General features: G+C 42.4%; 51 protein-coding genes, 8 tRNA genes and 5 pseudogenes (1 of these 64 running past the window's edge). 43 read left to right on the forward strand and 21 right to left on the reverse strand.

What is annotated here, in order from left to right:
- The first annotated feature begins 86 nt into the window (after positions 1-86).
- The 11 genes from ABT996_RS07295 (at position 87) to ABT996_RS07345 (ending at position 2,357) form a co-directional block, all read left to right on the forward strand.
- Positions 87-159 (forward strand) — tRNA-Val (locus ABT996_RS07295).
- Between the two features lie 4 nt (positions 160-163).
- Positions 164-236, forward strand: a tRNA-Lys gene (locus ABT996_RS07300).
- Positions 237-249: 13 nt separating this feature from the next.
- Positions 250-334: transfer RNA gene (locus tag ABT996_RS07305), tRNA-Leu, on the forward strand.
- 10 nt (positions 335-344) lie between these two features.
- Positions 345-420, forward strand: a tRNA-Thr gene (locus ABT996_RS07310).
- Positions 421-425: 5 nt separating this feature from the next.
- A tRNA-Gly gene (locus tag ABT996_RS07315) sits at positions 426-497 on the forward strand.
- 17 nt (positions 498-514) lie between these two features.
- Positions 515-600: transfer RNA gene (locus tag ABT996_RS07320), tRNA-Leu, on the forward strand.
- A gap of 21 nt (positions 601-621) precedes the next feature.
- A tRNA-Arg gene (locus tag ABT996_RS07325) sits at positions 622-695 on the forward strand.
- Between the two features lie 8 nt (positions 696-703).
- Positions 704-777: transfer RNA gene (locus tag ABT996_RS07330), tRNA-Pro, on the forward strand.
- 243 nt (positions 778-1,020) lie between these two features.
- Positions 1,021-1,287 (forward strand): hypothetical protein, encoded by a 267-nt coding sequence (locus ABT996_RS07335; protein WP_035448725.1) that lies wholly within the window; start codon positions 1,021-1,023, stop codon positions 1,285-1,287.
- Positions 1,288-1,305: 18 nt separating this feature from the next.
- Positions 1,306-1,521: a hypothetical protein gene (locus tag ABT996_RS07340; protein ID WP_035448727.1), complete on the forward strand. Its 216-nt coding sequence runs from the start codon at positions 1,306-1,308 to the stop codon at positions 1,519-1,521.
- Between the two features lie 89 nt (positions 1,522-1,610).
- Complete coding sequence (locus ABT996_RS07345) at positions 1,611-2,357, forward strand: gamma-glutamyl-gamma-aminobutyrate hydrolase family protein (RefSeq protein ID WP_035448729.1); 747 nt, start codon at positions 1,611-1,613, stop codon at positions 2,355-2,357.
- 50 nt (positions 2,358-2,407) lie between these two features.
- Here the strand turns inward: ABT996_RS07345 and adhP are convergent.
- Positions 2,408-3,425 (reverse strand): annotated as a pseudogene (gene adhP / locus ABT996_RS07350) (alcohol dehydrogenase AdhP).
- 177 nt (positions 3,426-3,602) lie between these two features.
- Positions 3,603-4,970, reverse strand: a pseudogene (locus tag ABT996_RS07355) (glutamate--cysteine ligase).
- A 235-nt stretch (positions 4,971-5,205) separates the two neighbouring features.
- Here ABT996_RS07355 and ABT996_RS07360 point away from each other — a divergent pair.
- The 3 genes from ABT996_RS07360 to trxB all read left to right on the forward strand — a co-directional run bounded on the left by ABT996_RS07360 (position 5,206) and on the right by trxB (position 7,192).
- Positions 5,206-5,841: an ArsR/SmtB family transcription factor gene (locus ABT996_RS07360; RefSeq protein ID WP_010689853.1), complete on the forward strand. Its 636-nt coding sequence runs from the start codon at positions 5,206-5,208 to the stop codon at positions 5,839-5,841.
- Positions 5,842-5,932: 91 nt separating this feature from the next.
- Positions 5,933-6,247, forward strand: coding sequence for a thioredoxin (trxA, locus tag ABT996_RS07365; protein ID WP_010689852.1), 315 nt, complete (start codon positions 5,933-5,935; stop codon positions 6,245-6,247).
- An 18-nt stretch (positions 6,248-6,265) separates the two neighbouring features.
- A complete protein-coding gene (gene trxB, locus ABT996_RS07370; RefSeq protein WP_035448732.1) occupies positions 6,266-7,192 on the forward strand; it encodes a thioredoxin-disulfide reductase in 927 nt (308 codons plus the stop codon).
- 47 nt (positions 7,193-7,239) lie between these two features.
- On the opposite strand, the gene ABT996_RS07375 is transcribed toward trxB, so the two are convergent.
- Positions 7,240-7,419 carry a hypothetical protein gene (locus ABT996_RS07375; protein WP_010689849.1) on the reverse strand — a complete coding sequence of 60 codons (180 nt, stop codon included), beginning with the start codon at positions 7,417-7,419 and terminating at the stop codon, positions 7,240-7,242.
- 277 nt (positions 7,420-7,696) lie between these two features.
- Here ABT996_RS07375 and ABT996_RS07380 point away from each other — a divergent pair, with 277 nt between their 5' ends.
- Positions 7,697-9,022 (forward strand): ClC family H(+)/Cl(-) exchange transporter, encoded by a 1,326-nt coding sequence (locus ABT996_RS07380; RefSeq protein WP_035448734.1) that lies wholly within the window; start codon positions 7,697-7,699, stop codon positions 9,020-9,022.
- A 121-nt stretch (positions 9,023-9,143) separates the two neighbouring features.
- Here the strand turns inward: ABT996_RS07380 and ABT996_RS07385 are convergent, their stop codons facing one another.
- Together ABT996_RS07385 and ABT996_RS07390 are read right to left on the reverse strand one after the other, a co-directional pair.
- Complete coding sequence (locus ABT996_RS07385; RefSeq protein WP_035448735.1) at positions 9,144-11,060, reverse strand: sugar MFS transporter; 1,917 nt, start codon at positions 11,058-11,060, stop codon at positions 9,144-9,146.
- A gap of 165 nt (positions 11,061-11,225) precedes the next feature.
- On the reverse strand, positions 11,226-12,230 hold the full coding sequence (locus ABT996_RS07390) for a LacI family DNA-binding transcriptional regulator (protein WP_035448737.1): 1,005 nt from the start codon (positions 12,228-12,230) through the stop codon (positions 11,226-11,228).
- 244 nt (positions 12,231-12,474) lie between these two features.
- On the opposite strand from ABT996_RS07390, the gene ABT996_RS07395 reads away from it, so the two are divergent.
- The 4 genes from ABT996_RS07395 (at position 12,475) to ABT996_RS07410 (ending at position 18,516) form a co-directional block, all read left to right on the forward strand.
- The gene (locus ABT996_RS07395; protein WP_010689845.1) at positions 12,475-12,876 is read left to right on the forward strand and encodes a hypothetical protein; all 402 of its coding nucleotides are present in this window, start codon (positions 12,475-12,477) and stop codon (positions 12,874-12,876) included.
- 359 nt (positions 12,877-13,235) lie between these two features.
- A complete protein-coding gene (locus ABT996_RS07400) occupies positions 13,236-15,008 on the forward strand; it encodes a YSIRK-type signal peptide-containing protein (RefSeq protein ID WP_035448738.1) in 1,773 nt (590 codons plus the stop codon).
- 87 nt (positions 15,009-15,095) lie between these two features.
- Positions 15,096-17,471 (forward strand): mucin-binding protein, encoded by a 2,376-nt coding sequence (locus ABT996_RS07405; RefSeq protein ID WP_035448740.1) that lies wholly within the window; start codon positions 15,096-15,098, stop codon positions 17,469-17,471.
- A 244-nt stretch (positions 17,472-17,715) separates the two neighbouring features.
- A complete protein-coding gene (locus ABT996_RS07410; protein ID WP_225361429.1) occupies positions 17,716-18,516 on the forward strand; it encodes a mucin-binding protein in 801 nt (266 codons plus the stop codon).
- 42 nt (positions 18,517-18,558) lie between these two features.
- On the opposite strand, the gene ABT996_RS07415 is transcribed toward ABT996_RS07410, so the two are convergent.
- From ABT996_RS07415 to ABT996_RS07425, 3 genes are all read right to left on the reverse strand, one after another.
- Entirely contained in the window at positions 18,559-18,837 is a 279-nt protein-coding gene (locus ABT996_RS07415) for a helix-turn-helix domain-containing protein (protein ID WP_035448743.1), read from the reverse strand.
- Positions 18,838-19,047: 210 nt separating this feature from the next.
- On the reverse strand, positions 19,048-19,563 hold the full coding sequence (locus ABT996_RS07420) for a GNAT family N-acetyltransferase (RefSeq protein ID WP_035448745.1): 516 nt from the start codon (positions 19,561-19,563) through the stop codon (positions 19,048-19,050).
- An 11-nt stretch (positions 19,564-19,574) separates the two neighbouring features.
- Positions 19,575-20,027 carry a MarR family winged helix-turn-helix transcriptional regulator gene (locus ABT996_RS07425; protein ID WP_035448746.1) on the reverse strand — a complete coding sequence of 151 codons (453 nt, stop codon included), beginning with the start codon at positions 20,025-20,027 and terminating at the stop codon, positions 19,575-19,577.
- 157 nt (positions 20,028-20,184) lie between these two features.
- On the opposite strand from ABT996_RS07425, the gene ABT996_RS07430 reads away from it, so the two are divergent.
- The 6 genes from ABT996_RS07430 (at position 20,185) to adhE (ending at position 28,439) form a co-directional block, all read left to right on the forward strand.
- A complete protein-coding gene (locus ABT996_RS07430; RefSeq protein ID WP_225361428.1) occupies positions 20,185-20,997 on the forward strand; it encodes a Cof-type HAD-IIB family hydrolase in 813 nt (270 codons plus the stop codon).
- A 22-nt stretch (positions 20,998-21,019) separates the two neighbouring features.
- Entirely contained in the window at positions 21,020-21,442 is a 423-nt protein-coding gene (locus ABT996_RS07435; RefSeq protein WP_035448748.1) for a hypothetical protein, read from the forward strand.
- 73 nt (positions 21,443-21,515) lie between these two features.
- Positions 21,516-23,747, forward strand: coding sequence for a heavy metal translocating P-type ATPase (locus ABT996_RS07440; protein WP_052006378.1), 2,232 nt, complete (start codon positions 21,516-21,518; stop codon positions 23,745-23,747).
- Between the two features lie 15 nt (positions 23,748-23,762).
- On the forward strand, positions 23,763-23,957 hold the full coding sequence (locus ABT996_RS07445) for a heavy-metal-associated domain-containing protein (protein ID WP_004050031.1): 195 nt from the start codon (positions 23,763-23,765) through the stop codon (positions 23,955-23,957).
- Between the two features lie 126 nt (positions 23,958-24,083).
- Complete coding sequence (locus tag ABT996_RS07450) at positions 24,084-25,367, forward strand: hypothetical protein (RefSeq protein WP_035448751.1); 1,284 nt, start codon at positions 24,084-24,086, stop codon at positions 25,365-25,367.
- 381 nt (positions 25,368-25,748) lie between these two features.
- The gene (gene adhE / locus ABT996_RS07455) at positions 25,749-28,439 is read left to right on the forward strand and encodes a bifunctional acetaldehyde-CoA/alcohol dehydrogenase (protein ID WP_035448753.1); all 2,691 of its coding nucleotides are present in this window, start codon (positions 25,749-25,751) and stop codon (positions 28,437-28,439) included.
- Between the two features lie 133 nt (positions 28,440-28,572).
- Here the strand turns inward: adhE and lacD are convergent, their stop codons facing one another.
- The 3 genes and pseudogenes from lacD to ABT996_RS07470 all read right to left on the reverse strand — a co-directional run bounded on the left by lacD (position 28,573) and on the right by ABT996_RS07470 (position 31,095).
- Positions 28,573-29,556, reverse strand: a complete 984-nt coding sequence (lacD, locus tag ABT996_RS07460) for a tagatose-bisphosphate aldolase (RefSeq protein ID WP_035448755.1) — start codon at positions 29,554-29,556, stop codon at positions 28,573-28,575.
- 122 nt (positions 29,557-29,678) lie between these two features.
- Positions 29,679-30,370, reverse strand: a pseudogene (locus tag ABT996_RS07465) (GntR family transcriptional regulator).
- A gap of 5 nt (positions 30,371-30,375) precedes the next feature.
- Entirely contained in the window at positions 30,376-31,095 is a 720-nt protein-coding gene (locus tag ABT996_RS07470) for a GntR family transcriptional regulator (RefSeq protein ID WP_010689815.1), read from the reverse strand.
- 302 nt (positions 31,096-31,397) lie between these two features.
- Between ABT996_RS07470 and ABT996_RS07475 the strand changes: the two are divergent.
- From ABT996_RS07475 to nagA, 7 genes and pseudogenes are all read left to right on the forward strand, one after another.
- Positions 31,398-33,193: pseudogene (locus ABT996_RS07475) on the forward strand (glycoside hydrolase family 35 protein).
- Positions 33,190-33,672, forward strand: a pseudogene (locus tag ABT996_RS07480) (PTS sugar transporter subunit IIB). The pseudogenes ABT996_RS07475 and ABT996_RS07480 overlap by 4 nt, the downstream one beginning before the upstream one ends.
- Positions 33,673-33,678: 6 nt before the next feature.
- Positions 33,679-34,572, forward strand: a complete 894-nt coding sequence (locus ABT996_RS07485; protein ID WP_035448759.1) for a PTS mannose/fructose/sorbose/N-acetylgalactosamine transporter subunit IIC — start codon at positions 33,679-33,681, stop codon at positions 34,570-34,572.
- Positions 34,559-35,383 carry a PTS system mannose/fructose/sorbose family transporter subunit IID gene (locus ABT996_RS07490; protein ID WP_035448760.1) on the forward strand — a complete coding sequence of 275 codons (825 nt, stop codon included), beginning with the start codon at positions 34,559-34,561 and terminating at the stop codon, positions 35,381-35,383. Before ABT996_RS07485 ends, ABT996_RS07490 begins: the two co-directional genes overlap by 14 nt.
- Before the next feature lie 68 nt (positions 35,384-35,451).
- Positions 35,452-35,850, forward strand: a complete 399-nt coding sequence (locus tag ABT996_RS07495; RefSeq protein ID WP_010689810.1) for a PTS sugar transporter subunit IIA — start codon at positions 35,452-35,454, stop codon at positions 35,848-35,850.
- A 12-nt stretch (positions 35,851-35,862) separates the two neighbouring features.
- The gene (locus ABT996_RS07500) at positions 35,863-37,029 is read left to right on the forward strand and encodes an AgaS family sugar isomerase (protein WP_010689808.1); all 1,167 of its coding nucleotides are present in this window, start codon (positions 35,863-35,865) and stop codon (positions 37,027-37,029) included.
- A 15-nt stretch (positions 37,030-37,044) separates the two neighbouring features.
- Positions 37,045-38,193, forward strand: coding sequence for an N-acetylglucosamine-6-phosphate deacetylase (gene nagA / locus ABT996_RS07505; RefSeq protein ID WP_035448762.1), 1,149 nt, complete (start codon positions 37,045-37,047; stop codon positions 38,191-38,193).
- Positions 38,194-38,279: 86 nt separating this feature from the next.
- On the opposite strand, the gene ABT996_RS07510 is transcribed toward nagA, so the two are convergent.
- Positions 38,280-39,383 (reverse strand): vitamin B12 independent methionine synthase, encoded by a 1,104-nt coding sequence (locus ABT996_RS07510; protein ID WP_035448763.1) that lies wholly within the window; start codon positions 39,381-39,383, stop codon positions 38,280-38,282.
- Between the two features lie 208 nt (positions 39,384-39,591).
- Here ABT996_RS07510 and ABT996_RS07515 point away from each other — a divergent pair, with 208 nt between their 5' ends.
- The 7 genes from ABT996_RS07515 to ABT996_RS07545 all read left to right on the forward strand — a co-directional run bounded on the left by ABT996_RS07515 (position 39,592) and on the right by ABT996_RS07545 (position 44,964).
- Complete coding sequence (locus tag ABT996_RS07515) at positions 39,592-40,857, forward strand: serine hydrolase (protein WP_035448764.1); 1,266 nt, start codon at positions 39,592-39,594, stop codon at positions 40,855-40,857.
- 25 nt (positions 40,858-40,882) lie between these two features.
- The gene (locus ABT996_RS07520; RefSeq protein WP_035448765.1) at positions 40,883-41,404 is read left to right on the forward strand and encodes a hypothetical protein; all 522 of its coding nucleotides are present in this window, start codon (positions 40,883-40,885) and stop codon (positions 41,402-41,404) included.
- Positions 41,405-41,619: 215 nt separating this feature from the next.
- Entirely contained in the window at positions 41,620-42,258 is a 639-nt protein-coding gene (locus tag ABT996_RS07525) for a YfbR-like 5'-deoxynucleotidase (RefSeq protein WP_010689803.1), read from the forward strand.
- Between the two features lie 99 nt (positions 42,259-42,357).
- On the forward strand, positions 42,358-42,786 hold the full coding sequence (gene ndk / locus ABT996_RS07530; RefSeq protein ID WP_033193035.1) for a nucleoside-diphosphate kinase: 429 nt from the start codon (positions 42,358-42,360) through the stop codon (positions 42,784-42,786).
- 74 nt (positions 42,787-42,860) lie between these two features.
- Complete coding sequence (locus ABT996_RS07535) at positions 42,861-43,727, forward strand: ArgE/DapE family deacylase (RefSeq protein ID WP_225361427.1); 867 nt, start codon at positions 42,861-42,863, stop codon at positions 43,725-43,727.
- A gap of 5 nt (positions 43,728-43,732) precedes the next feature.
- A complete protein-coding gene (locus ABT996_RS07540; RefSeq protein ID WP_225361426.1) occupies positions 43,733-44,005 on the forward strand; it encodes a M20/M25/M40 family metallo-hydrolase in 273 nt (90 codons plus the stop codon).
- 707 nt (positions 44,006-44,712) lie between these two features.
- A complete protein-coding gene (locus ABT996_RS07545; protein WP_225361425.1) occupies positions 44,713-44,964 on the forward strand; it encodes a hypothetical protein in 252 nt (83 codons plus the stop codon).
- A gap of 82 nt (positions 44,965-45,046) precedes the next feature.
- Here ABT996_RS07545 and ABT996_RS07550 read toward each other — a convergent pair whose 3' ends face one another.
- Positions 45,047-49,660 carry a S8 family serine peptidase gene (locus ABT996_RS07550; protein ID WP_035448767.1) on the reverse strand — a complete coding sequence of 1,538 codons (4,614 nt, stop codon included), beginning with the start codon at positions 49,658-49,660 and terminating at the stop codon, positions 45,047-45,049.
- A gap of 213 nt (positions 49,661-49,873) precedes the next feature.
- On the opposite strand from ABT996_RS07550, the gene ABT996_RS07555 reads away from it, so the two are divergent.
- Together ABT996_RS07555 and ABT996_RS07560 are read left to right on the forward strand one after the other, a co-directional pair.
- Positions 49,874-50,614, forward strand: a complete 741-nt coding sequence (locus ABT996_RS07555; protein ID WP_035448769.1) for a threonine/serine exporter family protein — start codon at positions 49,874-49,876, stop codon at positions 50,612-50,614.
- A gap of 14 nt (positions 50,615-50,628) precedes the next feature.
- Positions 50,629-51,081: a threonine/serine exporter family protein gene (locus ABT996_RS07560; protein WP_010689792.1), complete on the forward strand. Its 453-nt coding sequence runs from the start codon at positions 50,629-50,631 to the stop codon at positions 51,079-51,081.
- Between the two features lie 16 nt (positions 51,082-51,097).
- On the opposite strand, the gene ABT996_RS07565 is transcribed toward ABT996_RS07560, so the two are convergent.
- Positions 51,098-52,045 carry a helix-turn-helix transcriptional regulator gene (locus ABT996_RS07565; RefSeq protein WP_035448771.1) on the reverse strand — a complete coding sequence of 316 codons (948 nt, stop codon included), beginning with the start codon at positions 52,043-52,045 and terminating at the stop codon, positions 51,098-51,100.
- Between the two features lie 116 nt (positions 52,046-52,161).
- Here ABT996_RS07565 and ABT996_RS07570 point away from each other — a divergent pair, with 116 nt between their 5' ends.
- Together ABT996_RS07570 and ABT996_RS07575 are read left to right on the forward strand one after the other, a co-directional pair.
- The gene (locus ABT996_RS07570; protein WP_035448772.1) at positions 52,162-52,437 is read left to right on the forward strand and encodes a Mor transcription activator family protein; all 276 of its coding nucleotides are present in this window, start codon (positions 52,162-52,164) and stop codon (positions 52,435-52,437) included.
- Positions 52,438-52,492: 55 nt separating this feature from the next.
- Entirely contained in the window at positions 52,493-53,284 is a 792-nt protein-coding gene (locus tag ABT996_RS07575) for a tyrosine-protein phosphatase (protein WP_035448773.1), read from the forward strand.
- Between the two features lie 67 nt (positions 53,285-53,351).
- On the opposite strand, the gene ABT996_RS07580 is transcribed toward ABT996_RS07575, so the two are convergent.
- From ABT996_RS07580 to ABT996_RS07610, 7 genes are all read right to left on the reverse strand, one after another.
- Positions 53,352-54,197: a DUF72 domain-containing protein gene (locus ABT996_RS07580; protein WP_035448774.1), complete on the reverse strand. Its 846-nt coding sequence runs from the start codon at positions 54,195-54,197 to the stop codon at positions 53,352-53,354.
- 39 nt (positions 54,198-54,236) lie between these two features.
- Complete coding sequence (locus tag ABT996_RS07585) at positions 54,237-54,647, reverse strand: peptide deformylase (RefSeq protein WP_035448775.1); 411 nt, start codon at positions 54,645-54,647, stop codon at positions 54,237-54,239.
- Positions 54,648-54,699: 52 nt separating this feature from the next.
- On the reverse strand, positions 54,700-55,863 hold the full coding sequence (locus ABT996_RS07590) for an MFS transporter (protein ID WP_035448776.1): 1,164 nt from the start codon (positions 55,861-55,863) through the stop codon (positions 54,700-54,702).
- Between the two features lie 2 nt (positions 55,864-55,865).
- The gene (locus ABT996_RS07595) at positions 55,866-56,426 is read right to left on the reverse strand and encodes a DUF536 domain-containing protein (RefSeq protein ID WP_035448777.1); all 561 of its coding nucleotides are present in this window, start codon (positions 56,424-56,426) and stop codon (positions 55,866-55,868) included.
- Between the two features lie 126 nt (positions 56,427-56,552).
- Positions 56,553-57,188: a cyclic di-AMP binding protein CbpA gene (cbpA, locus tag ABT996_RS07600; protein ID WP_004050070.1), complete on the reverse strand. Its 636-nt coding sequence runs from the start codon at positions 57,186-57,188 to the stop codon at positions 56,553-56,555.
- Positions 57,189-57,344: 156 nt separating this feature from the next.
- Entirely contained in the window at positions 57,345-57,560 is a 216-nt protein-coding gene (locus ABT996_RS07605; RefSeq protein WP_010689773.1) for a hypothetical protein, read from the reverse strand.
- 101 nt (positions 57,561-57,661) lie between these two features.
- Positions 57,662-57,671, reverse strand: partial view of an L-lactate dehydrogenase gene (locus tag ABT996_RS07610; RefSeq protein WP_010689772.1) — the 3' end only. It continues 953 nt past the right edge of the window; the window shows 10 of its 963 coding nt (coding positions 954-963); its start codon lies off the right edge, out of view — the gene reads right to left on this strand; its stop codon occupies positions 57,662-57,664.

The raw sequence follows: 57,671 nt of genomic DNA on the forward strand, positions 1-57,671 counted from the left end.
CGAACACAGAAGTTAAGCTTTGTAACGCCGATAGTAGTTAGGGGATCGCCCCTTGCGAGGGTAGGAAGTTGCCACGCTATCATTATGGAGGATTAGCTCAGTTGGGAGAGCGTCTGCCTTACAAGCAGAGGGTCACAGGTTCGAGCCCTGTATCCTCCATCATGAGTCGTTAGCTCAGTCGGTAGAGCATCTGACTTTTAATCAGAGGGTCGACAGTTCGAGCCTGTCACGACTCATTTCGTCGATTTTGCGGGTGTGGCGGAATTGGCAGACGCGCTAGATTTAGGTTCTAGTGTCTTATGACGTGGGGGTTCAAGTCCCTTCACCCGCACCATTTTTTTTACGCCGACTTAGCTCAGCTGGCAGAGCATCTGATTTGTAATCAGAGGGTCGGAGGTTCGAATCCTCTAGTCGGCACCATTAATGCGGAAGTAGTTCAGTGGTAGAACACCACCTTGCCATGGTGGGGGTCGCGGGTTCGAATCCCGTCTTCCGCTTGTGATCAGTGTATCACGCCGGGGTGGCGGAACTGGCAGACGCACAGGACTTAAAATCCTGCGGTGAGTGATCACCGTACCGGTTCGATTCCGGTCCTCGGCATTAATTGAATATTCATATTATGCACCCATAGCGCAACTGGATAGAGTGTCTGACTACGAATCAGAAGGTTGCAGGTTCGACTCCTGCTGGGTGCATTTTTTATCGGGAAATAGCTCAGCTTGGTAGAGCACCTGGTTTGGGACCAGGGGGTCGCAGGTTCGAATCCTGTTTTCCCGATCACGTAAAGGTCATACTTTTAGGGTATGGCTTTTTTTGTATATTCAGATTAAGTAGAGCAAAACAAAAAATTACTATTTTAAATCATTATAATGATATAATAAGTTTGTAGTTAAAATGATCAGAGAAAGGTAAATGTATAGCTGGTCATTGTAGTAGTTAATAAGGTTTATAGTTAAAAAAGGGAAACGATATTCTTTCTGTGCATGGATTTGCGCCCTATACATTTATCTAGCGGTAACAATGAAAAAACGACCTGATCAGCCCATTAGACGACCGATCAAGCAACGTTTAAATGAGAGCGGTTACTTAAATATTTTGGGCATTATTATAGCAATTATCTTACTTGCATTACTCTTCTTTTTTGAAGGTAATTTTTTACATGATGATCTTGAGCTTAGACAAACTAATGAAACTACGGAGACAAGTCTTAAAGTGCGATCAAGCGAAGAACTTGAACCACAATTTGATGTGCAAGAAAATCTAGATCAAGAGGCGATCAACAACTGATAAGAAAGGATGAGTAGGATGTTTAACTTTAATGAATTGGCACAAGTAGAAGATATTTTACAACGTAGTTCTAGTTTAACGCCTTATGAAGTCCAATTGGCAATGTGTGACTTACGTGACCAAGGTAGTTGTTATGTTAGAGATCAAGGACAGATCGAGTATGCCTTAGCTTATTTACCATTTGTTAAAGTTGAAAATGGGCCAAACGGTAACCTAAGACTTGATCATTGGTAGAGTGATTTAAATTTTTTAAGACTTTTAACTTTACTTAAAATCATAAATGTGATATTTTTCTCATAACGTAATTTTAAGGGGGAAATTTCATGCGACCAAGAATTGCCATACCAGCAGACACTTTGATCGAAGCAACTAATGTGATCAATGAGCGCAATGCGCCATTTGCACCACGACCAGCGATCGAAGCGATCGTTAAATCAGGGGGAGCCCCAGTTATTTTGCCAAGTGTTGATCCTAAGTTTGTGGATGATTATATCGACCTGTTTGATGGGATCGTTTTTGCGGGGGAATTTGATGTTGATCCAACCTTTTTTGGGGAAGAACCTCATTTGAAGTTGGGGATGACTTACCGCAAACGTGATATTTTTGAAATTGCATTACTAAAACGATCAGTTGAAAAAGGTAAAGCTATTTTAGGGATCTGTCGTGGTATGCAACTGATAAATGTTGGTCTAGGTGGTACGCTTTATCAAGATCTTTCGGAAAATAAAGATATCTATGTTAAGCATTCGCAAGATGCACCCGGGAATTTTCCGTCTCATCATGCAAATGTGCTCACGGATAGTCGCCTCTATGGACTCGTTGGAAAACGCCCGTATATCAATTCCCGGCATCATCAAGCTTTAAAGGATATCGCACCATCTTTACGCGTTGTGGCTAAAGCCGATGATGGAGTAGCCGAGGCGATCGAATCGCTTGAAAACGATCAAATTTTGGGCTTACAGTGGCATCCTGAAAATACCTACAAGCATTATCAGGACTCACAAAATATTTTTGCTGATCTGATCAAACGTGCAGCTAAAGTTGCTGAAAAAAATAATAAGAATAACTAAAAATAGCTCGCTGGTCATCCAGTGAGCTATTTTTGTGGAGCTATATTATTTTATTCAGTGAAATCAAGCACCATACGACCGTTGATCTTGCCAGCTTCCATTTCTTCAAAAATTTCTGGTGCATCTTGGACCGGACGTTTTTGAACAACTGGTACAACTAGGCCTTGAGTAGCAAAGTCAAAGGCTTCAGCTAGATCTTTTCTTGTTCCAACTAATGAACCGACAACTTTGATACCATCTAAAACGGTTTTAACGATACTTAGTTCCATATATTCAGATGGTAAGCCGACCGCAACAACTGTCCCGCCAGCGCGTAAACTTTCAACAGCTTGATTGAAAGCAATTTTAGAAACGGCGGTTACGACAGCTCCATGGCAGCCACCAGTTAATTCTTGGATCTTTTCGGCACCATTAGGAGTATCTTTAGCATTGATAATGATATCAGCACCGGATTCTTTGGCTAAAGCTAACTTGTCATCGTTGATATCAATGGCAACGACTTTAGCGTTAAAGACCTTTTTAGCGTATTGAACAGCTAAGTTACCTAAACCACCAGCGCCGTAGATCGTGATCCATTTACCAGGGGCTGCATCGGCTTCTTTGAGTGCTTTATAAGTTGTTACCCCAGCACAAGTAACAGAACTGGCTTGTGCTGGATCGAGTCCCTCGGGTACTTTGACGGCATAATCTGCTACAACGACAGCGTATTCACTCATGCCCCCCATCAACTGAGTAACCCGCATTTTGTACGTTACGGCAAAGTGTTTCACGACCTATGGTACAGTATTCACAGTAACCACAGCCTTTGAAGAACCAGGCAATACTTACGCGATCACCGACCTTGAGCGAAGTTACATCATCCGCAACTTCAGTGACGATCCCGATCCCCTCATGGCCTAAGATCCGCCCAGGAACTTTGCCAAAATCCCCATTGGCTACGTGTAAGTCAGTATGACAAACACCACAATACTCCATTTTTACTAAAGCTTCACCTTGTTTGAGTGTTGGAATAGCGCGTTCTGAAATTTCGATCCCACCTCCAGAGTCCTTAACTGAAACGGCCTTCATATTTTTGTGTCACTATATTAAATGCGGAATAACATAACGGTTTATGTTATTAGGAAGAAATATAGTTTCTCCTTTCTTGGATTTTGTTAGCGGTTACAAAAAATGTTTGAATAATTGATCCCCCCGCATTTGTCCTTCCAAGGAAATCATATATTATTCTTACAAATAAAGCAAAGATTAACTCCGACGTAGATCAGGATCCCAGTTACCAGGGAAGAGCGCTTCTTTTAATTCAGCCGCTGTATATTGTCGATCTTCAAAGCCCTCGAACTTAATGATCGACTCTTGGGCTGCTCGTTGATAGCGACGCACCCGCCGTAAAGCATATTATTCTAAGGAATCGTCTTTGACATAATTTAAGAGGCGCGCACTTGGCGTCGTCAAAGGGTTCTCGACCCGATCTTCTAAATCATCTAAGATCTCTTGATATTCAGGACCAAGTTGGATCCGATTAGCATAACGCTCTAAACTTTTGATCAATGCTCGGGCTTTGTTTTGATATTTACAAATACTACGTGGATCTTCACTGGTAACTTCTTCATTCATGCGATCGGCATTTTCAAGCACACGATTGACTTCATTTGGTTTTAGTGCAGGTGTCATGATCAGATAGCTAGCCAGTAAGCTAATAAAGCGCAAAGTATCAGTTCTAATACCCACTGAACTGCTTGGATCAAGATCTAGCATCCGTAATTCGATATATTCGGCGCCAGTCTTAGGGAGCTCACTTAAAACGGGATTACCTTTAAAGCGGACTGAACCATGGAATTCGTAATCTTTGATCAAGATTTTGTCTTTAACACCTTACTGGATCCGATCGACATAAGCTTGCACACTAGTATAGTCACCAGCAAATTTGGTCCCAAAGCCAAGTGAACTTTGGCGAATGCTACGAACTGGATGCTCGAGCTTAAAGTCATTTTCAAAGTAATTTTTTTCAGCGATTGGACTCGCACCAAAAAGATAGGTGATCAGCCAGCGATAACGCATGAAACCTTGGGCTAAGATCTCATAGAGATAGTTTTTAGCTTCTAACCCATTTTTAAAGCGCTCAGGAAAATTTTATAAAACTAAGTCGATCAGATGTTGATCAATACTTAAATTTATATGTGCCCCACAAGGTGTTCCTTCAGCAAAACGGTGGCGACGGGCCCACTCTTTGAGATAAGCTTCTTTTTCTGGACCCCACTGCGCTAAGCGAATATGGCTGGTGTCTTTTGGTAATTTAGGTGGTATTGAAAGTGGCCACAGCAGTTCACCTGGGGCTAGGGATGTTCGTAAAATATTGTTGATCCCATACAGGTAGTGCATTGCATCGAGCGCATACGCTGCTGGTGGAGTTACGATCTCAGACATTGTTTCTAAGAAATCCGTAGTGATCCAAGGATTAGTCGCTTCATCGCCGATTGCTGCTGGATAGGGCTCTTGACTGAGGTCGCCCGCATCATCGATCCGATGCATCTCGATCTCAAGTCCCATTGTGAAATCCGACGTCTTTGCAACTGCTTCATTATCAAAAATTAACTGACCGATCTTACTAAACATAAGCTATTCCCCCAAACGTTATCATTCATATTAGATATTAATTTTAGGAATATTATACTACATTTAAAAAATAATGAAATATAAATCTGGATTATTTTGCAATTTCTTATGCTCGTTCTAAATGGGTGTATTTTACTAAATCAACCTTAAATAGAAAATTTATGGGAGAGAATTGACAAAAAGGAAGCTATTTGTTAATCTATTCAACGAAAAGATTGAATAGGAGTTTGAGCTAATGAAAACGAGCGAAGCACAGGAATATAAGACAAAACTCTATACTGAACTAGCTAAGATCGGTAAGTGTCTCTCGAGCGAGCGACGTTTAGAACTCTTAGAATTACTGACGCAATGCGAAAAGACCGTCGAAAAACTGGCTACAGAGACGCAGATGACGATTGCAAATACATCGCGTCATTTGCAAGTTTTATTTAAAGCCGGGCTAGTCAAGCGCCGAAAACAAGGAAATTTTGTAGTCTACTCGCTGGCCTCATCTCAGGTAGCAGAGTTAGCAAGTAGCTTAAAACAAGTTGGTGTGGTGCGTTTGGAAAAGACGCAAGCTGATCTGGCTAAAAAGACAGGTAGCTTGACGATCACGTTAAAACAGGCTAAACAACAAGACCATGCCCTATTTTTAGATGTCCGTCCTACCGATGAGTATCAAGCCGGTCACATCGAAGGCGCATTGAATATTCCATTTGAACAGTTAGAGGAACATTTGAGCTTCTTACCACAAGACCGTGAGATCATCGTGTATTGTCGCGGAAAGCTTTGTACGTATGCTGACCTAGCAACAGGGCTTTTGCATGCTAAGGGCTATGAAGCATATAGCTTGAATCATAGTTATTATGATTGGGTCACTGAAAAAAAGTAAGTCAAAATGGTTGCGTTAAATAAAAAAACGTGATATAGTTTAGTTATTCAATCGGTTAGTTGAATAGATTTATGATCGTGAGGTAATAAAAATGGTCAAAGTATTTACAGATGAAAATTTTGAAACAGAAACAAATAATGGTGTTGTCTTGATCGACTTTTGGGCAACTTGGTGTGGTCCATGTCGGATGCAAGCTCCGATCATCGAACAATTAGCTGATGAAATGGGCGACAAGGTAACGATCGGCAAGTTAGATGTTGATGCTAACCCTAAGACAGCTCAAGCATTTGGTATCATGTCGATCCCAACTTTATTGATCAAAAAAGATGGTCAAGTTGTGGACCAATTAGTTGGTGTCCATATGAAAGACCAATTGAAACAAGCTTTAGAAAAACATTTAGCTTAATTAATGGAGGATACGCAGATGGCAGATAAGTATGATGTGATCGTGATCGGTGCAGGACCAGGCGGCATGACCGCAGCGCTTTATGCGTCACGCGCAAATTTAAAAGTAGCGATGCTTGATCGTGGTGTTTATGGTGGTAACATGAACAACACAGCTGAGATCGAAAATTACCCGGGCTTTAAAATGATCATGGGTCCCGATCTTTCTGAAGAAATGTATCAAAGTGCAACTAATTTTGGTGCGGAATTTGTCTACGGTAATGTTGAAAAGATCGAAGTGCTCGATGAAAAGACGAAGCTCGTTAAGACCGATAGTGGCGAATTAGAAGCTCCAGTGGTGATCATTGCTACTGGTTCAGAAAGTCGCAAGTTAGGTGTGCCAGGCGAAGAACAATATGGTGGTCGCGGTGTATCATACTGTGCTGTCTGCGATGGTGCCTTTTATAAGAACCGTGATGTTGTTGTGATCGGTGGCGGTGACTCGGCGGTCGAAGAAGGGATGTATTTAGCCAACCTTACTTCAAGCGTGAATGTTGTCCATCGGCGTGATAGCTTACGAGCTCAAAAGATCTTACAAGAACGTGCTTTCAAAAATGACAAGATCAAGTTTACTTGGGATACTGTAGTTGAGGAGATCCAAGGTGACGAGCAAAAAGTGACTGGGGTCAAAGCTAAAAATGTCAAGACAGGTGAAACGACGATCATTCCAGCAGATGGTGTCTTTATCTATGTCGGTTCGATCCCAATGACAGCTCCATTCCAAGGCCTTGGGATCACGGATGATAAAGGTTGGATCGTGACAAATGATAAGATGGAAACAAGCATTCCTGGGGTCTATGCGATCGGGGATGTTCGGCAAAAGACATTGCGTCAGATCACGACTGCAGTTGGCGATGGTGGTATCGCCGGTCAAGAAGCTTTCAACTATATCGAAAGTCACAAATAGCAATAAAAGGGCTACTGGGTGCTACCAGTAGCCCTTTTATTTTTGAATCAATTATACTCAACTGAAAAATTGCTATCGTGTGGATCGTCAAAAGCATCATCTTCCAGTCCGATCTCAACGAAATGATGTGTTCCTGTATGCGTGTACGAATAGTGGGCACACCAAAGTAATAATAGGAGTGCAAGTAACGCGATCAAATAGCCCAGATATAGGGCACAATGTTTCATAATTAAAAGATCCCCTTTATCTTACCTAATGCTATTTTAAAATAGCACAACGTAGAAAATTATCGCATATTGCCTTGAGAAGGTCTATAAAGATTATAAAATCAAAAAATATTGTTCTAGTTTTTAATCTTGGAAAGGTATTCATTTAGGACGATATAGTAAGGTTAGGGACGGTAGATCAAGCATCCTAGGCTTTTAATACAAGATTAAACATGTGATAAACTGCGCTAAGAATGTTATTATAGGTAAAGTATTTTATCTAAAGGGATGTGATGCTTTGGTAGCTAGAGCAAAGGATGTACTGGCGCGACCATTTTCCATGGACTATTTAAATTTAGTCTTTCAAGGTGTGATCGTGGGGCTGATCACGGGTGGGATCGTCAGTTGTTTTCGGTGGATCATCGACCACACATTGCAATTATTATTTTGGTGGTATCCATATCTCGAAAGCCATCTGGGTTATGTGCTAGTCTACGCGCTATTTTTAGTGGCGATCAGCTGGTTGTTAGGCAAGCTCCTCAAGTATGATCTGACTAACTTGGTTGGATCAGGGGTCCCACAGGTCGAAGCAATCTTGCTGGGACAAAATAGTTATGCACCGTGGCAGATCTTGTGGCGGAAATTTGTGGGTGGCTTGTTAGCAATATGTCCTGGGTTATTTCTTGGACGTGAAGGCCCGTGTATTCAGATGGGAGCCTGTGTAGGACAAGGGTTGGCAGCTGATGTTTTTAAAACTTCTAAAAAAGATCAACAGACTTTGCTATTGGCTGGGGTAGCAGCGGGCTTGGCAGCCGCCTTCAGTGCACCATTAGCTGGGGTATTATTTATGGTCGAAGAGATCACAACGACTTTTAAACCGCGTGTTTGCTTGACGGCTTTAGCAGCTGCTTTGAGCGCAGATCTGATGACCTTAGTTTTATTGGGCCAACAGCCTAGTTTAGCAATGTATATCAAACCCTTTGAAGGAGCACCTAATTATGTCTTTTTGCTCATCTTGGGTATTATTATCGGTATCTTAGCATATGCTTATCAATATGTTTTGTTAGAGCAACTCTATGTTTATAGCAAGCTAAACTTTTTACCGCAACGTTATCACAGCTTGATCCCGTTATTATTGACGATCCCCTTGGGTTTGTGGAATGCTAAACTCTTAGGCGGAAGTCATGATTTTATCAGTTACGTGACGGACATGAGTTTAACGCCGACTGATCCACGTGCGCTTTTGAAGTTGCTTGTGCTCTTCTTTATCGTGCGGTTTGTTTTTTCCATGGTATCCTATGGTGCTTCGGTCCCAGGTGGTATCTTTATGCCGATCTTGGCTTTAGGTGCTGTGATCGGATGTTTTGCTGGTTTGTTGGGTGTAAGTGCGGGATGGCTCGAGCACAGCCAAGTTTTAGGGCTGATCTTGATCTCGATGGCAGCCTATTTTGGAGCGATCGAAAAAGCCCCATTTACGGCGATCGTCTTATTGACTGAGATGGCGGGCTCATTAGCGTCAGTTTTCCCGTTAGTCTTTGTGACGTTTATCGCCTATACAGTTGATACACTTTTAGGTGGGCGCCCGATCTATACTGCTTTACGTGAAGAAATGCACTTTAAATAAAAAATGACTTGATGGAGCACATCAAGTCATTTTTTATTATCGATCGCGTTTGATACAAAAACTGGTGATCACGGCAAAATCGGGTAGTGCCGTACGGATAACAAAATAGGCGGTTGAAAGATCAACCTTGTTTTATGGTGACCCGAGCGAGGAGTTGTCCGTGGGTCACTTCGCGTTCGACATCGAGTTTCAAATTGGTGATGCGTTTAGGCTGTGTGAAAAAGACGATCACATTATCGCTAAGACCGGCATCTTTGATCGCAGCTGGATCAAATTCCAACAATAGATCGCCAGCCTTTACAGTTTGACCATCGGTATAATGTGTCACAAAACCTTCACCGCGTAATTTGACCGTATCGATCCCCACATGGATGACCGCTTCTAGTCCATTATCAGCAACTAATCCTAAGGCATGTTTAGTGGAGAATGTAAAGCGGACTGTGCCATCAAATGGAGCATAGACTTTGGTATCAAGTGGATCGATCACAAAACCAGTTGCATCAAAATCTGGTGCAGCTTTACTTGGTAAAGCATTGGCAAAACCAGTGACTGGAGCTAAGACATTAGTTGTATCACTGACAGTTAATGGAGCTGGTTTAGCTTCAAGTCCAAAAGTCTCATCGCCAGCGGCTAATTTATCCTTGAGCTCCTCAACGATCGCAGCGTGTTTTTTCTCAGTCAAGTTGACCTTGGTCAAAAAGATCAACAAAGCTAAGACCGCTAAAGCAAGTGGAATGTAAAAGGCCATACTTTCAAAAGTCCGGATGTTTTTAGCAGTCATATCCGCAGCAGTAGCTGAACCCGTCATACCAGCGGCGATTGCGATATAACCGACGATCCCATTGGAAAAGGCCCCTGTCAATTTATCGATCATTGGCCGAACCGCCAAGACGACCGCTTCGTTACGTTCGCCGGTCTTTAATTGACCGTATTCGATCGCATCAGTCAAGGTAAGAACTGTTACGAGTTGGGCAAAGGTAATGTTGAATAAGACGAGCCCGATGACTAAAAGGACCATATTTTCACGGGCAAAGATGAAGATCAAGTATGAAGTGATCATACAACATTGTCCAAAAGAAAAGAGCCACTTTCTCGGGATGAACTTATTCAAGACGGGATATAAAGGTGAGGTCATAAATCCGACTATGATCGCAATAAAGCCTGCCAAACTGAAGGTCTCTGGTTTACCCAAGACGAACTTGAAGAAGTAGTATAAGACACCGTTTGTGACCACGTTAGCAAAGGAGAACATAAAGTATGCCAAACTAGCCCAAAGGATCTGATCGTTCTTAGCTAGACCGACAAAGACATCTTTGATCGTCGTTTTTTGCTTAGCAGCATTACGGATCAGATTGTCTTTTTCTTCAGTTCCCCAAGCCACGATAAAGGCACAGAGAACGGCTAAAAGCGAAATGATGATCGCAAATGCCAGCCAACCTTGAGCGCCTTGGGTGTGTTTTCCGGTGGCAACATAAGTGAAATAGGTCACCACAGGTACGACGATGACGGTCAGACCATTCCAACCAATCGAACCTGTCAAAGTTCCTAAGGCAGTGTAGACGCCTCGTTCTTTACTGTCTTCACTCAAGGCTGGTACCATGCCCCAATAAGAAACATCGGAAAATGAGTAAAAGACATCTAATGTGATGAACAAGATCACAAATAATACGGCAAAGGCGATCCAATTGACATTGGCTAGGTTAAAGATCCCAGTAAAAAGTATTACTAAGATCACAGCACTGACGAGGTTACCGGCAATGATCCATGGTTTGAATTTGCCCCATCTAGTCTTAGTATTATCCACAATGTTTCCCAACAGTGGATCGATCAAGATCTCAATGATCCGGATCACCACGATCAGCCCGGTGATCAAAGCGATCAATTTATTGGCGATCGCGGGTGCTAGTTCACTGAACAAGCCCGCCGTAACAAAGACGATGAACCAATTACTCAGTAAGCCGTAAAAAGCTGCATGCCCCAAGTTGCCCATTGCAAATGAGAACTTGGAGACAAATGATTTTGATGCATGTTTTTCCATTGGTGTTCCCCCTAAAAGCTAAGCAAATAGCTAAAACTAGCTGTAATCGTTTACAGGAATCATCATACAACTTTTTACTTAATAAGTAAACTATATTACTAAAATAATTACGTAAAAACAGTAAAATAAAAATCACATCCTTGATAGAATGCGATTTTTAAGGGTTTATAAGGTAAAACTTTTACGGATCACTAATTCAGTATTGACGAAAGCATGGATCTTAGCACGGTCGGGACGCTCTAAGGCATCACATAATAAATTGATCGCGGTCTGACAGAGTTCCTTTTGGTCGATGCTGTAAGTCGTCAATGGTGGTGAAACGTATTGTGAGACTTCGATGTTATTGATACTGATGATCGCAGTATCATGGGGCAAACGGATCCCAGCTTCATTGAAAGCTTGTAAGACGCCGATCGCTAAAGCATCAGAAGCGACGATAAAGGCATCAGGGAGATCTGAGCCCAAAGTAGTAATGATTTTTTGGCCGAGCTCATAACCATTTGAGGTCGTAAATGAGCCCCCGACGAAATAATCTTTTTCATCAAAGATATTCAAACGCTTAGCCCAGTTTTCAAAGGCAAAAGCCCGTGGATCTTGGCGATAGTTGTGTTGTCCCATGATCGAACCGACCCCGCCGATAAAACCGATCCGTTTTTTGCCAGCCCGCTGTAAGAGGTCTAAGGCGTCTAAGATCGTTTGGGAGAGGTCGGGTTGAACGGAATCGAATTTATCTGGATAAGGATTGATATCTAAGAAGATCCCGATCGGTGTGACTTCATGGAGTTTAGCCAGCTTTTCCGGGGAAAGTTCGTCTGCCCCGATCCCGATAAAGCCTTCGTAATTTTTGCCCTTAGCGATCAACTGATCAAGATCATGGAAGATATCGATCGCTAAGTTGGCATTTTTACTTTGTTCGAGGATAAGTTCTTTTAAAGTGTTGAAATAAACATCTTGCAGCTCTTCTTCAGCGGTGAAACTAGTCAAAAGTGCGATCTTACGTGAGATAAGAAATTTATTTTGGCGTTTACCATAGCCGAGCTTGTTTGCCACTGTGAGGATCTTATTTTTAGTGGCAGGGGAAACGGATAAGGTCGGATCTTCATTTAAGAGGCGTGAGACGGTAGCTTGTGAAAAGCCGGATTCTTCTGCGATTTGTTTGATCGTTACCATAATATTACCTGCCTTTACTGCATATTTATAGTTACATTTTACCCTATAGACGTAATTTTTGCTAATTGTGGTATAAGTTGGATAAAAAATAAATTAACGTTTTCATAATAATGGTTATGTTTGAGTTAAGTCGGAGTTGAATGTAAGTGTTTTTATTGACCCGAGAATACATAAAAAGATAAAATTAAATCACTAAAAAATTTTAGATAATTATTTTATTTTTTAATTTATGGAGGGTGAAAAGATGAATAAGATCGCATTGATGGAAGACGATAAGACAGTTAAGTTGAGTATCCCACGTGGTTACTACGTATTTGCTGAGATGTCAACGATGTCAGACTTTAACGTTAAGATGATGTTACGTGATGCTCAAAGTCAAAAAGTATCATTTGAAGGTGAACGTCAAAGCAAAGATGCTTTACCGCCGATCCGTGGTTTTTACCAATGTGATTATGACGAGACCGAATTACACATTCATATTGAAGAAGGGATCGATCTAGATCTACGCGTTGATAGTACCGATCTGTATGATCAAAACGAAGAATTAGCTGTACGAACAGTTACTGCAGTTGGGCGTGATCTGGCCGATGATAAATACAATGATTTTATGTTGCATTTAACGATCATGCGTTGCAATGATCTTTAAAAAACTAATTGACTATGGTTTCATTTTCAAGTGGAACTATAGTCAATTTTTTTGGAAAAATATTAATTTTTTATTAAATTAAAATTCTATTTGTGTAAGAATAGTATGACTTATTTGGTGTCTAAGTCTAAAAAAGACTATTTATACGGTTGGATAGATTTTGCGAAATTTTATTTTTAAAAATAAAATTAAAATAATCTATATATTTATATCGAAAAATTACCGAAAATAAATCTCTTTAGTTGTACTACAGTATCTTTAGTCGTACTATAGTAAATGTTTATAGATAAATAGTGGAGGTGTATAGCTATTACATACGCTTTGTACATTCAAATAACTGAGGAGGTCTATTTTTAGTTTTGTTATCACGTAATAATAATAAATTATTAATACATAAATTAGAACCAAAGAAACAACGCTTTGCGATCAGAAAGATCAGTGTTGGGGTCGCTTCTGTCTTGATCGGTTTTACTTTTGCTGGTTTTAGTGGAGTATCAGCTGATGAAGCAACAACGACGGCCAAAGATCATTTAAAGACTGAGGCGACAGCAGAGAGCTCAAGTGTACCAACTAAAGAAGTTGAGTTAACTTCAAGTGACGAAGCACAAGCTAAAGAAGTTGAGCAAACTACAAGCGCCGAAACTCCAGCTAAAGAAGCCGAGACCACACCAGTAACCGACGATAAGGCTCAAGTTGCTGAAGACACTAAAGAACAAGCTCCAGCGCAAGCGGTGACTGCTGAAGAGACCAGTGAACCTACGACTAGCACTGAAAAACAAACGGTTGCACCAGCTGATGAAAATGAAGCCAGTGAAACGCAAACATTTAACGTTGAAAAACAAGCTGAACCTCAAGCAAAGGTTGATCTAACAGATAGTAAAGTTGCTTATGCAGCAGCACCAACTCAAGCTCAAGACCAGCAAGAAGAAGGCTTTAGCGTTACTGATCCTGATTATTCCAAATATACATATGGAAAGACAAACCTTCAAACATTGATCGATGATTTAGGGATCGACTACAAAAATAGTGAATATGTTTTCCAATGGATCGCTTCGACTGATTGGGAACGTGGTATCATCTTTACCGTTGATCGTGGTAGGGATGCTGACGGCAATGTTATTTTAACGGGTAATGGTAGCTTTAATGCGTATGAATATAGTTTTTTAGACGAATATCATATTACGAAAGCTAAAACAGTGATTCAAAAGGGACAGCAGACTTTAAATTTTGGTCAAGTTATCAATGATGAATCTAAAGATGCTATTGCAGTAGACCATTTTTACTCTAAAATTGAGAGAGGTTTTTTTTATCGCACACAAAAAAGCTATTTACCGATATTTGTTGGTGGTCATAGTGGGATCGAAAGTAATACAGGGGATGGGTATACAACATTAAGCATCTATACCCCACAAGTTGTTGAACAGAAAGCAAAGATCAACAACGGTAAGGTCTATAAGACACAAACTGGTTTAACAGGACAAAATTACAAGACCGGTGTTCCCAAGAGTGCTAAGGTGGAAGAAGGTAAGTTCCTATATGCTGAAAATAGCGAAGGAACAATGTCTGAATTCCACAAGGGTGTTGTTTTAGTTAACAATTACCATGATGGTGTGACTGTTAGATATACTGAATTAGATAACCAAGGTACTATGCAATATGAATTCTTAGATAATCGGGGGTTCGCTAAGAAATTGTACAACGAGAGTACCCGTCGTAATGAATCAAGAGGGATCTTGCATGTAGGACAAAGCTTTACATACGAGGGGGATAGTGGAAAATATCATATTTCCAACCCATACGTCCAACAAACTACCGATATCACATATGAATATCGTAAGTTAGGTAGTGTTGAGCTTTATGATGAAAATGGCAATTATCTAGATCAAGGCTACCGATATGTCAATGATGCAAACGATGCTGCTAAGGCAAGTTTGCCAGAGGTTCCCAAAGAGTTTCCCCAAGGTGACATTGAATACACTTTAGTAGCAAAAGAGGATCTTCCTAGTGATCTAAGCAGATCGATCAAGTATATCTATCGTGGTATTGAAACAAAGGTAACACATGATACTTATACCCTAACGACTAAATTTGTCGACGAATCTGGCAATGAACTTAAAGCTGCTGAACCATAAACGATCATTTGGACAACGACGACTAAGCGAGATATCCATACAAACGAAATTATCTCACAGACATCTGTTCCAAGTGAAGCGAGCTATATGGCAGTAAATAGCCCAGTGATCGCTGGCTATTATGCAACAACGCCAGGCTTGAGCAGCCGAAAAGCTGAACAAAAAAATGCTACACAAGAGATCGTTTATCGTAAGTTGGGTAATATCATTGCTAAAGACAGCCAAGGTAATGATTTAACGAAGGTTCAATATGAAAATGATGCTAACGATGCAACTAAGATCAAAGCGATCGTAGCTCCAACGATCAAAGGTTATCACGTAAAAAGTGAAGTTGTTCAACCAAGTGATCCAGGCCAAGATACAGTGCTCAACTATGGTGAAGACATTCAAGTTGCGCAGATCAAGTATTGGGACAAGACCGCTCACAAGTATATCACTGATGATCAAGGTAAAGATTTGGAAACGATCGAAACTGGGGCACATAATACTAAGATCTCGCATGAAAAAGTAGCCGAACAGATCCACGCTTTGGAAGCTAAGGGCTATAAATATAATTCTGCAAACCAGGAATTTTCAACGGTCTATTTTGATGATGATGATTCAAAACCACAAACATTTACCGTCAAATTAATACATGGTACAACAACGGAACTTGAATCTAAGCAGATTACACGCGAGATCCATATCCATCATCCTAAACAAAAAGAGGAAGTTGTACCACAGACAGCTACCTTTACTCGTACCGGTACTAAGGATCTAGTAACAGGTAAGACTACTTGGAACGCTTGGAGTCCAGCGCAAAAACTTGCCGCTTATACAGCTCCTAAAGTAGATGGATATACGGCAGATAAGTCAGTAGCACAACTTACAGTCAATGCCAATGATGAGATCGCTCCAGTCGATATCTACTACACAGCAAATGATCAAGAAGTGCTGATCAAATATGTTGATGTCGATAACAATAACAAAGAAGTTGCTAGTCAATCTGTATCTGGTGTAACTGATCAAACAGTTGATACAAAATATGAAGTACCAGCTAACTATGAATTAGTGGCAGGTCAAGATCTACCAAAAGCAGTTACCTTTAAAGCAAACGGCAACGAACCGATCATCGTAAAGGTAAAACATAAGCATCAAGATGTGACAGATGAATATAAAAATGATGCACACAAGCAAGATAAGGTTGATCATACAGTCACGAGAACTGTTATAGTCAAACATCCGCATGCCACAGATGATACTCGTACCGAAGCTCTCCACTTCACGCGCCAAGTAACACGTGACATGGCAACGGGTCAGGACACATTTGGCGAATGGATCCCAGATACAGTCGACTTCTTTGAAGGCTTTGCAATTGAGCCTAAAGCTTCAGATAAAGGTTATACCCATGATAAGACTAGTGTCGATCGTCTAGAACATATCACTGGTGATACAAAGGATACAATTGTGACTGTTGGCTATACTGCCAATGATCAAAAAGCACATGTGCACTATATCGACGATACGACAGGTAAGAAGTTGGAAGTTGTTCATGTCACCGGTAAGACGGATGAACCAATCAAACATGACAGCAAAGCTAAAGTCCAAGGTTACTTGGATAAGGGCTACGAATTAGTCTCAGATGGCTTTGCCAAAGCGGGTAAACCAAGTTACAATGCTGAAGATGAAGATCAACATTTCGAAGTTCATTTGAAACACGGATCTAAAGTGGTCAAAGCCGATCCAAGTAATGCGGATAGCCAAAAAGAAGTAAAACGGACGATCATTGTGAATGCACCAGATGGAACTAAGACAACTAAGGTCCAAACCGTTGTCTTCACTCGTGACGGTTCTAAAGATCTTGTAACTGGTAAGATTTCTTACCCAGATTGGGATGAAATTGCAACAAAAGCCTTTTCACAAGATGACGTGCCACAATATTTAGGTTATACTTCAATGGTAGCTGGAAGAAAACAAACGACAATTGCTGCCAAAAGCGTTCGTCCAACTGATGCTGACCAAGTGATCGAAGTCAGCTATGTTGCACGACCAAGCCAGCAAGTTATTACCTATCAAGATGAAAATGGTAACCAGATCGGGACCCAAGTGATCACTGGCCATACGGATGAAACGGTGAAATTAGTCCCAGTTCTCCCTGATGGTTGGGAATTGCTCGATCCGGATAGCCTACCTGAAAATGTGACATTTGCACCAGAAGAAAACCCAGTATTGGTCATCACAGTTAAGCGGACTGCTACAGAAGACAGTGCTAAAACTGAAAAGACCGGTGAAAATACTGAGGTAGCTGAGCAAGAAGTTGTAAATGATACGACTGATGTCACAACTAATGAAAAGAATGAAGCAACACTTCCACAAATGGGTGAAAGTGATACTGAAGCTTTAGCATTTAGCTTATTAGGTCTAGTAACAGCAGCCTTTTCCTTGTTTTATTTTGGCAAAGAGAGAAGAAAGACTGATAACTAAAAAGAAATGATCAATGGATAGAAGTATTTTTAGTTAGCCATCGGAGGGACCACCTTAGATGATCTAGTCATTTATGGTGGTCTTTCTTAGTTTTAGGGGTTGAATTAGAATTTTTAGAAATTTTTCTGACGGTATTGCCGTCAAATACCAAAAAGTAGCGACCACTGCACAAACAACATTTGAATTTGTTGATCCGCGTGATCTAAAAACACCAGTCGCAATGTATTCGTACAAGACAAAAAAATTGGTAACAAGTGGGGTACTGGTCGCTGATGAAGTTCAAGAATTTGAACAAGTCAAGGTGCTAGTCGGGCATATGTATCATCGAACAAAGCGTAGATTTAAGGTGATCGATCCATATCGCAATGGACCTTTGGAAAAAGAAAGTCTCGAATTGCGTGATGATCGGGGCAATGTGCTGGGAGAAATGCCTTGCCAAAGTATCCCGCACGGTCATGTGATCGTGATCCCAACGATCTTTTCGAAAAACGATGAGTACTATACTTTAAAAGAGATCACCACCTTATTAAGAGATGATAAAAAAGCAACGATCGCCAAATATGAGCTAGCCCAAGTCACCGAGTCGTTGGACAAGACAACACTGACGACGCGCTTTGTGACGAAAACTGGCCAGCAGCTTTGCCGGGCCGCTAAACAGACGATCACCTGGAAGACACTTAAGTATCGGGATGCTAAAACGAGTCGTTCCTGGAGTGGTTCAAGCATTCCGGAAGAATCCAACTATGTAGCGGTCAAAAGTCCTTTGATCATGGGCTATGTAGCGCAAACAGCGGGCTTAGGACCAGCTAGCTTGAAAGCTAAAGAACAACAGATCGTCTATCAAAAATTAGGTAAGATCATTGCGATCGATAATGATGGCAATATTTTAGGTACGAAAAAATATTGCAATGATCGAACTGATCCTACGCAAGCAGCTGAGACTTTTTTACCATATATTAAAGGTTATCATCGTGCGATCAAGGCTGAAGCGATCTTACCGAGTGATCCAAGTTGTGATATTTTTGTTAAATATCTAGCCGACTAATAAATAAGCAGCTCCTAACGACATGAGCGCTATTGGGGCTGCTTATTTGTATACCATTTTAAAGTCGTCTAGTACTAATAGAATATGTTGGCTTATACGTTCGCTTGGTATTGGATCCATAGCTGTTAATTCGTGAATGAGTCGTAAAGTACTATGTGTTAAGGTTTCAAGTGAGACATTATTTTCTTCCTGAAGTAATTCCGAGATCGAGATCCCTAGTGCTTGACAGATCGCATATAATTTCAAAAGATTGATATTTGTCTTTTGACCACGTTCTAATTTGGAGATAAAGTTGGTCGAAAGGTCACTGTATTCAGCCAATATGCAAGTTATTATCCATGAAAAACTACCCCTTTACTGCATGGAAAGTGTATACATGGATAATAAAGATAGTGATAATATATTAATACGGTTTATAGTCACTAAATTTATGGTTCGAAACCAAAATAACAGTACTATATTTATAGAAAAGGTTTTAAAATCCAAAAAAAGTTGGTAGGTTTCAATAACTACCAACTTTTTTTATTATAACTAGATTTTTTTGATCATAATGAGATCAGTCTGTTCGTCAGTTCCCATGAAAAATGAGTGCGATCCGTGTTGAATAAAGCCCATTTTTTCGTAGAAAGCAAGGGCGGGATAGTTTTTCTCCCACACCCCGAGCCAGATACTGCTGCAATTTTTTGCTTGAGCGAGCTTGAGGGCTTCTTGGAATAAAAAGCGTCCCAAACCATGGCGTTTGAAGGCTGATCTGATGTAGATGCGTTCGATCTCAAGGGCATTAGGGGCAACTTGTTCACTTTGAGACTCGTTTAAGTTGACTTTTAAATAGCCGGCAAGTTGGTCATCTAAGTAAACAAAGTAAAATTGTGAGTTAGGATCATTGAGCTCGGCGGTCAATTTATTGAGGTCATAGGCTGTTTTTAAGTAATCGGCGAGGTCTTGAGCACTATTTTGGTCTTTAAAAGTATCGCTAAAAGTTTCAATGCTTATTTTTTGTAGTGTTTCAACTTCAGCTATAGTGATGCGTTTTAATGTTTTAGTCATAATATTTACTCCTAATAAGTTCGTTTTTGGCCTTTTTTGACGATCTCCCAATCTTTTTCGATATTACTGCGTACTTGTTGTAATAATTGTTGCAACTGCACTTGTTGTTTTGCGGTCAAATGCTTTAGGGCCGTCTGTTCTGAGTAGTTATGTTCGGCCCGAAGAGTTGGGTAGATCTGAGCCCCTTTTTTAGTTACAAAAAGGGGCTTATTTTTTTTATTATCAAGTTGAGTTCGGCGTTCGATCAAACCGTTGGCTACTAGTTTTTTGATCGCCCGGGAAGCCGTGGTCTTGTCGACTTTGAGGCAATTAGCCAACTCTTCTAAGATGATCCCGGGCTGTTCGTAGATCCTGACCAAGTAGAGATATTGGCCCTTGGAGAGTTCTAGGTCTTTGAATTCGACATTACTGATTGAATCTAAAGCCCGGGCGATCGTGCCGATCTCACGTAAGATCTCTGTCATTTTGAGCACTTCCTTTTGGTATAGTATATTTGATGTTTGTTGTAAATGCAACTATTTTTTTAGAACGGAAATGAAATCGTTAAAATGGTATAATAGCTCTTGAACAATTAGAATGAAGGGCATGTGACGCGTTGATGTCGCATGGTAGGTGAGCATTTTGGATATAAAAATGGTAGCGATCGATATTGATGGTACGTTGGTCGATGATCACAAGCAGATCGGTGAAAAAACCAAAGTAGCGATCAAACAAGCGCGCAAGCAAGGCGTTTATGTGGTCTTATGTACGGGACGACCATTGTCTGGGGTCAAAGATTATTTGGAAGAATTAGACTTGGTGGGAGAAGACGACTATGCGATCACCTTTAATGGGGCTAAAGCACAGGTCACAGGGACAGGTGAAGCGATCTTTGAAAATCTTCTATCTCCCGAACAAGTGACTCGCTTGGATCAAGTCAGTCATGAAATCCAGATCAGAGGCCAGATCGTCATGCCAAATTCTGAAGTCATCACGACCTTTAAAAATATCAGTCCGTATACCGTACTCGATGCGTTCTATACGAAAATGCCACTTTATTACTGTGAGCCAGAAGAAATAGCTACACATTCGGCAGTGGCTAAATATATGTGGGTCGATGAACCAGAAGTGATCGCCGCTAAGACCAAGGACTTAGATCCAGCAGTGATCGCAGATAAGTATACCGTCCTTAGTGCGCCGTGGTTCTTTGAGATCATGCATCCTAAAGCCCACAAAGGCGCAGCCGTGCTCGAATTAGGTCAGCATTTAGGCCTAACTAAAGATCAGATCATGGTTTTAGGGGATGAAAACAATGATCTGACAATGTTTGAACTGGCTGGATTTGGGGTCGCGATGGGCAATGCTAATGACCAGATCAAAGACCTTGCCAGTGCAGTCACAGCGGATAATAATCATGATGGTGTCGGTGTGGCACTAGAAAAATATGTACTTTAAGAATTAGAAGGGAAGCAGTGAGATGGGAATTGTTGGTGAATTTTTGCTCCACAGATGGTATGTTTTTGTGATCGCCATCTTATATTGGCTCGTGATGAAATATCTAGGAAAAGGGACGCGTTTTGCCCGTGAAGCCAGCCAAGTGTCAGCTACTTTGCAGATCTTGTTTTTACTCGTTTATACGGGGGCAGCTCTATGGTTGTTAGCTTCAGGAACGGCTGCTAGTCAAGCCTTTACTTTATTTACGCTGGTAGTCAACATTGGCGGTGTCGTATTAGTTTTACCGCTGTTTTTGTTGATCTTGTATCGTTTATGTACCGCTAAATTTTTAACCCGCTTGCCTGAATGGGGCAAGAACTTATTTCGCTTGATCTGTTTTGCTTTGTTAGGCTTTTTCTCTTACCCTATCTTGGCGGTAGTCGTGACTTTATATTACGGCTGGTAAAGTGAGCTTTTTAGTATCACCCTAAGCTCGTTTTATGATAAACTACAGTTGTAAACGATTAGAGGTGAGACAGATGGAAAAAGATAATTTTGCGATCGAAGGGATGGTTTGTGCTAGTTGTGCGCAAACGGTCGAAAAAGCAGTGGCGCAACTGCCAGATGTCAGTGAGGTTGCGGTCAATTTGGCGACCGAGAGCATGCAAGTTGAGCATGGATCGCAGGTCAGTGTGCAAAAGATCATGCAGGCGGTCAAAAATGCGGGGTATGCAGCGACTTTATCCAACACCCTTGATCAAGCCGAATTTGAAGCTAAGCAAGCTCAGACTAAAGCGCGTTTGTTGCATAAAAAGCACCAAACGATCGGCGCTTTGATCTTTGCGGGTGCGTTGCTTTTAGTTGCGATGGGACCGATGATGGGTCTAGCCTTCCCGCACTTTTTAGATGTGATGCATAGTCCTAAAAGTGCTAGTCTGATCCAGCTGGCGTTAGTTTTACCCGTGTTGTGGTTTGGTAAAGACTACTTGATCACAGGGGCTAAGGCATTATTTGCCCGGCACCCTAACATGGATTCGTTAGTCTTAATGGGAAGTGGTGCGGCACTCTTATACAGTTTGGTAAATACTTATCTGGCTGTGGTAACGGGGCACCACCATGATCTTTATTACGAGGCAGCCGGGATGATCATTGCCCTTGTCATGTTAGGTAAGTACTTTGAGGATCTTTCGAAGCAAAAGACCAACTTTGCTTTGACTTCGCTTTTGACATTGGTACCTAAAAAAGCTCTATTAGTCGTAGACGAAGGAAAGACTAAAGAAGTGCCGGTCGCAGAGCTTAAAGTCGGGGATACCTTTTTGGTTCAGGCAGGGCAAAGTATCCCCGTTGATGGTATCGTTTTGGCTGGCGAGACGACTGTCGATGAATCGATGTTGACGGGTGAAAGCTTGCCAGTCGCCAAAAGCACTGGTGATCTCGTGAGTGCCGGCACGGTCAGCCAAGTTGGTCAATTGACCTGTCGTGCAACGCGGGTCGGAAGTCAAACGGCACTTTCGCAGATCGTAGCCTTGGTCGCCAAAGCTCAAGGTTCAAAAGCACCGATCGCCCGGCTAGCTGATCAGATCGCGGGCTATTTTGTACCAGTGATCATGGTGATCGCAACTTTAGGTGCATTGGCGTGGCTTTTGACGGGGCATTCGTTAGGTTTTAGTTTAACGATCTTTGTTTCGGTCTTAGTGATCGCTTGTCCGTGTGCCTTAGGGTTAGCGACTCCGACTGCGATCATGGTCGGGACCGGTAAAGCAGCCAAAGCGGGGATCTTGTTCAAAAACGGGACAGCCTTAGAACAACTATCACAAGTGACAACGGTCGTCTTGGATAAGACGGGAACGATCACCCAAGGCAAGCCAACGGTGACTGATGTTTTAGCTAAACCAGGGCTAGATCCGGCGACGATCTTACAGTTAGCCGCTAGTCTAGAGTTTTACACTAAGCACCCGTTAGCCCATGCGATCTTGCAGGCCTCAACCGCTGAAACGTTACCCGTCAGTGACTTTGAGACTTTGCCTGGGCGGGGCTTGACGGCTAAGATCGATGGCTTGACCTATTTTCTGGGCAACCATAAGCTTTTAGTCGAACAAAAGCTCCCAACTGAGACACCATTGGTAAAACAGGCCCGATCCTTGACGCAAGCTGGCAAAACAGTGATGTTTTTGAGCACTGAAAAAGACCTCTTGGGTGTGATCGCCGTGCAAGATCCACTGAAACAAGATAGTCGCCGTGCGATCGCGCAACTGCACAAGTTAGGGGTAAAGACTGTGATGTTGACGGGCGATAATGAAAAGACCGCCCAGGCGATCGCCAAACAAGTCCAGATCAGTGAAGTTATCAGTGATGTCTTACCGGCTGATAAAGCAGAGACTGTCTTAGAGTTACAAGCTAAAAGACAAAAGGTCGCAATGGTCGGAGATGGGATCAATGATGCGCCGGCTTTGGCCAATGCCGATGTCGGAGTTGCGATCGGCAATGGAACTGATGTGGCGATCGATTCGGCTGATGTCGTTTTGATGAATTCAGATCTCAGTTCATTAGCCCAAGCACTATTATTGAGTCATAAGACTTTGGTCAACATCAAAGAAAATCTCTTCTGGGCCTTTTTCTACAACTGTCTCGGGATCCCGGTCGCTTTAGGTGTCTTGACGTTCTTTGGGGGGGCGTTGCTTGATCCGATGATCGCTGCTTTGTGTATGAGTTTTAGTTCAGTATCAGTTGTTTTGAATGCTTTGCGGTTGAACCGTGTAAAATTAAACTAAGTGAGGATGATAGTAATGGAAAAACATACAGTAAAAGTTGAAGGTATGAAATGTGAAGGTTGCGCTAAGAAAGTGCGTGAAAGTTTAAGTCGTGTCGTGAAAAATGTTAAGGTCGACTTGGAAAAGAAAACGGCGGAATACATCGGGGATGAAACAATCGATGGTTTGAATCAAACCTTGGATGGAACGCCATACTCAGTCAGCAAATAGCTAATTATTAAGGTGTTGGTATTCTTGCCAACATCTTATTTTTTTCTTATATATCTTTTACGAGCAGTAGTTTAGAATAGAGGTGTGGGCGAAAATTTTAGTAAATTACGAAAGGGGAATCTGCAGATGCATGATTATCGCAAAGAAGTACAACAATTGCTCGATGTGATGGGGAATAGTGAGCAGGAACTAACTCTAGGTGCTAAAGCGATCCAGCTGATCTTACAAATGGCAGCTAAGGGAAGTTCAGCCGAAGTGATCGAAGAAAAGCGAGCATCAGTAACACCTGAAGCGAAAGAAGATGAAGAGGAAGGTCCGCAGGCTCAGCCTGAAGAAGAACTTGAAACGAGCTCAAAACTAGTAGAGAAAGTTGAAGCGGAGTCTAAACCAGCAGTTCAAGAAGTTGAACCAGTGGTCGATGAACCGACCGAAGAGAGCAAAGAAAAAGCCAAAATAGATCGGACTTCGCAAACTTTGCAAGCTTTGTTGAGTGAAAAAGGTGACAGTCAAGCGTTAGATAATTGGGTGCAAAAAGACCCTAAGATCTTTGAACGACTATTTGATATGGTAATGGTCTATAAAGTCTCAACGCGTCGGATCGGGTTTAAAGCTTATAATAAAAACAATAAAGAACTGAGATTTAGAGAAACGATCCGGAATCAATTCAATCCTAAAAATGGCGATGCGATCTTAGTCAGCAACGCCCATACGGATTCACCCCGGATCACGAAATTGATCAGACGACCAGCTGAGTCGTATTATCCTAATACGGTGACCTTTGACCGCGGGGTAGTTGAGGTCAACACTGATAAAGAACTGATCGTTAAACGCAATGTAAGTGGGAAAAAGCTTCGCGTCGATGGCGAATTATTTGAGTATAAGATCCCAGCTCAAGCCTATAATATCCATGAAGGTAGTATCGTGCGGTTGCGTTGGTATGCCCAACCGCGTGGTGAACGACAAAATGAGGATATCTCACTAGCTTGGGTCTATCAAGAACGCCAAGAAAAAGTTACCACGCCAGCGCCGAAAAAAGAGAAGGGCCCTAAGCCACAATATCAACCGACGATTGAATTTGATCTAGCAGGTAAAACAGTCGGGATCGTGGTCGGACGCGAACTATATCGTGATAAATACGAAGCAATCATTGAGGCACATAATGGTAAGATGCTGATGGTCGACGCATTCTATCATCGCCGTGCCCCAGAAAATTATTTTGCACGGCGCTTGAGTGAAGCGGATTATGTGATCATGGTCCAAAACCAAAATAAACATAATACGAGCTATGCTTTAGCCAAGATCAAAGACCAATTTCAAGGCTTTGCGGTGGCTAAGAACTTGACCGGGATCCAGGTAGAACAAGCTATCTATCGGGCAGTCAAGGGTCTACCGGCATTCGTAGCTGGTTAAACGTCGGATGAATAACACGAGACTTTCCATGATGTGTATTTTGCATTGTGGGGAGTCCCGTGTTTTCATTAGCGAACAAATGACGCAGAATATCAATAAGATAAAAAATGCACAAAGTATTAGACATTTGCTAAAAAAATTATGGTAGTTTTGATGGGGCTACTAAAAAGATGTTTTTTGAGGCCGTACGAACAAAAAGTTAATTTTTTACATAAAGTAAGCGCTGTTGTGGATGGAGCGTTTCTTGTTTAAGAAAGAGTAAAATAAATTGAAATCGGTATCAATAAGGGTTAATATAGTTAGTGAAAGTATTCACGAAAAAATTTATCGAGTGAATTACTAGTCACTTTTAGTTTAAATATTTTGGGAGGTTCCAGATAGATGAGCAAAGAAAAGCCAAAGAAAAAAGTATTAACTCCAGAAGAAAAAGAAGCAAAGATGCAAGCAGCTCGTGTTTATACCGATGGCTTGGTCGAAAAAGCGTTAAAGGCAGAACAAGAATATGCGACCTTTACGCAAGAACAAGTTGATAAGATCGTAGCAGCTGCAGCTTTAGCTGGCTCTGAAGCAGCTTTGACTTTAGCTCACGAAGCAGTCGATGAAACTGGCCGTGGGGTAGTTGAAGATAAAGATACTAAGAATCGTTTTGCGACAGAAAACATTTATAATTTGATCAAAAACGAAAAGACAGTTGGTGTCATTTCGGAAGATAAGATCAAAGGCCAAGTTAAGATCGCAGCTCCATTAGGCGTCTTAGCCGGGATCGTGCCAACGACCAACCCAACTTCGACCACGATGTTCAAAGCTTTGATGGCTTTGAAGACACGTAATGCGATCGTCTTTGCTTTTCACCCACAAGCACAAAACTGTTCCGCACACGCAGCTAAGATCATCTATGAGGCAGCATTAGCAGCTGGAGCACCAAAAAACATCATTCAATGGGTCGAAAAACCATCACTTGAAAACACAACTGGTTTGATCCAAAATCCAAAGATCGCATCTATCTTGGCAACTGGTGGCCCAGGCATGGTCAATGCAGCATTGCGCTCGGGTAACCCATCAATGGGTGTAGGTGCTGGTAACGGGGCAGTCTTTGTTGATCACACTGCTAACTTAGACCGTGCTGTCGAAGATCTTTTGATGTCTAAGCGTTTTGATAACGGGATGATCTGTGCAACAGAAAACTCAGCCGTTGTTGAAGCTCCAGTTTATGACGCTTGGTTACAAAAGATGCAAGAAAAAGGTGCATATTTAGTACCAAAAGAAGACTATGCTAAGATCGAAGAGTTCGTCTTCAATGATAACCACGGAGTAAACGGTCCGGTTGCAGGTAAGAGTGCTCGCTGGATCGCAGACCAAGCTGGTGTCTTTTTACCAGAAGGTAAAGACGTGATGTTATTTGAACTAGATGCCAAAAATATCGGTGAAAAGTTATCCTCTGAAAAATTATCCCCACTCTTGTCCATTTATAAAGCTAAAGACCGCAACGATGGTGTTAAGATCGTTGGCGCTTTGTTAGATTATCAAGGTGCAGGTCACAATGCTGCGATCCAGATCGGTTCACAAACAGACCCATTCATCAATGAATTTGGTGACAAGATCAAATCAGCTCGGATCTTGGTCAACCAACCAGATTCGATCGGTGGGATCGGTGATATTTATACGGATGCATTGCGTCCAAGTTTGACACTCGGAACAGGATCATGGGGGAAAAATTCATTGTCACATAACTTATCAACAGGTGATCTTTTGAATGTTAAGACAGTTGCTAAACGTCGTAACCGTCCACAATGGGTACGCTTGCCAGAAAAGATCTACTACGAAAACAATGCGATCTCATACTTACAAGATGAGACAGAAGATATCAAGCGTGCCTTCATCGTAGCCGATCCAGGAATGGTCCAATTTGGCTTCGTTGATAAAGTTTACGATCAATTAGCCGTGCGGGATACACCAGTGAAGACGGCCCTTTACGGAACGGTAAAACCTGATCCAACATTAGGACAAACGATCGAGATCGCTCGTCAAATGGCAGAATTTAAACCAGATACAGTGATCGCTCTTGGTGGTGGTTCATCCTTGGATGCAGCTAAGATCGCCCGTTATATCTACGAATATTCCTTAGATCAACCAGCTGGTTTCATGGATGACTACGATAAAGTCAGCGAATTGTTCTTATTATTGCAACAAAAATTCGTTGATATTCGCAAACGTATCGTTAAATTCCACCATGCGACTGCAACTAAATTATTTGCGATCCCAACAACATCAGGTACTGGTTCAGAAGTGACACCATTTGCGGTTATCACTGATGATAAGACCCACGTGAAGTATCCGTTAGCTGATTACGAATTGACACCACAAGTGGCGATCGTGGATCCAGAATTTGTTATGACTGTGCCAAAACGCACCGTTGCTCTTTCTGGGCTAGATACTTTATCGCATGCTTTAGAAGCATATGTTTCTGTAATGTCATCTGAATTTACCCGTCCATGGGCGCTTGAAGCGATCAAGTTAGTCTTTGAAAACTTAGTTGATTCATACAACTTTGATCCAAAGAACCCAACGGCTGCTGGTGAAAAAGCTCGTGAAAACATGCATTACGCCGCTACATTAGGTGGGATGGCATTTGCTAATGCCTTCTTAGGGATCAACCACTCGATCGCCCATAAAACAGGTGGGGAATTCGGTTTGCCACACGGCTTATGTATCTCGATCGCTATGCAACCAGTTATCCGCTTTAACGGTGTGTCCGGTAAGGTAAAACGTTCACCATATCCACGCTATGAAGTATACCGTGCCCAAAAAGACTACGCAGATATTGCTCGTGCTTTAGGGCTCAAGGGCAACAGTGATGCCGAATTAGTTGAAGCATTATGTGCTCGGATCGCGCAGTTGTTCAAAGATCTCGATGTTGAACCTAAGTTATCCGCTAATGGTGTTACCAAGGAACAATTTGAAGGGGCCTTGGATGAAATGGTCGATTTGATCTACAATGATCAATGTACACCAGCTAACCCACGCCAACCATTCTTAGAAGAGATCCGCGAATTATTGTGGGAACAATTTTAATTAAGTAAAGCCCAAGAGCGAGTTTCAGGTGACTGAGACTCGCTCTTTTTGGTGTAGATAAAAGACTATAAAATGCAAAAAAAACTTAGAATTACAAAATGTGATCCTAAGTTTTTTGTATTTTAGTTTATTTTTAGATCAAATTTTTACTTGCAAGTGGGGTCGCGGTTTCTTTTAGGACTGTATTTAAAGCTTCGATATTTGCTTTTCCTTGGGTCTCACACCAGAGACTCGCTGCGCCCGCACCATCTTGAGCAAATGGGACGACGCTATCCTTCCAGGTCGCACGCCCACACAAGACACCGTTGAATTTTGAACCGGCTTCATGGGCAAAGTAAAGCGTATCTTGGAACATCTGTGCTGACACGCCCGCACTTAAGAAGATAAATGGAACGCCAGCTGCGGCTTTGGTCTGTTCAGCAAAGTAAGCTGCTGCTTGTTCCTTGGTGTAGACTGCATCCTCATCTTTTGCAAACCCAGCAACATAAGCCATATTAACTGGAACTTCGACTTTCAAGACATCAACGTTATAACGCGGTTTAGCAAATTCGCGCATCATCTCGATGACTTTATGCGGTTTGACGGCTGCGTATTCTTTGCTCTTGGTGTCTTCGATATTAGCATCATAGGACATCAATTCGAGGAAAAACGGGATATCTTCAGCTACGCACTCACTGCCGATCCGTTCGATGAAGGCTTGTTTCTTTTCGTTGATCGCCATCGGTTCATCGACATCATAGTAGACCATGAACTTAACGGCATCAGCGCCAGCTTCTTTTAAGCGTTTAGCCGACCAATCGGGCAAAAGATCGGGCATGCGTCCCGGTTCGCTGACATCATAGCCCGTTTTTTCGTAAGCTAGCAAAAGCCCGCAGTTGCTGTCACGGGCTAAAGCAGCGGGTAAACCATATTCTGGATCGAGTAAGATCGCCGATGAATACGCTGTCATTTTTTGGGAGATAACTTTTTTGAACTCGCTTAGATCAGAACTGGTTACGGGATGGTCAGCTTTTTTAGCCAACATCTTTTTTAATGAACCGCGTTGATCGATCGCAAGTGCTGCAATAATACCATCAGAGTTAGAGAGTCGCTGTAAAGCTGTTATTTTTCCTATCATGATCTCGCATCATTTGTTTTAAAATGTTTGTTTTTGTTCTTGTAAGTTTAAATTACCACGGAGAAAATGATTAGTCAAATAATAGTGTTTATAAATGTTTGAAAATGTCATTGAGTCGGACTTTAAAGTTTGATCTTGTAATACTCCCACCGTTTATACGAACAGATATATTCAATGATCTGTCCGCTGAGCGATAGCGTTGTTGTGCGTTCTTGTTTGACGGTCGGGGTCTCTTCGCTGATCTCCAACAGAGCAGCGATTTTTTTCGGGGTCGGTAAGATGATCTGGTTGTATTCGACAAAAGGTTCTGTGTTTAGATGGATCTTGAATTCATTTTTCATTTGGGTATAGATCGAATTGTAATAAGAAAGATCATGGGGATGGGTCACAAAGCGTTCGGGTAAATAAGTGCAGTGGTAGATATATGGGATCTGTTTAGCCCGGCGTACCCGTTCGATCACATAATAAAAGTCAGTTGAGGTAAGACCTAGTTGGGTCAAGATCGTGGGATGGTTGTCCCGCGTGATACTGATGACTTCCACGCGATCATCGGGGGCGTAAAGACCTCTAGATCGCTGAACTTAACGGTCTTTAGCTTGCGCGAGCGTGAGATAAAGGTCCCTTTACCTTGGTAACGCACTAAAAAGCCTTCAGCGACGAGTTCTTTTAAGGCGCGGATCACGGTGATCGAACTGACGTGAAAGCGTTTGGTGAGTTCAGCTTCACTGTAAAATTTGTCACCGCTTTCAAATTTACCGGATGAAATTTCATTTTTGAGATTATTTTTGACGAGTTGGTGCTTAGGGATCTTCATAATAATTACACATCCTTTGTGAGGGGCACTTTGTAAGCAAAATAGCGTGAAGGAGCGGTCGTGATCGTAAATTCAAAGGGACGGTCGAAGCTATCATAGGCGAGCCGTTGGATCTTAAGACAGGGTGAACCCACGCGTAGATCGAGTAAGTCAGCTTCGCGTTCGTTGATGAGACTAGCAAAAAATTCCTCTGCGCCATCCTTGATCTTCAGCTGATATTTAGTGGCAAGGAGGTCATAGAGCGAGTTTTTGACCAGTTCATTGCGTTTTAAAGCGGGAAAACGTTCAGCTGGTAAAAAGGTTTTTTCAAACAAAACTGGCTGATGCCCCAATAAGCGTAGGCGCTCAACGCGGTAAACTGGTTCATCTTGAGCTAAATGGAGCATTTGGGCGACATAGTAATTAGGGATCGTTTGGGTAAAAAGCAAGATCTCAGTCGTGGGTGCCTGCTCAGCGGGCATGTCTAATTTGCTAAAACTGTAAAAATGTGCGTAATCATATTGAACGGGTTCATAAGTCACATAATAGCCGACATTTTTAGCTTTGGCGATCAATTTTAGGTCTTCTAATTCACTTAAAGCAGCACGTACGGTGGAGCGACTGACGGAATATTTGTGCGCTAATTCTTTTTCTGTGAAGAAGCGGGTATTCGTTGGTTGCTGAGTCTCTAAGATGTTTTTGATCAATTTGTCTGCTAGAATAGCATATTTAGGGCGTTTTGTCATCGCTTAACTCACCTACTTTGAAAAAATTGTACGTTGAAAAAAAACGCAAACTGATAACGTTTCACCCCAATTATACACTAAATGGTATGTAAATTAATACTGAAAAAGTATAGCAAAAAAGCTTAATTAATTGTGTAAATAAGCTAGAATTAAATTATAAATGATAACGCATACAAAAGTGTGTGACTAACCATTACAGGTATATACCACTTTCAGCTGAACCATTTTTTTGTAGCATTTATTTATTATTACCGTAACTTAGTATATTAACATAATGATTTTATTCAAGAGGACAGATGAATATGGAGAATTTTATCGTACGAGAAGATGGACTTTATCTAAACGATGAACCGTTCAAACTTCTCTCGGGGCGATCCATTATTTTCGGATCCCACGTGAACAATGGTATCGGTCCTTATATAACTTAAAAGCTTTAGGTTTCAATACGGTCGAAACATATACGGCCTGGAACCTCCACGAACCTAAAGAAGGCGTGTTTGATTTCAGTGATCGGCTTGACCTCAAGGCTTTCATTGAATTAGCCCAGCGTCTAGGCTTGTATGTGATCGTGCGCCCGTCACCATACATCTGTGCGGAATGGGAATTTGGCGGCCTACCAGCTTGGCTCTTGACGAAAGAAAATGTCAGGTTACGCGCTAATGATCCTGTTTTCTTACAGGCTGTCGCGCGTTATTACCAAGAGCTTTTTCAGATCTTGACGCCATTGCAGATCACGCATGGTGGTCCGATCATCATGATGCAGATCGAGAATGAATACGGCTCATACAGCGAGGACAAAACTTATTTACGCCAGATCAAAGCTTTGATGGAAAAATACGGTGCTGATGTGACATTGTTTACCGCCGATGGGGCTTGGCAAGCAACGTTACGTGCCGGGAGTTTGCTAGAAGACAAGATCTTAGCGACAGGTAATTTTGGCTCCCATGCCAAAGAAAATTTCGCAGCGTTAAAGGCGTACCAAGAAAAAATGGGGGTCAAGCAACCCTTGATCTGCATGGAATTTTGGGATGGCTGGTTCAGTCGTTGGGGCGAGCCCGTAGTCAAACGTGATCAAGCTGAACTTTTAGAAGCATTGCGTGAAGTTTTAACGCTAGGTGCGGGTGTCAACCTGTACATGTTCCATGGTGGTACTAACTTTGGTTTCATGAATGGCTGTTCAGCACGTAGGGAACACGACTTACCGCAGATCACATCATATGACTATGTTGCCCTGTTGAATGAAGCCGGCGAACCAACGCCTACCTACTATGCGATCCAAGAGCTGCTCAGCGAGATGTATCCAGAACTTGAACAAAAAGAACCATTAGTCGAAAAGATGATCAACGTTTGGGATATCAAATTGACAGGTCAAGTCGATCTATTCACTTGTTTAGACCAAGTCAGTGAAAAGCATAACAGTCAATATCCCGAGTCGATGGAAGCGTTGGGCAGTGGCTATGGCTATGTGTTGTATCGCACGCAGATCTTACGCGATAAACTAGACAAAGAACGTTTTCGCGTGATCGATGCCAGAGACCGGCTAGGCTTTTATCTAGATGGTGAGCATGTAGCGACCCAATACCAAGAAGAGATCGGAGCTGACATCGAGGTCAAGTTACCTAATGAAACTGCTCGACTCGACATCTTAGTCGAAAACATGGGACGGGTCAATTACGGGAGCAAGTTATTAGCCAATACGCAACGCAAAGGACTCGGACGTGGTGTCATGGCTGATCTACACTTTATCTTAGGTTGGGAACAGTATATTTTGAACTTTGATAAGCTTGCCGCAGTTGATTTTACAGGTGAATGTGTCAAAGGCCGACCGAGCTTTTATCGCTATGAGGTCGAGTTAGCTGAGACCGGAAACTGTTATCTAGACTTAAGTGGTTTTGGCAAAGGGGTCGCGCTGGTAAATGGACATAATTTAGGGCGCTTTTGGCAAAAAGGCCCGCAGTTAGCGCTCTTTGTTCCCGCTGAATTCTTAAACCAAGGTCAAAATGAAATCGTTATCTTTGAAACAGAAGGTATTTATCAAACTAAGCTGAATTTGGTAGAAAGACCGATCTATAAACATATTGAGGAGGATGCGCAATGATTATTGCAGTACGGATCGATGGACGTTTGATCCATGGACAGGTAGCTAATTTATGGACGACTAAGTTAAATATTACACGGATCATGGTCGTAGATGATGAAGTTTCACAAAGTGCGATCGAAAAAAGTGGGCTTAAGCTTGCAACGCCAGCGGGAGTCAAATTGAGTGTTCTTCCGTACGCGCGCGCAGCGGAAAATATCTTAGCTGGTCGTTATGACTCACAACGTTTGTTGATCGTGGCCAAAAAACCGCATTATTTATTGAAATTAGTTGAAGCCGGGGTCCCACTTGAAGAGATCAATGTGGGTAACATGTCACAGTCAGACACGACGACTTCGATCACACGCTCAGTGAATGTTGATGAGTAAGATGTTGCCGAATTCAAAGAATTGAACAAACATGGGGTCCATTTGATCCATCAAATGGTGCCTGCTGATTCGGCTGAAGATTTTATGGAGCTATTAAATAAGAAAGGGTGAGCCTAAATGACAATTGCATGGTGGCAGATTTTACTACTTACGTTGTATGCCGGATACCAGATCTTAGATGAATTGCAGATCAACTCCTCGGCTGGTTCCGCTGTTTTTGCCGATTTGATCTCCGGTCTTGTAATGGGTGATCTAAAGACTGGTTTGTATATTGGTGGGATGATGCAGTTGACGATCCTTGGGGTCGGAACTTTTGGTGGCGCTTCCATAATCGATGCCAACTCGGGTACGATCTTGGCGACTGCTTTTGCCGTTTCGGTTGGGATGGATCCAAAACAAGCGATGGCAGCGATCGCCGTGCCGGTGGCCGCCTTGATGATCCAGACTGATATCTTGGGTCGTTTTGCTAATACGTATTTTGCACACAAGATCGATAAAGATGTGGAAAACTTCGAATACAAGAAGATCGAACGTCACTTCTTGATGGGTGCGATCTCATGGTCACTTTCCCGGATGTTACCAGTGTTCCTAGCTTTAGCCTTTGGTGGTGGCTTAGTTTCCAAAGTCGTTGGTTACTTGAACGGCGATCTCAAATGGCTAGGTGACGGGCTCTCAGTTGCTGGGGCAGTCTTACCAGCTGTCGGGTTTGCGATCTTATTGCGCTACTTGCCAGTTAAGAAACACTTTGCTTATTTGATCTTAGGTTTTGTGATCACTGCACTATTGACAACGCTCTTTGGCAATATCCAATTGCTCGGCACAAGTGTTGCTGGCCTAGACAAGACTTTAGTAGCTAACTTCAACAGTATGCCAATGTTAGCGATTGCTTTGATCGGTCTAGCTTTAGCCTATATCTCTTACAAACGCAGTGATGCGGATGCACCAAAAGCACCGCAACAACCACAGGTAAATAATAACAGTGAGGGGGAAATTGAAGATGACGAACTCTAATAAACCAAAAACAACAGGTTACAAATTGACCGATGCCGACTTCAAGCAGATCAACCGGCGCAGTCTCTTTGGCTTCCAGTTAGGCTGGAACTACGAACGCATGCAAGCGTCAGGTTATCTGTATACGATCTTGCCACAATTGCGCAAGATGTATGGTGACGGAACACCTGAATTAAAGAAAATGATGAAATTACACACCCAATTCTTCAACACGTCAAACTTTTTCAATACGATCGTTACAGGGATCGACTTGGCGTTGGAAGAAGAAGGAACTGACTCAGCTGAAACTGTTAATGGGTTGAAAGCTGGTCTGATGGGACCTTTAGCCGCGATCGGGGATGCGATCTTTGCGGCCTTGATCCCAGCTATTTTCGGTGCAATTGCTGCTGACATGGCAGTTAAAGGAAATCCTTTAGGTGTCTTGATCTGGGTCGGTGCAAGTATCGCCGTAATGATCTTTCGTTGGAGCCAATTAAAATTTGCCTACAAAGAAGGAACTGAACTGGTAACAGCGATGCAACACCGCTTGACCGCTTTGACGGATGCTACAACTCAGCTTGGTGTCTTCATGGTCGGGGCGTTGGTAGCAACGATGATCAACGTTAAGCTCGCTTGGGCCCCAATGATCGGGGATGTTAAGCTCGATTTCCAAAACAACTTAGATATGTTGCTACCACGTCTTTTACCAGCTGTGATCGTATTGGCGATCTACTGGATGTTAGGTAAGAAGAATATGACTTCGACCAAAGCGATCTTTATCGTACTCTTTGTTTCGATCGCGTTATCAGCTTTAGGTGTTATTTCAAAATAGACTTTTAACGGACCATGGTGAAGTAGCTTCATTGTGGTTCGTTTACCATAGGAAAGGAAATGAAACTTATGAAACCATTAGTATTGATCAGTCACGGAGATATGTGTGTTGAATTGAAGAAAAGTGTCGAAATGATCATGGGGCCCCAAGACGATATTTACACAGTATCGCTATTGCCCAATGAAGGCCAATCAGAGTTTTTAGCTAAATTTAAAAAAGTCGTTGCTGGATTAGATGATTTTATCGTGTTAGCCGATCTATACGGCGGGACACCGTGCAATGTGATCGCAAAACAGATCATAGCCGGCGCTAATTACCGACTCTATGCTGGGATGAACATGGCAATGGTGATCGGGTATTTGAACGCAGAAATGTTAGGTTCAAAGGCAGATCTTATTGCGGAAGCGCGTAATGGCGTGACCGATGTCAATGAAGCGCTCCATGGCTTGATCGATGCAAATAGTTAAGAGGTGATCAGATTGTTTGAAAAAAGTAACGCGACCTTAGAAAAATTAGGAGCCGTTATTACGACCCGTGAGATCCAACAAGAACCAAAACTTTGGTTAGAGACCCTAGCAATCTGTCAACAGCATCAAGCTAAATTAGCTGACTTGTTGGCTAGCTTTGAGCTCAAAGAAAACCAAAAGATCCGCGTGATCTTCACAGGAGCGGGGACCTCACAGTATGTGGGGGATACCTTAGTTCCTTACCTGCGTCGGACGGGGGACACGAACCGCTTTGAATTCGTGAGTCTAGGGACTACGGATATCGTGGCAGCACCCAAAGACTATCTGTTAGCCGATGAACCGACCTTACTCGTGTCCTTTGCGCGTAGTGGGAATAGCCCTGAAAGTAAGGCAACTGTGAAACTGGCAAATAAAGTCGTCAAACAGGTCAAGCATTTGGTGATCACCTGTGCTACTGAGGGCGCTTTAGCAGTTACAGGAAAGGCTGATGCGAACAGCTTGGTCGTCTTAATGCCAGAACTTTCTAACGATAAAGGATTTGCGATGACCGGATCATTTACGTGCATGACGTTAGCGGGTCTCTTGTTCTTTGATCAGACTGACCAAGCTAAAAAGATCGAATATGTAAAAACGGCGGCTAAACTAAGCGAGTATGTGATCGAACAAGAAGCTCAGTTAGCAGCTTTGGTCGAGCTTGATTTTGACCGGATCGTTTATCTAGGATCAGGCCCGTTGAGCGGACTAGCTCGGGAAGCGCAATTAAAGATCTTGGAACTGACTCATGGCCAGATCGCGACAGTCTTTGATTCTTCGATGGGCTTTAGACATGGGCCAAAATCCTTTATCAATGCGAAGACTTTAGTGCTAGATTTTGTCGCTAATGATCCGTATACCCGCAAATATGATCTTGATGTGTTAGAAGAAGTTCACGCCGATCAGATCGCTTTGCAGACGGTAAGCATCGGGCAAGTGAGTGGCCATGAATTTACTGGCCAACGCTTTGATTATCCACCAAGTGAGATCTTACCAGAAGGCTACTTGGTCTTGCCTGATATCATGGTGGCGCAAGTGATCGCTTTATTGACTTCACTTAAGATCGGTAATACACCTGATACTCCATCACCAAGCGGGACCGTTAATCGTGTTGTTAAAGGTGTTTTGATCCACGAATTTGAATAAAGAAGGCGAAATGACATGCATTATTATGTAAAAGCACAGACATTTTTAACTAAAAGTGGGGTAAAAACTGGGGGCTATTTAGAGATAAAGGATGGTAAATTTGGCCGTTGTCTACCACCAGAGACTGATCTTTCTGCTGCAACGATCATCGACAAAAAAGATGCGATCATTGCCCCGGGCTTAGTTGATACGCACATCCATGGCTTTGCGGGACATGACGTGATGGATGCCTATCCAGCAGGCTTAGCTGAGATCTCACAGGGGTTACTTTCATGTGGGGTAACTTCCTATCTGCCGACAACTTTGACCGCACCACCACAAAAGTTAGCGCAGGTTTGTCAGTTGCTAGGTGAAAAAGCCCATGAAATATCAGGGGCCAAGATCCAAGGGATATATCTTGAGGGACCTTACTTTACTACGGAGCATAAAGGAGCACAGAACCCAGCGTATATGCGCGATGCAGATTTTGTTGAGCTCGAACGCCTGCAAGCTTACGCAAAAGGAATGATCAAAAAGATCGCCCTTGCCCCAGAACATCCTGGAGCGCTCGAATTTACCAAGCAAGCTGTCAAAAGTGGGGTCAAGGTTTGTCTCGGGCATAGTAACGCGACCTACGAAGAAGCGATGGCAGCTGTGGATGCTGGCGCTGACATCTTTGTTCACACGTATAATGGAATGAGTGGCCTAAATCATCGGGCACCTGGAATGGTCGGAGCTGCTTTTGCAAGTGATGCTTACACTGAATTGATCTGTGACGGGCATCATGTTCATCTGGGAGCGATCACAGCGTTGCTCAAGGCTAAACAAGAAAAGACCGTTTTGGTGACTGATTGTATGCAAGCCGGTGGGATGCCTGAAGGTGAGTATATGTTAGGCGAGTTTTTGGTCGAGGTCAAAGATGGAGCGGCCCGACTAAAAGATGGTGGCAGTTTAGCTGGCAGTGTCTTAGAGCTATTTACCGCAGTCAAAAACCTTGTTGATTGGGGGCTATGTAGCCTTTCAGAAGCATTTGAAATGGCAAGTGAGCTTCCAGCTAAGAGTGCCGGGATCGCCGATGTCTGTGGTAGTATTCAAAATGGACGTGACGCTGATTTCTTGGTAGTCAGTCCAACTTTAGGGCTCAAAGAAACTTATGTTGATGGACAAAGTGTTTATCAAAAATAATGCTCTTTTTGATAAGCGAATAAACTCCCGCTCAGGATGCAAGAATGCACCTTGAGCGGGAGTTTTTGCTAGTAGTTATTTACACACTACCAGATCTCTTTACCTGTTTCGACTACTAATTTGACCTTGGCCCATTGTTCATCTTCGGTCAATTCGTTGCCTTCTTCTGTTGAAGCAAAACCACATTGAGTTGAGATACCCAGATTTTCTAAGGGTACTAGCTTGGCTGCTTCAGCTACTCTAGCCTTTAATTTAGCTGGATCTTCTAAGTCAGGGAATTTTGATGTCACTAAGCCTAAAATGATCTTAACGTCTTTTCGATCGTTCCAGATCCGCTTTAAGGCATCAAAATTGCCAGAACGTTCATTATCGTATTCTAAGAATAATTCATCATAGTTCAAAAGACTTAAGTATGGTGCGATCACGTCATAGCTACCACTGAATAGGTAAGTCGATTTGAAATTGCCCCGACAAATGTGGGTCGTGACGGTCATATCGGCTGGGACTTTTTCGAGCATCTTATTGATGACAAAGACGCTATCTTTGGCTAAAGCTAAATATTTGTCGCGTTCTTCACCCGTGGTTTCATTTAACTTGCTGATCAAAAAGGCCCAGGTCGTATCGTCTAATTGTAAATAACGACAACCTAGATCATAGAAATGCTTGATCGTTTCACTATAAGCTTGAGCTAAGCCCTTGAGAAATTCTTCCCAATTAGCATAGAAGAGTTTGTAATTTTTACTGCGATCATCTCTAAAGAAAAGTGTTGGAGAAGGGATCGTTTGTTTAGCAACAACGCCTTTTGGAACGATGCTCTTTAGATACTTAAATTGTTCAAAGAAGGGGTGGTCGGGATTATATTCGATACGGCCGCCCAACTCAACATTGTCAGTTCGGGTCTTTTCCCCGTGGAATTTATAACTTTGGCGATAATCATAGCGTTTGACGCCCTTGAAGCCCCAAAGAAAATCTAAATGCCACCAACTGCGACCAAATTCACCATCGGTTGCATCCTTTAAGCCAAGTTTAGCTTGTTTTTCAACAACACGTTTGATCTCTTTTTTCAAGATCTCATCGTAATTGGCTTGATCGATCTTACCGTTTGCTAAATCCTCTTTAGCATGTTTTAATTTATTTGGTCGTAAAAAACTACCGACAACATCATAGTGTGAACTAAATTTTTCACTCATAATTAATGCCCCCTTGAAATCGTGAAGTGCTAAACCTCACGTTACTTTAAGGATAACGCTAATTTTCCACTTAGACAAAGAAAAGCAATTTTGTAGCTAAAAATAGTGAAAAAACCAAGGAAAGTTTCAAGGATAAGGTACCTATTAAAAACGACCAATTTTAGCTAGAATAATACTAAAACTAGAGATAATGAAGGAATGTTAAGATGTGAAGTGTCCAAAATGTAATTCGACTAATCCAGCTGGCTCAAAATTTTGCCAAAGTTGTGGTGAGACCTTGCCAGATCCAATTGAGCAAATGCCAATCTCTAAGCCAGAAAAGATCTGCCAAAATTGTGGGACTCCAAATGATATCAAAAATGATTTTTGTGACCAATGTGGTACCCCATTTGATGGCACGGCTCCAAAGCAAGCGCCAGCGCCAGAACCGACCTATTCGCGGACGCAAGGGCCTTATGCGGGTGTTCCCCAACATAAAAGCAATCTAGCCGGGATAATCATTGGTGTAGTTGCAGGGCTACTTGTTTTAAGTGTTGGTGGGTATTTTGCCTATAATACACTCAATAAACCAGCTAACGAACCGACTTCTGTAGCTAAAAGTAGTAGTAAGGATAAAAGTTCGACTGTAAAAGAGAGTAGTAGCGCTGCTTCTAGCAGTAGTGAAGCTCCAAGTTCAAAGTCCAACTTTGATGAAGCTAAAGTCAAAGAACTTGTAGCTAGTGATATCGGCGGGATCGCTGGTGATAAAACGGTCTACGTGGCACCGATGAACGAAGATGTGAGTTATCTTTTGAACAATCAGACCCAAAGTGCAGCTTCGGTGATCAAGCTCTTTATTTTAGCGGCAGCCTATGCCCAACAAAAGATCGGGACGATCAATTTAGACGATACGTATACCCTTTCCAATGCTGATAAAGTTGGCGGGACGGGTGTGATCCAAAACATGCCAGCCGGTAAGACCTTTACTTACCGTGAATTATTAGCTTATATGATCGATGAAAGTGACAATACAGCGGCTAACATCATGATCGATGCTTTAGGTGGGATCGATAAAGTCAATGCACAGATCGAAAAGATGGGAGCACATGATACTAAGTTACAACGTAAGATGATGGATACGAAGTCACTTGAGGCTGGCCGAGATAACATCACGTCGGCTGCTGATGTGGGTGAATTGTTGAAGAAAGTTTATAACCACAAATTGATCAGTAAGAGTGACAGTGCTGAATTCTTAGATATTTTAAACAAGAACCGTGATCATGATAAATTAGTTCGCGACCTACCAACTGGGGCTAAAGTCTACAATAAGACTGGTATCATGCAAAATTACGGGATCTTAAATGATGCAGCGATCATTGAAAATGAAAAAGGTGCCTTTGTTGTCGTTGTTTTGACCCAAAATGGTGATAACAATGAAGAACGATCTGCCATGAATAAATTAGGTTTGGACCTATACAATACCCTTTTACAATAAGCTTAGGGTGCCATGAGGTGATAACATGAAAAAGCATTTACGTGTTTTGGGCGTGCTTGTTTGCCTGTTACCCCTGATGACAGGGTGTTTGCCCCAAACTAAGGTCAAACAAGAATCTAGTAGCAGCCATAAAACTAGCCAAACAACTAAAAAGAAGACTAGTAGCAGTAGTTCTAGTGAAAGCCAAGTCAGTGAAACGTCAAGCAGTCGAGCCGCCGCTTCACATGCCCCAGTGACAAAGGGGGTGGCTGGGGAGCAACCAGCTACTGCATCAAGCCAGGCGCCGGCAGCGACCAGTTCTGTTGTTGGACAGACTATAACCGATGGAATGGATTTTTACTATCGTTTAGCAGTCCAAGCAGGAATATGTGATCCTAATGTTTCACTTGAGGATTTTTATCGTGAAGCAACTTGGGGTGATCAACAAGTTACTTATCAAGGACGGACAGTAACTGTTAAACGTATCCACGAGGGTGAGGGTGCGTATGAACAGGACGGTAAAACGGTGATCGATAAAGATATCTATGAGATCGTTTCGGTAAATTGAAAATAATGCACAAAAAAATCGGGTGTGTCGTAGCTGTATGCTAAGACACTACCCGATTTTTTGTGCATTTTTACGCACTGTTATAGTAGTCGTGCTCCGAATTGTAATGCCTAGCGCATGGTTATGAATAGTCAATAATGCTAAAAGAATAAGATATTTGCAAAAAAGTTGCTTGCGGTGTATCCTAGTATGAAATATATACGGAGGTGTTTTTCATGGGCATGCATGAATATTTAAAGAGTTTGAGTGATCTTGAGATGATCAATCGGGCCCCAGGTTATTTCAAATTTGAAGAACACAATGTGGCGGCCCACTCATTTAAAGTGACGCAAGCTGCGCAAATGTTAGGTGATATCGAAGAGCAAGCGGGTAATGAGGTAGATTGGCGTTCACTGTATGAAAAGGCGCTTAATCACGATTACACAGAGCGTTTTATCGGGGATATCAAGACACCGGTCAAGTATGCGACCAATGAATTGCGGACGATGTTGGCTAAAGTTGATGAGTCGTTGACCGAAAACTTCATCCAAACTGAGATCCCCGTCGAATTTCGCGCAGCCTATGAGCGCAGATTTGCAGAAGGTAAAGACGATACTTTAGAAGGAAAGATCTTGTCAGTCGCAGATAAGATCGACTTGATGTATGAGTCCTTTGGTGAGATCCAAAAGGGTAATCCAGAACCAGTTTACATGGATATTTATCGTTCAAGTTTAAAGGCGATCATGAAGTTCAATGATATGGCAAGTGTGCAATATTTCTTGAAGATGATCTTGCCGGAATTATTGAAGGATAATGCGAACACCAATGCGCAAAATCATTTAGCGATCATGACGACCCAGATCATTCAACAATAGCCAAAAAGACGCTGTTTAGGCGTCTTTTTTTGTTAAAAACATTAAAGTATTAATTAAGGAAAATAAGTGTTATCCTATTTGTGGACAGGAGTGATCAAATTGACAGAACAACGAACTTTAGTGTTAGTTAAACCAGATGGCGTCGAAGGTCAACACATCGGCGATATCATTACCCGTATCGAACACAAAGGCTACCAGATCACAGCCTTGAAAGTGATCCAAGCGACTAAAGAGCAACTTGAAGCGCACTATGAAGATAAAGTCAATGCGCCATTTTTCCCAGAATTGGTCTCATATATGCAAGAAGGACCGATCGTTGGGATCATCGTGACCGGAACCAATGTCGTTCCTATCATTCATCGCATGGCAGGTGCAACCAACCCTGGCCAAGCTGATTGGGGCACAGTGCGTGGAGACTTTGGGCGTGAATGGCCCGACGGTAATTTGCGTAATGTGATCCATACTTCGGATAGTCCAAGTGAAGCTGAAAGAGAGATCAGCATTTGGTTCCCAGAAGAAAGTAGATAAATTTACCAAAGATCGACAAGTTGTCGGTCTTTTTAGCTAGAAAGAAGGAACATATCTAGAAAGAAGGAACATATATGGTAGTTTTAAATCAAGCCAAGCGCCTCGAACTCTTGGAAAAGCTAGTCGCGATCCCTTCAGTCAATGATCATGAGCAAGACGTAGCCCAATTTTTACATAAATATTTAGCCAAATATGGGATCAGTTCGCAGTTAGTTCAAGTAGCTCCAGATCGTGCTTGTTTAGTTGCCCAAATCGGGACTGGGACACCTTGTCTAGCACTTGCGGGACACTTAGATGTGGTTGATGCCACAGCTAGTGCTTGGCAAAGTGATCCCTTTGTTTTGACCGAACGCAACGAAAAACTATATGGCCGTGGTGCTAGTGATATGAAAGCCGGGGTGGCAGCTTTGGTAATCGCTTTGATCGAATTGGTCCATGCCAAGAAACTGCCAAAGGGACAAGTACGGCTGTTATTGACGGTCGGTGAAGAGATGGAGCAAGCCGGCTCGAAGTTACTTTACGAGCAAGGATATATGCAAGATGTCGATGCGTTACTGATCGCGGAGCCGACTGATCTAAAAGTAGCTTATGCGTATAAAGGATCGATGGATATAAGCGTCATCTCGCGGGGAAAGAGTGCGCATAGTTCGATGCCAGAACAGGGATATAATGCTTTAGAACCATTGATCGAATTTTTATATCAGACTAAAAAAGCTTTTCTAAAGGCAGCCAAACTAGATGAACTGTTAGGCAATGCGACCTTCAATGCGACTGTGTTGAAGGCTGGGAGCCAAGTCAACTCGTTGCCTGAGCGAGCCACCGCTGAGATCAATGTTAGAACGACTCCGACTGTGGATAATGAAAAAGTTCAAGCACTGATCGAGCTGTGGAAAAACAAACTAAATGACACGGGGCTAAGCTTACAACTACAACTTATCTAAATAAAGTGGCAGTCAAAAAAGATCCCGATTCATCTTTGGTGCACTTGGCCCAAGCTTTAGGCGAGAAATATTTGGGGCAGACGATCAAAAAGATCGCATTAGCCCCAGTGACGGATGCGTCCAACCTGACTTTGGACAAGCCAGCAACTTTTCCATTAGCGATCTTTGGTCCGGGGAACCAAAGTGTTCATCAAGTCGATGAATATGTGGATAAGTCACAGTATCTGGCATTTTGTGAGCTTTATCAGGCGCTGATCGTGCAGTATTTGGAGAAATAAATTATTGCAAAGGGGAGAAAAAGAGGATCTATTACAACCTGCAGTAGTTGTGTTGCTAACACTTGAATTTATTTTAATTGTGTTGATTTGCTTGTACTGGTGGAAGTTGTTGGAATTTAGTTGGTAAGTTTTTGAGAAATTGGCTAGTCAGGTAACGTGTTCTAACTGGTTCATAAAATTTTTTGAAGTCGATCAAGCACGTGCAGGAATGTTTTTATTTGGTGCCAGTATGAGTATTGGTAGTATGTTATTTATGATCATTTTCTTTTTTACAGAGTTTTTTTCAAATCAAAGTTTGCAGAAATTAAAATGGTATGTACTAGCGGGAAACATTTCGATAATTTTTTTGACACCATTATTGATGTTAAATCCATTGCTACTTGTATTCACGATAGTTGTTGCCTTAGGCGCATGGGCTCTGATTTATGTTAATGGTTAAGATAAGGATGTTGGCAAAGTCCATTATCTATTGCCTAAATCATTTACGATAACGTCGGATCAATACTGATGGGACGCTAAAAGAAGCTAATTTAAACGAACATGGGTATATTTTTGCAGCTGGGATCAAAATATCACACTTGATAGATAAATATTAGATTTGATAATCAAAAGCACTGGGACTAATGTTTCTTCGAGAAAAGTATTGTCACTTTTGTTGAGTGATGGGACTTTGTACGCCAAGTTTCACCAGGAATATTAAACGGTAAATGAAGCTAAACTTGATAGTCAGTGGCAGGGGGAATGCACTCAGAAAGCATTTGTCAGATGCCGAGATCGAAGAAATGATCGCACCGTATATTAAAGAACGGCTTTGGGACAATGATCAAGCTACTCAAAATCTCCAGCAGGTCCAACAATATCAGACTAAGACAGCCGATTTTAGCAAGAGTCTATCGAAAGTAGCTAAAAATATCCAAGACGATGACACCAAAGCAAGTAAGGAATTGTTTAAAACTTGATCGGGTCTCCATTAGACACCATATAAAAATGCCACTCAAGGATAGCAGCTATCCTGAGTGGTATTTTTGCGTTATTTAGTTGTTATTTGGTTTCTTTTTTACGATCAAAACCAACTAGCGTAAAGAGACTAGCTAAACCGAGCGCTAAGAGACCTAAGATCGAAGCTTGATGTTTTGCTTCACCTGTTTGTGGTAGGTCAGTAGTTGCTGGTGTAGCAGGCGTTTTGGCTTTATCTTGGAGTACAGGAGCAACTTGTTTGTTAGCTGCTGTAACGTGTTTTTTATCTGTGCCTGAACCGGTAGTGTTATCTTTACCAAAGCCAGTTCCAGTATTTTCTTTTTCTTGATCTTGGCTTGCAGCTTGATCTTCTTTAGTGTCTTGATCATTTTGGTCGTGTCGTTCCTGATCTTGTTTTTCCTGATCTTGTTGTTCCTGTTTTTCAGAGCTATCTGATTCTTTTTCAGGTTCGACCGTGTAGACATTCATCACAGCAGCTACATTGCCGTATTTATTGACTAAGCTGTAGAGGCCATTTGGATGGAACTCTTCTGGATCGAGCTCTTGGAAGCTTTGGGTCGCTGGATCAAAGAGCAGAAGGGATGTTTCTGGATATTGTTCGACGAATGCATCGGCATGGTTGCGCTCAACATCTACGGCTGCTGGGACCTCTGATTTAGGTTGGTAGTAGACAAAGAACTTCCGGGTCGTGTGATTACCCGTCACATCGAGCACATCAAGCGTATAGACGTGTTTTGTCTCACCATTTTCATCATTTAGGACAAAGCTTCTTTCAAAGCCGTAAGGAGCGTATGGATTGCCTCCGTGGTTGATACCTGAATGGTGGAATTCACGGAATTCGTTATCCCCGTTGAAGAAGAAACGGTAACCATCGAGATTATCGTGGGCAGATCCTTTGATCGTGAAGTTTGGTTCGTTAGTGTAAACGTAATAATTTTCACCGTCAAAATCGTAGTTAGCGACATTTTCAAATTCAAGTGTTGGTAAGACTGTATCTAAGATGACTTGAACTGTTCCACGTGTCTTTTGGCCATCTTTTGTGGTGTAGATATAGGCAAGTGGACGTTGTTCGGTCGGCTTGATGTTGAATTCAAAGCCAAAAGTCCCATCTTCGTTGAATGAAACGTGATTTTGTGGATCTTGTTCATCAGCGCTATTTCCCAACATGATCAATTGCACCACATCTGGGCTAACTTTACCAGTCACATGGAAGGTTTGTGCCTTAGGATCATATACGCCATCAGCGATTGCTTGAGCGCCGATCCAGTTGTAGTTGTTATCTTCAAGGTAGTCAAAACTGATCTCTGAGTTAGGTTCGCTTCGGGTCGTTAGGTCGCTCAAAGCATGTCCTGGTAGTACACCTGGCGCACCTAAAGTAGTTGGATCAGCCTTTTCTTGGACTAGATCAGTCTGTAATTCAGCAACATTAGCGAAGTTATACCGCTGTGGTTGGTTACTTGGACGTGCATCAACTCCGAGATAAGCTTTATCGGAAGCTGTAGTTTGGACCACATTAAAGGTCGGTCCCACAACTTCGGTCCAGCCTAATAAGACAGTCCGGCGACTTGAATTTTTGACTTTGACTTCAAAAGTCGCTAAGCCATCTTTGACACTTGCTTCATAGACATCTCCGGTGAAGTAGTCACGGGCAAAGGCTTTGACTCCATTACCGGCTGTGACAGCGGCATAGACAAAGACGTGTTCTGGATCATTAGTTGTGACGGTATCTAAGTCGATCCCAAAGCTTTGTACAGTCGTGTGTGCTTTTTGCCAAGCAAAGGCAGCCTTTGGTGTTGCCGTATTTAGGGTCAATAAGACATCTTTACCAGCTTGATCAGCCGTGAAGACGACTTTTTCAACGTCAGCGTTGACATTTAAGCTGTAAGTTGAGTTAGCTTTTGGTTCAACTAACTGGCCATTGTAATAGAATGGTTGGGTCGTCCCACCAACTAGAGTATAGCTGTTAGTTTTAGCATCATAGAATTTGCTATCTTTATCAAAGCTTAGTCCATCAACGGCATTCCAAATATTGACCGTTTGAGGGACTGTTGCTACACCGGCAACTTCGCTGGTAAAGAGACCTACATTGTCGGCAGTATCAGCGACCATGACGGTGACTTGGTTTTGTGCTGCGGTAAAGGCGGCTAATTCCTCTGGTCTCAATTCAAAGTTAGCAGTCCCACTTAGCTTCGCCTCGTCATTGAATTTTGAAGCACCTTCATTTAGTTTGTGGCCAAAGAGCTTACCATTGATCTGAACGACAGCATAGGAATAGTCAGTAAAGCCTGCTCCCGTATCGGAAAAATCAAAGCTCAAATGACCACTTGGTTTATCAGCAGCAGTGTCGAGCGTTAATTTATAGTTGCTGATCGTTGGAGCTGTTGTATCGATGATGATCGGGTAATCAGCTGTTTGGACTTTCTTTTGTCCATCATTGTAGAGCGTGGCAACAAAGCGGTAAGTATATTGTCCATCGGAAGCTACTTCAAATTCACCAGTCTTGTCATTATAGACCATTCCGTCCCAATCAAAGGTGTTGGGATCATTTCGCATGGAGACCGATAAACTCACATCTTGGTTACGGTCGGATTGGTAAACTGATTTATCTAAACCTTTTTCATCGGCAACGACCCGGACAACTTTACCATTTTGATCCAAAACAACGACTTTTAAGTCTTGCAAGTTTTGTTTGACAAAGGCAACTGGTTTTAAGAGATCGCTCTTATTATCATTATTTGGTGAGAAGGCCACTTTACCATCTTGATAGAGCTTAGCCACTTGTTGCCAGTTGTAATCACCGTCTAAGTTGACTAATTTCTTCAATGATTCTTCATCAGCGATCCCACGTGGGTAATTGTGTTCGTTGACAAAGTAATTACCACCGTAAACATTTGTGGCATCATTAGCTTTTTTATCTAAAACTTCTTCACTAGTCATATCCCCAAAGTAGCCGAGGAAAGGTACGACTAGGGTGTTTTGCCCATTGTCGCCGGTAAAACGGAGCCAGCCTTCGACTAATTGATCTGGTGTAACACCATCTAGAGCTAAAGTATAAGGAACGGTCACTGTTTGGCCAGCTTTGACAACGACTTTGCTAGCGCCATTTACGCGCGCCCCAGTCAATTGTTCTTCGTAATAGTAACCAGTAAAGTCGTCACGTTTTTCGGTGAAACCACCACCAAGGTCATCGAAAGTATAAGTTTGATCGACGTTACTCAAGTTGGTAAAGGTCAAGTTGAATTGTGTGTTTGTCCCGATCTGGCGTAAAGAAAGTGAACTCGTTCCATCATCAGCCGTGATATAAACAGGTGAAGCAACGGCAGCACCAACGTTGATCTGGCCGGCACCTTGACGTCGTGGTGAGACCACTACACCTGACATTGCATCCAATAATGGTTGTGAGGTGTTCATCAATAAGGCTTTAGTTGCTTGGACAAGTTCAGCATTTTTGAGTGAGGTTTCCTTTTGTAATTTTTGCATCACTAAGGTAGCTGAGCCTGCAGCAAACGGCCCCGCCATCGAAGTCCCACTCATTGTCTTATAGCCATCGTCATTTCCCGTTGAAACGATCTGGCCCCCAGGAGCGGAGATATCTGGTTTCAAAGTGAAGTCTTGCATTGGACCCCAAGAAGAAAAGTCAGCCATGTTAGCATCAGCACCTTGCCCAGAGTTTGCGGCGGCAACTGTCAAAGCATTGCGCGAAGCCCCAGGATTAGCGACTGTGCTACTTGAAAATGGTTCAAAAGATCCGTTTGCTCCACCTGGTGAGTAGTGGGCATCTGGAGCTTCGATACTGCCCGCATGTCCGTTGTTTGAGGCCGAGATCGAAACAAAGACACCGTGGTCGATCGCATATTGGACCGCTTTTTGTTCGACATCATTTAGATCTGAGGCAGCGACCCCTTGGCCTAGTGACATTTGGATGACGTTAGCACCTAAATTGACAGCATCATAAATAGCTTGGGCGATATCATCAGTATTTTCATCGGCAAATTGACCGTTAAAGACCCGTAAAGCTAAAATTTGGCTTTCAGGTGCGACCCCAACGGCATATTTTTCATCCCCATTTGGACGACCGTCAGCTCCGATGATCCCAGCTACGTGTTGTCCGTGTTGGGAAGCGCCGGGGCCATCATCTTTGATCCAGTCATTGCTTTTTGAAGCATAGTTATAGACGAACGGGAATTTTTCAGACGCATAACTACCATAGCCGAGCTCGTTGATCTTAGCTTGGGCATCGGCTTGTGAAAGTTTAGGGTCTGTTGGTGCTTGTTGAAAATCTTTATGCGTTGTGTCAGCACCAGAGTCGATCACGGCTACGACCATCCCTTGGCCGCGGTAGCCTTGATCCCAAGCGCCCTCTACATTCCCCTTTTCATGGTCAGCTTGAGTCGTTGGAGCTGGTGTTTCACTGTCCGGTGTTTGTGTGGCCTCAGTTGTGGTGGCCTCAGTGGCTGGTGTCTGCAAGCTTTGTTGTGTTTCAGGCTGCGTTTGGGTCGTTTGTTGTTCATTTTCAGCCGTGGTAGTTACTTCTGTTGTAACTGCTTCGTCGGCTAAGACGCTCGGTGCCCCTAAGAATAAGAGAGCCCCAGAAGCGGTAATGATCGCAGCACTCACCCATCTTTTCTTAGCTTTATATAATTTATAACGGCGCTTTTCTTCATAATTGTGTCCCATGCAATTCACTTCCTTTTTTAGATTAAGCTAAATATAGCATAAATCCTTAATAAAATATAGATATTTTTAATATAAAATTATATTTTATGTAATGTAATATTAATAATTTTAGATGTTTATAACGGATTATGGTAGTAAATGATCGTAATTTTGGGAACTAAAATGTTAAAATGTTAGCTAGATAAAGCAATTAAGTGAACTAGGGGGGAAATCATGGAAGATAAGGATCTAATTATCGAAACCACGCTGTTAGCGGGGAAGATCATGATCGAAAATGGAGCTGACATGGCACGGATCGATGATACTTTGAAACGGATCGCTAAGAATTCAGGTGTAACGGACCCCGATATCTTTGAGACAACGACGGGGATCATGATGTCGATCAAGGGAGCCAATGCACAAGTCATTGCGATCGAAAAGCGCCGGATCGATCTGGAACGGATCTCGCGGGTCAATGATATCTCCCGAGCTTATCAAGCTAAGACCAAAACTTTAAGGGAAGTCCATGATCATCTGATGACGCTTGATCAGACGACCCCTGATTTTAGGTTACGGTGGTTAGTGTTAGCGGCGGGGATCGTGGGTGCGACCTTAGAGATCATGTATAACGGTTCATGGCAAGATTTTTTGCCGACCTTTGTGATCAGTGCTTTAGGCTATTATCTGTTCTATGTGGTCAATACGCGTTTTAAAGTTAAATTTGCGAGTGAATTTGTGGCTGCTTTAGCGATCGGGGCCTTGGCAGTCTTGAGTGTCAAATACGGCTTGGCTAAAAATTATAGTATCGTGATCATCGGAAGCGTCATGCCGTTAGTTCCGGGGGTCCCGTTGACCAATGCGGTACGTGATCTCTTGGCGGGGCATATTCTAAGTGGGATCGCCCGGGCAACGGAAGCCTTGTTGACCGCTGTTGCGATCGGAATGGGCATCGCTTGTGTTTTACGCTTCTTTTAGAAAGGAAAATTAAGATGGATCTAACAACGATCGTGATTCACGTCATTTTCAGTTATCTGGCTACGGTTGGCTTTGCGGTCACCTTGAATATTCCACGTTCAGCTTTGAACGTCTGTGGCCTGATCGGAGTCTTAGGCTGGATGACATATAAATTCTTATACCTTGCTCACACTGGGATGGTCTTAGCTAATCTAGTTGCGGCGGTCGTGATCGGTATTTGTTCGGTGATCGCAGCCCGGATCAAGCAAAAGCCGATGATCTTGTTCAACGTCCCGAGTTTAGTGCCATTAGTTCCCGGGGGCCAGGCTTATCGTGCAGTCTATTATTTTGCTTTTAAAAATGATGAATTGGCCTTACGCTTTTTAGTGGAAGCAGGGATGATCGCTGGGGCTTTAGCGATGGGCTTTTTCTTGGCCGAATTGTTGGCACAAGTTTATTTCAAATTCAGTGAACAAAAAAGAGCCTAGATCCAGGCTCTTTTTGTTAAGTAGTATAATTTTGGAGCATCTTTTTGATCTCTTGTTCCATTTTAGCTTTGAAATCAGCTGGGCTTAAGACTTTGATGCGTTTACCTTGACTTAAAAGCCACATCATTGCACCTTGATCGATAGTTTCAGCTTCGATCACAACGGAATCGGCTAATTTTTTAATGACTTTAGAGTTAGGGAAACGATCTAAGGCTGCTTCGACGGTCCCAGAGAATTCAAAGGTGATCGTGATCAGCTCGCCTGGGGTCATGTATTGGATGTTTTGGCGTAATTTCCCATCTTCATAGCGTAAATTTTGTGAGTGTCCCGCTTTTTTCTCGAGTGGGGTGTAGTCGATGATCCAATCTAGGCGAAAGAAAAGGTCTTTTTCGGCATCTTGGCTGTATGAAACAACGTAAAAGTAATAATCTGAAAAAATGATCGCTTTGGGCAGAATAGTGTGTGTTACTTGTTTTTTATCTTGTCTAGTATATACAATGTTTAAGAGCCGATGTTTAACGATATAATTGGAAAATTCCCACAATATCTGAAGTAGTGCTTTGGTATGTTGGAGTTCGACGTAATTACTCTGTTCATTTTTGATGATCCAGTTCAATTCTTTTTGTTCAGCTGGTGTCAGGTTATCGTTTAGAGCTCCTAAAAGATGATCGGTCTCTTTTTTCGTAAAAGCACGGCTGGCAAGGAGGATCTTACATAATGCCAGGGTCTCAGCTTTGCCCAATGTATTATTTTGCCCCGCTAAGTGAAAACCCTTAGTACTGTGACTGTATTTTAGTTCGGCATTTGGGCGGTATTCTTCTAAGAAGAGCCGGATATCCGCTAAGTCACGCTGGATCGTACGGGGATCGACTTCATATTTTTGGGCAAATTCTTCTTTGGTGATCGAGGCCCCAGTGAGCAATTTGTGATAGATATCTAGTAAGCGAGTTGCGCTAGATGACATAAAAACACCTTCTTTTTTAAAATGACAATATATGTCTATGTAACCCTAGATAATAGAAGATGTCAAATGAAAACTGTCTTGTGATCTGCAAGGAAAAATAAAGTGAGGATAACAAAATGACAGATGAAGTAGATAAAGAATTATTAAATGAATTTTATCAGGAGTTAGCCGACCTGATCGGGTTGGAGAATGCGTACAAGCTCCACGAAACTTATCGGGGACTATCATACACGTTTCCGATGCGCCTCTACGATCCTAAAAAAGTAGCGCAAAAGATCGTGGCCGAGTACAACGGCGAAAATGCAAGTGAGTTAGCGCGGCGCTACGGTTATTCGATGCGGTGGGTGTTAGAAGTTTTGCGCAAGGAACGCGAAAGAAAACACAAAGATTGAAATAAAATCAAAACCTAAGTATAGTGGCAGTAAAGACAATTAGGAAGGTGAGAGCATGCCAGTTTTATTACCACTAGAGCAGGGTGTTAATTTTAGAGATCTGGGTGGCTATCGGACTAAAGATGGACAGCAGATAAAGGCAAATAAGGTGATCCGCGCCGCTTCTTTAGGCAATTTATCGCCTAAAGACATTGATTTTTTAGCGGAGTATGGTTTGCGTCATGATGTTGATTTTCGTTCATCGGAAGAACAAGAAAATGCACCGGATAAAGTTCCAACGGGTGCGACTTACCATTTTGTACCGGTATTTCCAGAAGATGAGACCAAGAGTACTGCCAAAGATCAGCGAGCAAAGCAATTTTTCACCGATCTGCAAGCAGGTTTCAACAATATGTTACGGGCTTACCATGATATCGTGTTGACCGACAGTGCGAAGAAAGCATACCGGCATTTCTTTGATGTTTTGTTGGAAAACAGTGATGAAGGTCGTTCGGTGCTGTTCCACTGTTCCGCGGGTAAAGATCGTACCGGGATGGGCGCGATCTATCTTTTGACGGCATTAGGGGTCGATGAAGCGACGATCAAACGTGATTATTTAGCTTCAAACAAGTATTTAGCCCCTTGGCAAGAAAAGCAATTAGCCAAGCGTCAATTACCAAAGACAGGTCAAGAGATCTATTTGACTAATCTTCGTGCGTTGGGTTCAGTTAATGAGACATATTTAGAGACTGCGATGAACGTGATGCAGCGCGAATATGGTTCGTTAGAAAATTATTTGCACAACGAATTAGCCTTGACCAAGTTGCAGGTAGCAGACCTAAAGAAGATATATTTAGATAGAGTGTGAGCAAAAGTGTTTAGTGCCGTATGGGTAATACTAAAAAAGATAGCCTGGTTGGGGCTATCTTTTTTAGCTAGATCAGATTCAATTGGGTCGGCGGTGGTGGTCCGAGGCCATCAAAGTCGATCCCTAACAGCTCTTTTAAAGCCAGGGCGTTAGGGACTGCATCGCCCGCGGAATTATTGTTGAAGATGATGCAGATCTCTTTGACATCGTTTTGCAGGCCGGTAAGAGTTTGTTTGAACTGTTCAAGTTCAGCGTGATCGTAGCGATAAAGAGTTCGTTCCTTACGCCAATTGGGACCTTTTTTGAGCCAACCTTGTTGGTTACGGCCGTGTAAACGCCAAAACATCAAGTCGGGCGTCGTTACCACCGGATAAAATGGCACAGAAGCCTCAGTTTGATGTGGTTCATCAGCTGCCGTTAAAGTAAAGCGCTCTTGGCGACAAAACGCAACTAATGACGGGAGTGTCTTAGGCTGATACCAAGCTTGATTGCGAAATTCTAAGCATAACGGTAGCTCGGGCAACCAGGCTCTGATCTGGCGCAGATAGTTGATGCTTTTTTTCGTGGGGATAAAGTACGGTGGAAATTGAAATAAGACCGTCTTCAATTGACCAGTCGCTACCAATGGAGCTACCGCAAGTTTGAAGTTGACAAAAGTTTCTGTCAATTCGGTCAAATTAGCTTTTTTATCGACATGGCCTGTCATCGACCGGTGAGCTTTAACGACGAATTGAAAGGTTGGTGGGACTTGCGTTTGCCAATTTTTGACGGTACTTATACGGGGGATCCCATAAAAGAAGGTATCGACTTCAACAACAGGAAAATTTGCCGCATACTCTGCCAATGTAACAGGGCGGTCTTCAGTGATCAGAGCTTTATGTTCGCTCCAAGTAGTTGCACCGATCGTGATCATAAGCAAAATCCTTTCGACTGGGTAAAAGTAAAACTGTAACTAGATCAAGATCCCATTTAGATGATCGATCTCATGTTGGATAATCTGGGCGATGAAACCTTGAAATTCCTGTTTTTGCTTGGTAAAGGTCCGATCAAAGTATTGGACTGTGATCAGGTCATAGCGCGTTGTCTCTGTTGTCGTTGTAAGTGAAAGACAGCCTTCTGTTGTTTGATAGGGCCGCGCTTTTTTGATGATCTTAGGATTTAACATCGGAAAAGCTAGGGGCCTCATCTGACAGACGATGATCTGTTTGTTTTCACCGATCATATTGGCTGCCATACCTACGCAACGTGCTTGATTAGCTTGTAACGTATCGAGCAAGTCAGCAACGACCTGATCGTCTTTGGGCGTAGCTGGAACAGCTTTTTGACTTAAAAATTTAGGGTCGTGATTGATTTCACAGATCATAATAACACCTCTTGATAATAAGATAGCAGTGTGCCCAGCTCTGGACATACTGCTATTTTTGATATATTTTAACACCGATAGCTGCGATCAGAAAAGCAAGACTACCTAGAATAAATGGGCCTAAAACATTGACGTCATATAAAAGCCCAGCGACAAAGGCTCCGATGATCCGGCCAAATGATTGGGAAGCTTGATAAAAGCCAAGGACAGTCCCTTGGGTCGCTGGTGTAGCTTGTTTGGTGATCAGATCTTGGACCATTGGCACACTGATAGCATAAAAGCCGTAGAAAATTAGATTTAAAGCAAAAAAGCTGCTCAAACCAGGAGCTAAGCAGACCGCCCCCATAAAGAAAGCACAGATGAACAAAATATAAGTCGTGCTTTTATTGAGGTCAGTTTGTTTGACCAAATACATTCCTAACGTCATCGTAGCTATAAGTGAAATCAGCCCGACTGCCCCTTTAAAGCTACCATTATAGCTCGTTGCCAGATCAAAGACGTCTTTTAAGTAATAATTGAAGCTTTGATCAAAGGAAGTATAGCCTAAGAAGATCAGAGCTGAAACGCCTAATAAGATCCAAAGTGCCCGTGAGAGCTGAGTATCTTTAGTTGAAAAGCTACTAAAAAAGTTCAAACTGCGGACTGCTTCTTTGAGATCTGGGGCTTTTTGGGCGGTAAGTTCTGGACCTAAGAGTAGATAAAAGGCGACACCTGTGAAAAAGAGTTGCCCGATCTGGAGCGCAAAGACCCAATAAAGATCGTATGTCCCAAGCATCCCGCCGACAAAGAAACCCAGAGCACCAAAGACGGTTTGGACCGCTGCGTTTAAGGTCAAGTTGGCACCTCGTTCTTTAGCGGTGGAGGTATTGGCGATATAATTCAAAGCCCCAACAAAAAAGGCTCCACAGGCAAAGCCCGCCAATAAGCGCCCCCATAAGATGATCGCTGGGGTATGTCCGATTGCAAAGAGAACTTGGGCTAATGAGTAACCTAAGCAGCCCCAAGCCATCAAGACTTTAGATTGAAAACTCTCAGCTAATTTTCCAAAGAAAGGTGAGCCAAGAAACATCCCCAAAGACATCACGGAAAAAGCATAGCCAAACATGGCACTATCGAGTCCGAGTAGCTTGAAATAAGCTGGGGTGATCGGATGAGCGTAGTTAGCAGCAAGATTAAATGAAGCGATAAGTGCTAAAAAGGTTTTCTTTTGTTTCATGCTTAACTACGCTTGTTGCGACGAAACCAGCTAAAGAAGCCCCGCTTTTTAGGTTTCTTTTCTTCAGTACTGATCGCATTAGTCGTCTTATAGCTGACACCTTGGGTCGGATATAAGATCTGTTGGGCTTGGCTATTTTCGGGTAATTGACGTTGAACTTCAGCCGCTGCGATCTTGATGGCATCAGGATCGGTCTCTTGCAGAGCTAACAGATCGTTTAACTGTTTCGTGGCGGAAAGAGTCAATTTTTGTTGATGATCGATCAGTTGGTGTAATTCTGCGATCTGGCGGTCTTTTTCGCGTAACTGTTCATTGATCAATTCGAGTTGGTGTTGTAATTGATCAAGGTGTTTAGCTTCAGTCGCAAGGGTAGTTTTTTTGCTAGTACTTGGTAAAAGTAATTCGCGCCTTGCTTGTTTTAAGGTATCTTTGCTGTAAAGTTTAGAGCGTCCATCTATTTCAACTGGTTGGATCTGATTGACTTTTAAAAAGCGGTAGATCGTTGACCGACTGACACCGACATTATCGGCAAGCTCTTGAGTCGTATAAAGTTTTTCGGCCAATAGGGCTCATTCCTTTCGTTAAGAGGTATAGTTATAAACATTTTAACACACTCACTGTAAGTTGTTACATAACTTTAGTGATAAGAAATATCCCCCCACTTGATGATAAGTAGGGGGATAAAGGTATTAGGCTTGTAAGTCTTCGATCTCAGGGACCTTGAAGTTCTTGCGCTCTAAGCTTGCGACGATCCGTTCCAATTTTTCATGTGAAACATCGGATGGCAAGGTAAATAATGTACGGCGGACTAATTCACCTTGTTGCACATCAAGTGTGATACAGCTTGCGATCGAAGTGTATTTAGTGATGATCTTAGCCATATCGACTAGATCACCGCGTTCACCTGAGGAGACAACGGTCAAAACATAGCTACCGACATTGAAATTCCAAGATTGGGTCAACATATCCAACAAACGCGTATGTGTCAAGATCCCATAGAAGAAATTATTTTCATCTAAAACCGTGATATATGGAAGATCTTTGATCGAGAAAAATACATTAAAGAAGGCTGAATCGATCGGGATAAACTTGTTAGCATTCTTTAACAAATGGGTCACGGGTAGGCTCATATCACCTCCACGAGATTTGTGACGGTAGATATGCATCTTATAGATATTTCCCCGGAAGATCTTGCCAGTTTCATCCAAGATCGGTACACAACGGTAACCGGAATCTTCGAGCACTGTTAGGGCTTCTTCCAGTGTGATATCTTCTTTAACTGTAACGAGATCTTTTTTAGGCTTGATCAATGTTTTCAGTAGCATAAATATCTCCTCGGCTTTCATTTTGTTTTCATAATATCCTAATACATAATAACATAAAAAACAAATAATGGAAGCTAAAAATTGAATAAATGTGCAAAATTTTGCAAAATGTTCTATTTCAAGTAAAAAGGCCGGTCAAGACCAGCCTTAAAAAAATCAAACTTGTTTTACTTTCACGACGAGATCGACAAAGTCTTTTTTAGGATGGAACTTATCATGCACGATAAAGGTGCTGCTGACAACTTCCCATTGCGTTTGTTCATCGCCGACCATGATAAAGTCCCCTTTGTGGGGAATAAATGGTAACTCGGTAACGATCTGTCCTGACCCTTCATTGATCGGGACATCTGCGTTGATCTGTGTTTTAAACATTTTAACTCACACCTTTCACGTTCATTTTACCACAGGATATGGTGAATAAAAAAAGCAGCCGAGGTCAAGACCTCGACTGCTTTGAGCAAAATGCTAAGAGATTAGTCTTCT

This window comes from Ligilactobacillus sp. RTP31139st1_D10_RTP31139_211217 (assembly GCF_040226755.1).
GTDB lineage: Bacteria > Bacillota > Bacilli > Lactobacillales > Lactobacillaceae > Ligilactobacillus > Ligilactobacillus animalis.

Bases quoted from the DNA above. Each gene is read 5' to 3' on its own strand.
- adhE (WP_035448753.1), top strand. From the start codon at position 25,749: ATGAGCAAAGAAAAGCCAAAGAAAAAAGTATTAACTCCAGAAGAAAAA.
- ABT996_RS07405 (WP_035448740.1), top strand. From the start codon at position 15,096: ATGGCAGTAAATAGCCCAGTGATCGCTGGCTATTATGCAACAACGCCA.
- trxA (WP_010689852.1), top strand. From the start codon at position 5,933: ATGGTCAAAGTATTTACAGATGAAAATTTTGAAACAGAAACAAATAAT.
- ABT996_RS07445 (WP_004050031.1), top strand. From the start codon at position 23,763: ATGGAAAAACATACAGTAAAAGTTGAAGGTATGAAATGTGAAGGTTGC.
- ABT996_RS07385 (WP_035448735.1), bottom strand. From the start codon at position 11,060: ATGGAAAAACATGCATCAAAATCATTTGTCTCCAAGTTCTCATTTGCA.
- ABT996_RS07495 (WP_010689810.1), top strand. From the start codon at position 35,452: ATGAAACCATTAGTATTGATCAGTCACGGAGATATGTGTGTTGAATTG.
- ABT996_RS07375 (WP_010689849.1), bottom strand. From the start codon at position 7,419: ATGAAACATTGTGCCCTATATCTGGGCTATTTGATCGCGTTACTTGCA.
- ABT996_RS07525 (WP_010689803.1), top strand. From the start codon at position 41,620: ATGGGCATGCATGAATATTTAAAGAGTTTGAGTGATCTTGAGATGATC.
- lacD (WP_035448755.1), bottom strand. From the start codon at position 29,556: ATGATAGGAAAAATAACAGCTTTACAGCGACTCTCTAACTCTGATGGT.
- ABT996_RS07420 (WP_035448745.1), bottom strand. From the start codon at position 19,563: ATGACTAAAACATTAAAACGCATCACTATAGCTGAAGTTGAAACACTA.
- ABT996_RS07395 (WP_010689845.1), top strand. From the start codon at position 12,475: ATGAATAAGATCGCATTGATGGAAGACGATAAGACAGTTAAGTTGAGT.
- ABT996_RS07510 (WP_035448763.1), bottom strand. From the start codon at position 39,383: ATGAGTGAAAAATTTAGTTCACACTATGATGTTGTCGGTAGTTTTTTA.
- nagA (WP_035448762.1), top strand. From the start codon at position 37,045: ATGCATTATTATGTAAAAGCACAGACATTTTTAACTAAAAGTGGGGTA.
- cbpA (WP_004050070.1), bottom strand. From the start codon at position 57,188: ATGCTACTGAAAACATTGATCAAGCCTAAAAAAGATCTCGTTACAGTT.
- ABT996_RS07545 (WP_225361425.1), top strand. From the start codon at position 44,713: ATGAAGCTAAACTTGATAGTCAGTGGCAGGGGGAATGCACTCAGAAAG.
- ABT996_RS07450 (WP_035448751.1), top strand. From the start codon at position 24,084: ATGCATGATTATCGCAAAGAAGTACAACAATTGCTCGATGTGATGGGG.
- ABT996_RS07520 (WP_035448765.1), top strand. From the start codon at position 40,883: ATGAAAAAGCATTTACGTGTTTTGGGCGTGCTTGTTTGCCTGTTACCC.
- trxB (WP_035448732.1), top strand. From the start codon at position 6,266: ATGGCAGATAAGTATGATGTGATCGTGATCGGTGCAGGACCAGGCGGC.
- ABT996_RS07575 (WP_035448773.1), top strand. From the start codon at position 52,493: ATGCCAGTTTTATTACCACTAGAGCAGGGTGTTAATTTTAGAGATCTG.
- ABT996_RS07345 (WP_035448729.1), top strand. From the start codon at position 1,611: ATGCGACCAAGAATTGCCATACCAGCAGACACTTTGATCGAAGCAACT.
- ABT996_RS07605 (WP_010689773.1), bottom strand. From the start codon at position 57,560: ATGTTTAAAACACAGATCAACGCAGATGTCCCGATCAATGAAGGGTCA.
- ABT996_RS07580 (WP_035448774.1), bottom strand. From the start codon at position 54,197: ATGATCACGATCGGTGCAACTACTTGGAGCGAACATAAAGCTCTGATC.
- ABT996_RS07590 (WP_035448776.1), bottom strand. From the start codon at position 55,863: ATGAAACAAAAGAAAACCTTTTTAGCACTTATCGCTTCATTTAATCTT.
- ABT996_RS07335 (WP_035448725.1), top strand. From the start codon at position 1,021: ATGAAAAAACGACCTGATCAGCCCATTAGACGACCGATCAAGCAACGT.
- ABT996_RS07440 (WP_052006378.1), top strand. From the start codon at position 21,516: ATGGAAAAAGATAATTTTGCGATCGAAGGGATGGTTTGTGCTAGTTGT.
- ABT996_RS07340 (WP_035448727.1), top strand. From the start codon at position 1,306: ATGTTTAACTTTAATGAATTGGCACAAGTAGAAGATATTTTACAACGT.
- ABT996_RS07390 (WP_035448737.1), bottom strand. From the start codon at position 12,230: ATGGTAACGATCAAACAAATCGCAGAAGAATCCGGCTTTTCACAAGCT.
- ABT996_RS07490 (WP_035448760.1), top strand. From the start codon at position 34,559: ATGACGAACTCTAATAAACCAAAAACAACAGGTTACAAATTGACCGAT.
- ABT996_RS07485 (WP_035448759.1), top strand. From the start codon at position 33,679: ATGACAATTGCATGGTGGCAGATTTTACTACTTACGTTGTATGCCGGA.
- ABT996_RS07585 (WP_035448775.1), bottom strand. From the start codon at position 54,647: ATGATCTGTGAAATCAATCACGACCCTAAATTTTTAAGTCAAAAAGCT.
- ABT996_RS07360 (WP_010689853.1), top strand. From the start codon at position 5,206: ATGAAAACGAGCGAAGCACAGGAATATAAGACAAAACTCTATACTGAA.
- ABT996_RS07535 (WP_225361427.1), top strand. From the start codon at position 42,861: ATGGTAGTTTTAAATCAAGCCAAGCGCCTCGAACTCTTGGAAAAGCTA.
- ABT996_RS07555 (WP_035448769.1), top strand. From the start codon at position 49,874: ATGGAAGATAAGGATCTAATTATCGAAACCACGCTGTTAGCGGGGAAG.
- ABT996_RS07425 (WP_035448746.1), bottom strand. From the start codon at position 20,027: ATGACAGAGATCTTACGTGAGATCGGCACGATCGCCCGGGCTTTAGAT.
- ABT996_RS07565 (WP_035448771.1), bottom strand. From the start codon at position 52,045: ATGTCATCTAGCGCAACTCGCTTACTAGATATCTATCACAAATTGCTC.
- ABT996_RS07570 (WP_035448772.1), top strand. From the start codon at position 52,162: ATGACAGATGAAGTAGATAAAGAATTATTAAATGAATTTTATCAGGAG.
- ABT996_RS07550 (WP_035448767.1), bottom strand. From the start codon at position 49,660: ATGGGACACAATTATGAAGAAAAGCGCCGTTATAAATTATATAAAGCT.
- ABT996_RS07435 (WP_035448748.1), top strand. From the start codon at position 21,020: ATGGGAATTGTTGGTGAATTTTTGCTCCACAGATGGTATGTTTTTGTG.
- ABT996_RS07560 (WP_010689792.1), top strand. From the start codon at position 50,629: ATGGATCTAACAACGATCGTGATTCACGTCATTTTCAGTTATCTGGCT.
- ABT996_RS07470 (WP_010689815.1), bottom strand. From the start codon at position 31,095: ATGACAAAACGCCCTAAATATGCTATTCTAGCAGACAAATTGATCAAA.